Below are 55728 nucleotides of genomic sequence, written 5' to 3'. Positions count from 1 at the left end.
CCGTTCGTAGACCTCGGCGGCGCAGCCATGCTCCCCCCCGCCCAACAGGCGCAGATGCGCCAGGTTGTTGCGGGAACGGACACCGTGTACGGGTTCGTCAAGAAGTTTGGGATCAAGACTGCCTTTGGAACAGATATCCTCTTCTCGAAGCCACTGGCCGAGCATCAGGGTCAGGGCATCGTAGACCTCACGCGGTGGTTCACGCCGGCGGAAGCGCTGACGATGGCGACCTCAACCAATGGAGAGCTGCTCGCGCTTTCCGGTGCGCGGAATCCTTATCCCGGCAGGATCGGAGTGGTCGAGGAAGGCGCATTGGCCGATCTCCTGCTCGTCGATGGCAATCCGCTGGAAGACATTCGCCTTATCGAGGACCCGGCAAATAGGCTTGTCGTCATCATGAAGGACGGGATCATCTACAAAGACACCAATCCCAAGTGACCTATTCTCACGGCTGCGCCTGTGACCGATAGTGATGGCCTATCACCCTGCCTGACGGACATCAAACCGGATATTTCAACAACCAGCGCAGACCTTTCGCTTGGGTAAGCCGAGATTGATCGACTCCAAGGGCCTGACCGACTTCATGAGCTCCGAGTCCACGAAGTGGGCCGGGATCATCAAGAAGATCGGCATCGAGCCGATGTAGCGATGCTTGGCGAAGACCTTTCGTTCCAATCCGCTTGGCGCCTCCAACCTGACCGCATCATGATCTATATGCTGCGCGGTTGCGTTCCTCTGCATGCCGGCCTCGCAATACGCGACCGGCACCGTCGTCGCCATCGATGGCGGCTTTCTGGCAGGATAGTCAGCCGTCTCCGATCGGCCGCAGATCGTGCCAGAGTTGAAGATGCGGAAGCTCGACAAGGATGCCGTGCGTGGTCCTCTCGCCGCCCTAGGAGTGAGCAGGCCCGGACGGCGCCACGTCCAAGCGGACCGCGATCCCGTCCAGATCCGGGGTCGGCGCTGGATAATGCATCATGACGAGCGGATCGTGACCTGGAACGATGTGGTCCGCATCCGGCGCTGCGGCGCGCAGCTTGTCGAACCCCACCAGCATGTCGCCGACATGAAACGCCGTCGTAAAGGGACGCTCGCTGGTCAGGTTTTCGTAGAAATGACTGACGTCGGAAGCGAGCACGACCGGGCCGCGGCGCGTGTTGGCCCGGACGAATTGAAGCCCGGCGGAATGTCCCCCCGCCGCATGGACCGTCAGCCCGGGAGCGATCTCAGCATCGCCATCGTAGAACAGGACGCGGCGCGCATAGTTCAGCCGCACGATGCCGCAAACGTCCTCGACCTCGAAAGAATGCGACAACCTCGGATATTGCATGTAGCGGCCGGTGGCGTAGGCAAGCTCGCGCTCCTGGAGATGAAATCGTGCGTTCGGAAAGCGGTCGAAATTGCCGGCGTGGTCGTAGTGCAGATGTGTGAGGATCACGTCCTTGATCTCGGCCGGCTCGATATCGAACGCCACAAGAGTCTCCACTGGGCAGCGCAAGAATGTCCGCCTGCGCTGCTTCGCAATTTCGGCGTTGAATCCGGTATCGATGACGAAGGTGCGCCCACCTCCCCGCGCCAGCCACATGAAATAGTCCATCGGCATCGGCCCGTCATGCGGATCGCCGCCGATGAAGTGGTCGCTCCGCTGCGCATCCCGCGTTGCGTAGCGGATGGCGAAGAGTTCGTAGATCGGGTCAGCCATGGATTTGCTCAGGAGCCGGCCGCGTCGACCTCGTTGAAGGCCTCGCGTGCGTTGCGGAAGGCGTCGATGCCGGCGGGCACGCCGCAATAGACCGCGACCTGGAGCAGGATCTCCTTGATCTCCTCCTTGGTCAGCCCGTTCTTCAACGCGCCCTTCACGTGCAGCTTCAGCTCGTGCGGCCGGTTCAGTGCGCCGAGCATCGCCAAATTGACGATCGAGCGCGTGCGACGGTCGACGCCGGGTCGCGTCCACAGCGCGCCCCAGCAGAATTCGGTGGACCATTCCGCCATCGTGCGCGTGAACTCGTCGGCACCGGCGATCGATTTGTTGACGTAGTCCTCGCCGAGCACCTCCTTGCGGACTTTGAGGCCCTTTTCGAACAGTTCGGTCTTGGTCATGATCGTCCCTTTCACGTCGTGCGAGAGTCTAGTTGGAAGTTGTTCGGCGCATCGCCGAGGGCGGCCGCAACGATCGCAGCAGTTCGGCGACGTCAGCCACCGCATCGAGACGCCAGACGGCGTCGATGACACCGTCCGCGTCCCAATTGCTCTGGCCCGTTCGCACGCTTTCGCGCAGCTTGGCCTCGAGATCGCGATCTTCAAGCGGCGCTGCCCGGCTGCCGCGCGGCGAGATGACGGTCTCGGTGAAAACCTCGCCGGACGACAGGCGCACGGTCGCGCGTGCCGCACCATCCGGCATCCCGTCATCCCACTCCGCCCTCACCTTCTGCCGCAGCTGCACGATATCGGGCCGGACGACCGTCTCGCGTGCAAACTCGGCGACGCCGGCTCTGCCGAGCAGCAATCCGCACGCCACGCAATGATGGATGCTGACGCGCGCATCGCGCTCGTTGTTGACGGGGCGGTCGCCGCGCGCAAGCAGCAGCGTCGAGCCTTGAACGGTCACGGTGTCAATCTGGTCGAATCGCCGACCGATCCGCTCCCGCAACTGAAGGCAGGCATCAATGACCGCATGAAAAACGATGCCGGCGGGGTAGGGCTTGTAGGTGTTCCTGGCGATCTCAAAGGTCTTGCCGAGACCATCAAGCAAGCGGGCAATATCCGGCTCGTCACCCATGGTGCGTGCCCAACCGAGCGGGCCTTCAATGGCGTGGGGGGCCGCCTCATAACCCTGCTCTGCAAGCAGCGCCGCAAACAAACCGTTGCGCGCCGCGTTGCCGACGCTGACATTCTTCGCGGCACTGGGCAGGTTCTCGACATTGCCTGCCGACTGGCTCGCCGCGAGCCCGATGGCATTCGCAATGCCCTCCGCGGGCAGACCCAATAGTTTGGCGCAAGCCGCCGCGGCGCCAAAGATCCCGCAGGTCGAGGTGATGTGCCAGCCGCGCGCATAATGGCGCGGCGAAACGGCGGCGCCGATGCGGCATTCGACGTCCACACCGAGGATGAACGCCGTCAACAATTCGCGTCCAGACAGTTTATGCGTCTCCGCGAGTGCGAGGACTGGAGCTGCGACCGGTGCCGCCGGATGAATGATCGTCTCGGGATGGGTGTCATCGAAATCGAGCAGATTGGCCGAGATGGCGTTGAGAAACGATGCGCACATCGCGTCCATCGGCTGCGAATGACCGATGACCGTCGCGGTCGCGGCGCCGCTGAACGGCGACAGGGTGCACATCGCCGCCATCACCACCGGATCGCGTGCGGAGCCGAGTGCCGTGGCGAAGAAATTCAGAATCGAGCGCCGCGCCTCGCCGGTCTGCGCCTCCACGTCCGCCCACGACGTCGCCGCGACGAAATCGGCGAGCGTCCTGCTCACGCTGGGAATTGGGTCTTGCGGCACGCGGGGCGTCTTCCTCGTTTTTCGGACCTTATGCCGATCCGCGGCAAACTGTCGACCCCAAATGTTATGCTTGACAGCTTGTCTGACAATCATAACAATCCGGCACGCTGGCACGGGAACCCGCCGCCGCAACGACGGCGGTCGTCAGGGCCGGCCGGCGAACTGACAACGACAAGATCAAGACGGCGCGCCCCGCGTGGGATCGCGCGACAGGGAGTGAACGATGGCGGGAGAGACGCTCGGTGTGATCGGAACGGGCCGCATGGGCGGCCCCATGGCGGGGCGGTTGATGGACGCGGGCTATTCGCTCGTCGTCTACGACACGCAGACCGACGCGACGCAGCCGCTGGTCAAGCGCGGCGCCTTGGTCGGCAAGTCGCCGGCCGACGTCGCCTCGCGCGCCGACATCGTGCTCGCCAGTCTGCCGACGCCCGACATCGTCAAGGGCGTCACTCTCGGCGAGGACGGCATCAGCAGCGGCAACCGCGCCAAGATCGTCGTTGATCTCTCGACCTCTGGTCCCGGCGCGGCGAAGCTCGTTGCGGAAGGGCTGAAAGCCAAAGGCATGACGCTGGTCGATGCGCCCGTCAGCGGCGGCATCAAGGGCGCCGTGAACGGCACGCTCGCCGTTATGGTATCGTGCCCGCAAGCGACTTACGACATCGTGCAGCCGATCCTGAAGAATTTCGGCAAGCTGTTCTACACCGGCGACAAGCCCGGCGTGGCGCAGACCGCCAAGCTCGCCAACAATCTGATGGCGGCGGCGGCACTGGTGATCACGTCGGAAGCGGTCGCCATGGGCGTCAAGGGCGGCGTCAACGCCAAGGTGCTGATCGATATCATCAACGCCAGCAGCGGCCGCAACAGCGCCTCCGAAGACAAATTTCCCCGTTCGGTGCTGCCGGGCACGTTCGATTTCGGATTCGCCACCGGCCTTTCCTACAAGGACGTCCGTCTCTGCGTGGACGAGGCCGAGGCCATGGGCGTGCCGATGGTCTGCGGCGCAGTGGTACGGCAGATGCTGGCGATCACCAACGCCAAATACGGCCCGTCATCCGATTTCACCTCGATCGCCAAGGTGCTCGAGGAGTGGGCCGGGGTCGAGATGCGCGGCTGAGCGCAAGAGCCTTTGGGAGAAACACTTGCGATGACGAACAGCCCGACCGGATCAGGCAAGGTATCGCTCGCGCGCCAGATGGCGCGGAGCGCACTTGCCGTTGATCTCGGAGATTTCGGGCCTGAAGTGGTCGCCAAGGCCAAGCTCTGCCTGCTCGACTTCCTGTCCTGCGCCTTCGAGGCGGGCCATCATCCCTGGAGTCGTCAGGCAATCGCGGTCGCACAAGGTGGCGGCAGCGCAACCATCGTCGGAATGTCGCGACTCTCCTTGCCGGCCGATGCCGCCTTCGCCAATGCCGTGATGGGGCACGGACTCGTGCGGGAAGACATGCATGCCGCCAGCATTGCGCACCACGGCGTGGTGATCTGGCCCACATTGCTCGCGCTGTCCGAACAGTCGCAGCTGCACGGCTCAAGGCTGCTCGCAGCCGCGATAATCGGCTATGAGACCGGCGCGCGGATCGGCCGCGCGTTGCTGACCTCCGATCTCGCCCGGCTCTATCGTCCGACCGGCCTCGTGGCCCCTCTGGGCGCGGCGCTCGCCGGAAGTTTCGCGCTCAACCTGTCCGAAGACGCAGCGACCAGCGCCATCGCGATCGCAGCCAACACGTCCAGCGGTCTCAACGAGTGGCCGCATGCAGGCGGCTCCGACATGTATTTTCATCCGGGCTTCGCCGCCAGCAATGCGATCAAGGCAATCGGCCTCGCCGCAGCCGGCGCTTTCGGCTCCGAAACGATCCTCGAAGGCGAAGCGGGCCTGTTCGCCGCCTATGGTCGCCGGGCCGCGCCCGACAGCATCGCGCTGTTCCCGAATGGCGAATGCGAGATCATGGCGGTCTACAACAAGCCGGTCCCGGCCTGCAATTTCGCGCAGACCGCCGCGCAAGCGGCCCTTCGCGTCTCGCACGAACTCGCCGGCACCGAGGAGATCGACAGCGTCGTCGTTCGCGCTCCCGATGCCGCCGTGCGCTATCCTGGGTGCGCCTCCACCGGCCCGTATCGGAACGCGCTCCAGGCCAAGATGAGCATTCCCTTCAGCGTCGCGGCCACCCTCGTGAGGGGCGAGATCGAGGAAGGCAACTACGCCGAACTCGATGATGTCGATATCATCCGCCTGGTTGCGATCACGAAGCTTGAGCCGGATGTCGGCTTCACCACCGCGTTCCCCGACAAGCAGGGCGCGGATGTGACCGTGCATCTGCAGAGCGGCCGGACGATCCGGCACGCGCTACCCGACGTCATCGCCGCAACGCCTTCAGATATTCGCACGCGCTTTCGCACTGCCGCTCAGGGAGTCCTCGGTGAGGACCGCACGTGCCAGTTGGAGCAACTCATCGAGAGCTGCGAACGGCTCGGCAACGCCGGCGATATCGCAGCACTATGCCGCCTGGACACGGCGGAACGGGTTTTACGATCGGCATCATAAGAAGTGCCGGAGAGTACGGGGGAAACATGGTCGACTTCGAGACCCGCTTAGGTTCGTCAGCCGCGCGGAGGCGAAGCTGATGGAAGGATTTTTGCAAGCGCTCGCCGCGGGCCTTCTGATCGGCGCCGTCTACGGCCTGATGTGCGTCGGGCTCGGCCTGATCTTCGGCGTCATGCGCGTCATTAACTTCGCCCATGGCGATTTCATGATGCTCGGCATGTACACTGCCTTCTATCTGTTCACCGCCGCCGGCGTTCAGTCGTTCTTCGGCAATGCCGTCGGACCGTTCGTCTCCATCCTGCTGGCCGGCCCCGTGCTTGCCGTATTCGGCTACTTCGTCCACCGGGCACTGATCTCGCACGTCTCGGGGACGCGCACCGCCTCGCTCGAAGGCGAGGGACACTACGCCCAGCTGATCCTCACGCTCGGCATCGCGCTGATCCTGCAGAACGGCGGCCTCATCGTGTTCGGCTCGGTGCTGGCCTCGATCCGCACGCCGCTGTCGAGCTCGGCGTGGGAGCTCGGCCCCTTCTTCGACATGAGCATCTTTCTCAACAAGGCCCGCAGCATCGACATGATCGTTTCGCTGGTCATGATGATCCTGCTTTCGCTGCTGATCACGCGCACGCGGATCGGCAAATCGCTTCGCGCCGCCGCGGATAATCCGACCGCCGCGACCTATATGGGCATCGACGTCGACCGCGCGCACCGAACCGCCTTCGCGCTCGGCTGCGGCATCACGGCGATCGCCGGCGGCCTCCTCGCTACGAACTATCCGTTCCACCCGTTCGTCGGCCTCGAATACGTCATCGTCATGTATGCGGGCGTCGTGCTCGGCGGCATGGGCAGCATCATCGGCGCGTTCTGGGGCGGCATGACGATCGGGCTCGTGCAGCAGATGTCGACGCTGATCCTGCCGACGCAGCTGCAGAACGCCGCGATCTTCGCCGTCTTCCTCCTCATCATCTTCTTTCGACCGCAAGGCTTCTTCGGGCGGATGGTGGAGAGGACGTGATCATGCTCCGGATGCGCTCCTTTCTTCCTCCCCTGCTCTTCACCATCGCCTATGCTGCGCTGTCGCTCGGCGTCACCAACTCCTACTACCAGCTCATCCTGACGCTGGTGCCGGTGTGGGCGGTGTTCGGCCTCTCCTGGAACCTGCTCAGCGGCTACACCGGGCTGATCTCGTTCGGCCACGCCGCGTTCTTCGGCATCGGCGCCTATGCAACCGCGCTTGGCCAGATCTACTTCGACATCTCCCCCTGGCTGCTGATCCCCATTGCCGCCGTGCTTGGCGGCATCGCCGGGCTGCTGATCGGATTTCCGACCTTCCGCCTCCAGGGCCACTATTTCGCCCTGGCGATGCTCGCCTACCCGCTTGCCATCCTCTACGTGTTCGAGTGGCTCGGCTTCCAGGAGGTGACCCTTCCGATCAAGCGCGACGCGCCGATCGCCTACATGCAATTCGCCGATCCGCGCATCTACACGCTGCTGGGACTCGCAATCATGCTTGCCACCATCGTGCTGACGCAATTCATCGAGCGCTCCCGCTTCGGCATGGCACTGCTCGCAATCAAGCAGAACGAGGCCGCCGCCGAGGCAGCCGGGATCAATACGCTCGCCTGGAAGCTGCGCGCGATTACGCTTAGCGGGGCCATTGCCGCGGCGATCGGCGGCTTTTACGCGCAGGTGTTATTGGTCGTGACGCCGCAATCGGTGTTCGGCATGCTGGTGTCGGCCCAGGCGCTGACGGTCGCGATGTTCGGCGGCGTCGGCACGGTCTGGGGGCCGGTGATCGGCTCCGTGATCCTGATCCCGCTCGCCGAGATACTGCATGCCGAAGCCGGCGCGCGCTTCCCCGGCATCCAGGGCGTGATCTTCGGCTTCGCCATCGTCTGCGTCATCCTGCTGGCCCCGGAAGGCCTGTTCTGGAAGCTGCGCGATCTCCTGCGCAAACGGATCGCGCCTAAGGCGCCTGCCTCCGACCTGCCCGAAACATCGGCTGCCAACGTCACCACGCTGAAGCCCGCACCGCGACAGCGGGCTGCCACCGGGGAAGTCATGCTCGAAGTCAAGAACCTGTCGCGGTCCTTCGGCGGCCTCAAGGCCGTGCAGGATGTCAGCTTCAAGCTGCACCAGAACGAGATCCTCGGCATCATCGGCCCCAATGGCGCCGGCAAGACCACGCTGTTCAATCTCCTCAACGGCTTCCTGAAACCGAGCGAGGGCGAGGTCTTGATCGATGGCCGCAACATGTCCGGCCAACGGCCGCACGTGATCTGCGAGGCCGGCATCGGCCGCACCTTCCAGGTGATGCGACCATTCCTGCGCATGTCGATCCTCGACAATGTCGTGGTCGGTGCCTATGTGCGCGCGCGGTCCGACGACGAAGCCCGCAAGCTTGCCGCCGATGCAGTTGCCCGTGTCGGGCTCTCTGCCGTCGCCGACCGTGTCGCCGGCGAGCTTTCGACCAAGGAGCTGCGGCTGATGGAGCTTGCCCGCGCGATCGCCGGCCAACCACGCATCCTGCTGCTCGACGAGACCCTCGCGGGCCTCGGCCACGGCGAGGCGGACGAGGTCGTCGCCGTGATCCAGCAGCTCGCGCGCGACGGCATGACCATCGCGATCATCGAGCACACGATGCAGGCGATGGTCCGGCTGGTCGACAGGTTCGTCGTACTCGACCACGGCGCCGTCATCACCGAAGGCCTGCCGGAAGTGGTGACGCGCGACAACCGGGTGATCGAGGCCTATCTCGGCAAGAAATGGGTGGGCCATGCTGCGAATTGAGGGATTGAGCGCGGGCTATTCCGCCAAACCCGTGCTGAACGACATCTCGATCAATGTCGGCGCCGGCCAGTTCGTCGCCATCGTCGGGCCAAACGGCGCCGGCAAGACCACGCTGTTCAAGACCATCTCCGGCATCGTCAAGCCGAGCGGCGGGGCCATCACCTTCGACGGCGTCGACCTCCTCGCAGTGCCGCCGCCGCAGCGCGCCCATCTCGGCATCGCCCACGTCCCCGAGGGCCGCCAGGTCTTTCCCTCGCTGACCGTGATGGAGAATCTGGAGATGGGTGCGATGACGGAGAGCGGTCGACGCGACTGGCAGAGCAACATCGAGCGCATCTTCGAATGGCTTCCGGTGCTGAAGGAGCGTCGCAGCCAGTTCGCGGGCACGATGTCAGGCGGCCAGCAGCAGATGCTCGCGATCGGCCGCGGCCTCGCCTCCTCGCCGAAACTCTTGATGCTGGACGAACCCTCGATGGGGCTGGCGCCCTCAACCGCCGACTTCATCTTCGATCGGCTGATCGAGATTCGCCGCCAGTCCGGGCTGACCATGCTGCTGGTCGAGCAGCGCGTCGCGGAAGCGCTGGAATCCGCGGACCACGGCTACGTCCTCGAAGCCGGCCATGTCGTGCTCGAAGGCAACAACGACACGCTGCGCGCCGACGACCGCGTGCGCAAGGCCTATCTCGGCATGTGACAACCATAAAAAAGACCAGGGAGTAAACAAAATGAACAAGACATCGGAGGGACTCTCGCGACGGACCGTGCTGTCCGGCGCCGCCGCCGTGGGCCTTGCCGGCGTGGCACGCGCGCAGACACCGGCCGAGATCAAGGTCGGGCTGATCGTGCCGCTGTCGGGCATCTACACCCGCCCCGGCCAGGTGATGAAGATGGGCGCCGAGATGGGTATCGAGCACATCAACGCGCAGGGCGGCATCAAGGCGCTCGGCGGCGCCAAGCTGAAGCTCGTCGTGATCGATTGCGGCGACACCACCGAGAAGGCCAAGAACGCGGCGCAACGCATGGTGGCGCAGGAGCCGGATCTCGTCGCTGCCACCGGCTCCTATCTCTCGTCCTTCACGCTGGCGGTCACCGAGGTGACCGAGCGTGCCGAGCTGCCGGTGCTGACGCTGTCCTATTCGGACCTTCTGACCGACCGCGGTTTCAAATACATCTTCCAGACCGCCGCGACCGCGAGCCGCCAGTCCGAGCTCGGATTGCCGACTCTGATGAAGCTCGCGGAGAACGCCTCGGGCAAGAAGCCGAAGACGGTCGCGATGCTGATGGACAACACCGCGACTTCGGTTGCCACGGCCAAGGCGCTGAAGGAGAAGCTGTTCGCGCAGGAAGGCCTCCAGCTCGTCGTCGAGGAAGTCTGGACCCCGCCGCTGTCGGATGCGACGCCGCTGATCCAGAAAGTCCGCTCGGCCAAGCCCGATCTGCTGCTGTTCATGCCGAACGCGGTGTCGGACGCCAAGCTGGGGCTCGAGAAGATCAGCGAGTTTGGCCTTGGCCAGGGCAAGATCCCGACCGTGTCCTTCAGCATCACCATCGCCGAACCGGACATGCTGCAGAGCGTGAGCCCGGAGACAGTGCAGGGCATCATGACCATCGTCGCCAATTGGGGCTCGAAAGGTCACGAGGCGCTGATCGCCGAGCTCAAGGCGAAATACAAGGAGCCCTGGATGACGCAGAACGTCATCTCGACCTATGGCGACATGTGGCTGATGAAGGAAGCCTTGGAAAAGGCCGGTAAGGCCGACCGCAATGCGGTCGCGCAGGCCTTCCGCACCATGGATGCCGGACCGTCGAAATACTATCCCGGCGGACAGCTCAAGTTCGACGAGAAGGGCCGCAGGGTCGGCGCCGGCGTCGTCATCGTGCAATGGCAATCGGGCGTGCCAGTCACCGTCTATCCGCCCGAGCTCGCGCAGGCGCAGCCGTTCTGGCCGAAGAAATAGCATCGCACGCTTTTCAGGGAGGAGGATTGTCATGAGAACAACGAGCAAGATCAGGATCACCCGTCGAACACTGCTTGCGGGCGCGTCCGGCACGCTGATCGCATCCCGTGCCTGGGCACAGCAGCCATCTGAGGTGAAAGTCGGCCTCTTGGTGCCGATCTCCGGCATCTACGCCCGTCCCGGCACGGTGATGCGTCAGGGCGCCGAGATGGCGGTCGAGCACATCAACGCGCAAGGCGGAGTCAAGGCGCTCGGCGGCGCCAAGCTGAAGCTCCTGGTGCTCGATTCCGGCGACACAACTGAGAAGGCCAAGAACGCCGCCCAGCGTATGGTGGCGCAGGAGAGCGACCTGGTCGCGGCAAGCGGCGCCTACCTGTCATCCTTCACGCTCGCGGTCACCGAGGTCACGGAACGCGCCAACTTGCCCGTCCTCACCCTCTCCTACTCCGATCTGATCACGGATCGCGGCTTCAAATACGTATTCCAGACCTCGGCCACGGCAGCCTCACAGGCCCGTCAGGCCTTGCCGCAAATCATCAAGCTGGCCGAGACGGCATCGGGCAAGCGGCCGAAGACGGTCGCGATCCTCACCGACAACACGGCCGCGTCGATCGCCTCGGCGAAATCGATGCGCGAGGGCCTCTTGGCAGAGAACCAGCTGCAGCTGATCGTGGACGAGACCTTCACGCCGCCGCTGGCGGACGCGACGTCGCTGGTTCAGAAGATTCGCTCGGCCAAGCCCGACCTGCTCTTCTTCCTGCCGACGGTGATCTCCGACGCCAAGCTGCTGCTCGAGAAGATGAACGAGTTCGGCCTCGGCCAGGGCAAGGTGCCGACCATCTCGTTCGGCATCGCCATCGCCGAGCCTGACATGCTGCAGACCGTGAGCCCGGAACTGCTCCAGGGAGTCCTGACCTGCGTTGCGAGCTGGGGCGCCAAGGGCCACGAGGCGCTGATCGCCGAGTTGAAGACCCGCTACAAGGAGCCGTGGATGACGCAGAATGCGATCTCCACCTATGGCGACATGTGGGTGATCAAGGACGCGCTGGAGAAGGCCGGCAAGGCCGACCGCGTTGCCGTCGGCGAAGCGCTGCGCACCATGGATGCAGGCCCCTCGAAATATTACCCGCTCGGCGAGATCAAGTTCGACCAGAAAGGCCGCCGCGTCGGCGCCGGCATGACCATCGTGCAGTGGCAATCCGGCGTGCCGGTGACGGTGTTCCCGCCTGAGCTTGCGCTGGCCAAACCGTTCTGGCCGAAGACCTGAGAACGCCCGAACGAGAAACGGAGAACAGAATGGACAAGGCGACCTACGACCGCGGCCTCGAAATCCGCAAAAGCGTGCTCGGCAGCGAGTTCGTCGACAAGGCGATCGCGTCCGCGGACGAGTTCAACCGCCCGATGCAGGATCTGACCACCGAGTATTGCTGGGGTTACGTCTGGGGCCGCGAAGGGCTGACGCGAAAGACGCGCAGCTTCCTCAATCTGGCGATGCTCTGCGCGCTCAACCGTCCGCACGAACTGAAGACCCACGTCCGCGGCGCCCTCGCCAATGGCGCGACCAAAGAGGAGATCCGCGAGGTCTTCATGCAGGTCGCGATCTATTGCGGCGTGCCGGCCGGCGTGGACGCGTTCCGCAACGCGAAGGAAGTCTTCGCCGAGCTCGACAAGAAATAAGGGCGGGCGGGCTGCGATGAAGGGCAAATGGGCACTCGTGACCGGCGCGACCGCAGGCCTTGGCCTCGCCATCGCGGAAGGCCTGGCCGGCGCGGGCTGCAACATTGTCCTGCACGACCTCGTTGCGCCGAAGCAGCCCGCGGACGACCTCAGCGCCCGCTTCGGCATCGAGGTCATCCCCGCCGCTGCCGATCTGTCCGGGCGCGACGACATCGAGAGCATGATGGTCGGCCTGCTCGACCGCTGCGGAGTCATCGACATCCTTGTCAACAACGCCGTTGTCAGGCATTTCTCGACGATCGAGCAGTTTCCACCCGATCGCTGGGACCAGGCGCTCGCTGTTAACCTGTCGGCGCCGTTCCACCTGATCCGCCTTGCGCTGCCCGCGATGAAGCAGCGCGGCTGGGGCCGGATCATCAATATCGGCTCGATCTATTCGAGCCGCGCGGTCGAAGATCGCATCGACTACGTCACGACCAAAGCGGCAATCCTCGGCATGACCCGCGCGGTGGCCATCGAGACCGCCCGCAGCGGAATCACCTGCAACGCGCTCTGCCCGGGTACGCTGCCGACGCCGGCGATCCTGAACAAGATCGCGACGATGGCAGCGAATAGCGGACGCCCCGTCGATGACGTGACCCGCGAATATCTTGGCGAGCGCCAGCCGACGCAGCGCTTCGTCGAAATGGATGCGGTCGCCGCCATGGTCATCTTTCTCTGCGGCACCGCGGCAAATGACATCACCGGCGCCAGCCTGCCCATCGACGGCGGCTGGTCAATCGCATGAGAGCATTGGAATGGGAGTGCTGAGATGACCGAACAACCAGGCCAGACCGTCGTCCTGACCGGCGCTGCCGGCGGCATGGGACGTGCCATCACCAAGGCGCTGCTGGACAGCGGCCGCCGCGTCGTGCTGGTCGATCGTGACGCCGAGGCGCTTCAGCAGCTGGCGGCCACCGTCGGCGACAGGGTGTTTCCGATTCAGCTCGACGTCAGCGATTTCCGGAACGTGGATAGTCTGCCGGAGGCCATCCCTGCTCATTTCAAGCCGGTCGAAATCCTCATCAACAATGCCGGGCATGACATCGGCGGCCGGACACGCTTCGACGCCGGCTCCGCCGACGACTGGTCCAACATCATCCAGACCAACCTGATTGGCCTGATGCGCGTCACCCGCGCGATCCTCCCCGACATGGTCAAGCGCAACGCCGGCCATATCGTCAACATCAGCTCCATCAACGCCGTCCGTATAGTCCCGGATATGGCGGCCTACAGCACCAGCAAGGCGGGCGTGCACATGTTCACCGAGACCCTCCGGGGCGAGCTGGCGGACACCGCGATCCGGGTCACCGAGCTCCAGCCCGGCCTGACCAGGACCAACATCATCCTGACCCGCTACCGCGGCGACAAGCAGAAGGAAAAGGACTATTTCGACCAGTTCAGGATGGCGCTTGAGCCGGCCGACATCGCCCGCTCGATCGTGTTCGCCCTGGATCAGCCCGCCCACGTTCAAATTGCCGAAATGATGATTCTGCCTGTAAACCGGTATTGAATCATTCCAACCAAGGCCCGGACATGGAAAGACGCCGCGAATTGCAGTCGACACTCCGCATCGATGACGTACCGACCGTCCGAGCGATGGTGGCGCAAAAGCTGCGCGAGGCGATCATGTCCGGCACGCTGAAACCGGGCCAGCGCCTGGTCGAGCGCGAGCTCTGCGAGATGATGGGCGTCAGCCGCCCCTCGATCCGCGAAGCACTACGCGCCCTCGAGGCCGACGGGCTGGTCAATACGGTCCCTCACCGCGGCCCTGTGGTCTCCACGATCAGCCTGGAGGAGGCCCGGCAGCTCTACGCCGCCCGCGCGGTGCTCGAAGGCTTCGCCGGCCGTGAATGCGCCAGGCTTCACGACCCGGAAGTGGCTCGCCGGATCGGGGAAGCCCTGACCCGGCTGAAGGCAGCCGCAGCCAAGCAGGACCTCGTCGGATGCCTGGAAGCCAAGACCGACTTTTACGCCGCTCTGATCGGTGGCTGCCGCAACGCGTTCATCGAGCGCATGCTCAAGCCGCTGCATGACCGAATCCAGCTGTTGCGGATCACCTCGATGTCGCAGCCGAAGCGGATCAACAAGAGCTTGCGCGAGGTTACCGCGATCTGGCGCGCGATCCAGAACGGCGATGCGGACCTCGCCGAGCGCTGCTGCGTCGACCACATCAATGCGGCTGCGGTGGCCGCGCTCGACATGATAGAAAAATCGTCGGCAGCCAAGGAGGCGGCGCCTTCCGACGACTAAAACATTGCCGCCAGGGAGTGTTCGATGACGTATCTCGTACGATCGCTGATCCTGCTTGTCCTGCTCTATCCCTGCCGCGCAGCCATTGCGGAAGACTACCCCACCCGCCCGGTCACGATGATCGTGCCGTTCTCAGCTGGCGGTCCCGGCGACGTGATCGCACGCATCCTCGGCGGCGCGATGAGTGCGACGCTGAAACAGTCGATCGTGATCGAAAACGTCGTCGGCGCCGGCGGCACGCTCGGCACCAACCGTGTCGCCAAGGCGGCCGCCGACGGCTACACGCTGCTGCTGATGCATGTCGGCCAGGCCACCGCGCCGGCCCTCTACGCCAAGCTGCCGTTCGATCCGGTCGGCGATTTCGCCCCGATCGGGCTCGTCACCGACGTCCCGATGATCCTCGTGGCGCGGCCGAACTTTCCTGCCAAGGATCTCAACGAGCTCATTGCGCGGATCCGCAATGCCGGCGACAAGATCACCTTCGGCAATGTCGGTCTCGGCTCGGCCTCACAGCTCTGCGGCTTGATGTTCATGAGCACCACCGATACCAAGCTCACCCCGATCTACTACAAGGGCGGCGGCCCAGCGCTGAACGACGTCATCGCCGGCCACATCGACGTTTATTGCGACCCTGCAACCGGGCCGACGCCTTATATTCAGTCGAACACGATCAAGGGCTACGCGATCACGAGCAAGAAGCGGGTTGCAACGCTGCCGAACGTGCCGACCTCGGCCGAGGCCGGCCTTCCCGCGTTCGACGTGACGACCTGGTATGGCCTCTACGCCCCGCGCGGCACGCCGAAGCCCGTAGTCGACCAACTCGTCGGCGCGCTGCAGACCGCGCTGAAGGATCCCGCCCTGATCGATCGGTTTGGTGAGCTCAGCATGTCCCCGGTTGAACCCGAACGCGCGACGCCGGAAGCCCTTGAAGCCTTTCTCAAGGCTGAGATCGGCAAATGGGGAAGGATTATCAAGGCAGCCGGGATCGAGCCGCAATAGGTTAGTTAGAGCGGATCGACCCCGTTGCTAACTGTAAAAGATGCCTCCGTCCACGTTGAGGGCTTGGCCGGTCACAAACGCAGAATCGTCAGACGCAAAGAACGCAACGGGCCCGACGACGTCCTCCGGCTGCCCGAGCCGGTGCAGGTCCGTGACCTTCTCGAAATAGGCGACACGCTCGGGATCGCGGAGATTGTTCATCCCCATCTCCGTCACGATGATGCCCGGGCATACGGCATTGACCGTGATGCCGTAGCCGCCGAACTCCATGGACGACACCCGGGTGAAGCCGACCACCGCCGACTTCGATGCAGCATAGTGGGACTGTCCCGGACCGCCCGTTCGAGCGGCGAGCGAGGCGATGTTGACGATCCGCCCGTATTTGCGCTCCTTCATATGTGGCACCACGGCCTGGGTCATCTGGAAGACGCCGCGCGTGTTGACGGCGAAGGTCTGATCCCATGTCTCGGTCGTCAGCTCGTCGATCGTCGCCAGCCTGAGGATGCCCGCATTGTTGACGAGGACATCGACGTGCCCGAGACCCTGGACGGCTTCAGCCACCGCACGCCTGCAATCGCCGATATCGCTGACGTCGCCCAGCACCGGGATGCAGCGGCCGCCAAGCTTGCCGACCTCGGCGACGGTCTCGAGCAGAACCTTCTCCTGGGCCGCGATGTCGGTCAGCGCGAGATCGTAGCCTCGCCTTGCAAGCCCAATGGCTATTGCACGGCCAATGCCGCGGCTTGCTCCCGTCACGATCGCATGTCGGGCCATGTTGCGTTCTCCCCTGTTATTTCCAATGAATGTTGGTTCTTTACCGGCGTTGAAAAGATCAGGCGCGAGCCGGCTTGCGGACTGGCAAGGTGTTCATGGCCTTCACGGTTTCCTCGAAGGATACGAGATTGGCGCCCGAACCCAGCCCCGTCGCGACGATCGCGGCCGTCGCGGTCGCGAGCTTGGCGCAGTCGAGCAGGTCCCAGTCGCGAGCCAGCCCCGCGATGAAGCCGCCCGTATAGGAATCGCCGCATCCCGACGTATCGCGAACGGCAACGTCGAACGCCGGCACCGTGAACTGGCGCCCGTCGCGGGTCATCACGAAGGAACCATCGGCGCCGAGAGAGATGGCGCAGGCCCCTGCTCCCTTGTCGATGAAGAACCGGGCGCATGCGGCGGGATCGTCGGTTCCCACCATGGCGTTGGTCTCGTCGATGCTCGGCATGAAGAAGTCAACGTAAGGCAGCAGAGGCTCGACCAGCGCCAGCGTCTCACGCCGCGCCTGGATGAGATCGAGCGTCGTCGTGCAACCAGCGGCTTTCGCGTCCTGAAGCAATGCGACGGAAGGCGCTCCATCCATCGCAAGCAGAGAGCCGACCCCGCCGAGATGGAGAATTTTGCTCCGGCATGCGGCTACTTGCGTTTCGGGCGCGATCCGCCATCGGGCTGAGGCGCCCCTCGCATGCATGACCGGACGCGAGCCGTCGGGCCGGATCGGCAAAATCGTTGCAGAGGTTGGAGCGCCGGTCATTCGCTCCATCAGAGCGATATCGATGCCTTCGCGCTCCAGCGCGTTCAGCATCCAATCAGCCTTCTCGTCGGAGCCGACGGCACCAACCGCGAGCGCCTTCAAGCCGAGCCGCGCGCAAGGAACGACCGTTCCGCCGGCCGTGCCGGCGACCGCGAGCCGGATTTCCTCGATCAACAACCGGCCACCTCCGGGTGGGATCTCGGTAACGGGGACCCCGAGAATATCCAGGATGTAAGTGCCGCAGACGCTGACGTCGTGAGTGTAGGCCATGAGTTCTCGCAAGGCAGGGGATTATTCGTGATCTAGCTCGACAGCTGGGTAATCTTGGGCGCGCCCTCGCTATCGCGCAGGCCGTAATGCCCCCATCGCTTCAGGATGCTGTCGATCTCCTCGTCCGGTAGCAGCGGAGGAGAGCCAAGTTGAAGACAGCCGTGATACTGCTTGGCGAGCACCTCGACCTCCACCGCGAGCCACAAGGCTTTGCGCAGGTTGGGACCGATGGCGATCAGCCCGTGATGTGCGAGGAGGCAGGCGCGGCGATAGCGAAGCGCGTTCAGGGCCGCCTGCGACAGTTCGGCCGTACCATATTGCGCATAGGGCGCGCAGGGGATGTCGTTGCCGCCGGCCGCGGCAATCATGTAGTGAATCGCAGGGATCGAGCGATTCATGATCGCGATGATGGTGCAAAAGACCGGATGGGCGTGAACGACGGCGCCAACCTCCGGCTTCGACTTGAGGATGTCGAGGTGAAAACGCCATTCGGTCGACGGAACATTGCCGGCCGATGCAGTCCATGAGCCGTCCCACTTCATGGCCACGATGTCTTCGGGCTTCATGCGGTCGTAGGGAAGACCGGACGGCGTCAGGAGGATGCCGTCGTCGGCTCGAACGCTGATGTTTCCGGACGTTCCCTGGTTGATGCCTTGCGCCGCCATCTCGCGGCACGCGTCGATGATGGATTGACGAAGTTCGAGCTCTGCTTCGCGGCCGATCATACCTTGCTTCCACCCTGGTTCATGCACTTGCTCCGAGCTGGACCTGACGGTCGACCAACAGCCAGGTGGCTCGCGCGGTCGCCAGCACCTCCTGCTCGGCATCGAGCAAAGCACTCTCGGCAAACAACTTGCGGCCTTCCCGCCCGGTCGGCCACGCCACCACCGCACATCGATCTCCGGGACGCGGCCGGCGTTCGATCCGAGCGGCCATGCGTCCGAGCAGCGCCGTTTCGTCGCCCTTCAATCCCAGGTGACGGGCGCCAACGCTGCAATAGCCGGTCGGGCAATCGAGAGCGGCCCAGACGAATTCGGGCGCGACATGGCCGTCCGCACCGGACAGGCTCCGATGAGGTACCCAGGAGGCCGCGAACACGACGGGCTTGCCCGGGACAGCGCCCGCCTGCAGCGGGCCTGCGAAGATGCGAAGACCATCGCCGTGACCACGCGCGGGGCCACAGACAAAACAAGTCGGAAGGTTATGGGTCTGCTCTTCGTAGGGTGTTCGGCCGGCCGCCTCTTCGGCCGCCTCGTAGCTTACCCTGGGAACGTCCGGCACATCGATGTCTGTTGCACGCACCGTCGCGAGCAGCTTGTCGTTCTCGCGCAACTCGATCCCGCCGTCGGCCCCCGTCAGCACGTCGAGCGACCGCTCCAGCGGCGGCGGGGCGCGCAACGTCACTTCGGCGTCTCCACTGACGTGCCTTGCGAGACATCCGCATACATAACCGCCGTTGCCGGAGTTGGGTGGGCCCCGGAAGCGCCTGTCGATGACCAGCGATACCATTGCAGCTCTCGTTCGCGGCGTTTAGCGTCCCATCGCGAAGAACTCGTCGTTCGGACGCATGCTGGTGACGTTGGCGAGGCGGTTCGACATGCCGAAGAATGCAGCGATGGCTGCGATGTCCCAGACGTCCTCCTCGGTGAATCCATGTCCCTTGAGATCCACGAGATCGGAATCGTCCACCTCATAGGCGCGCACCGAGACTTTCATCGCGAAATCGAGCATCGCCCTTTGCCGCTCGGTGATATCGGCCTTGCGGTAGTTGACGGCGACCTGGTCCGCAATCAGCGGATTCTTCGCGCGCACGCGCAGGATGGCGCCGTGCGCCACGACGCAATACTGGCATTGATTGGCGCTGCTGGTCGCGACGACGATCATCTCGCGCTCGGCCTTGGTGATCGGCCCCGGCTTGTCCATGAGAGCGTCGTGATAGGCGAAGAACGCCCGGAACTCGTCCGGACGATGCGCAAGTGTCAGGAAGACGTTCGGGACGAATCCAGACTTCTCCTGAACGGCCTCGATCCGTGCGCGGATATCCTCCGGCAGCGTCGCGATATCGGGAACGGGAAAGCGGCTGATCGCGGTTGCAGACATGTTCCAAGCTCCTGTTAGACTGCCGCAAGCGCGACGAGCGTTTCCTGATAGGCCTCGAACGCATCGCGCCGATCGGCGGCGTAGGGCTCGACCCGCACCAGGCAGGTATGGGCCGAGCAGCCCTGGCCGAATTGAGACGTGCCGATGTCGAGCGTGAGCACGTTCGGATTGCCGGCGACCTCGAGGCCGCTATTGCCGGTCGGTGTGAACCAGGCGCCGGTCGGGAGCACAAGCACGCACCGGCGGACCTCGTCGCTGACCTCAGCAGTCGCAAGGCATTCCCCGCGGTCGTTCCAGATGCGGATCGTCTGGCCGTCGACGATGCCGAGAGCAGCCGCGTCGTCAGGATGAAGACGGGCCTGTTCACGGCCATTGCGTTTCATGACGCGGCTCGATGTGCCGGTTTCAAGCTGGCTGTGAAGACGACCAGCCGGCTGATGCGAGATGAGGTGCATTTGGCCAGCTTCTGCAGTGCCGAGCCATTCGGCGGGCTCGATCCAGGCAGGATGCGAGCGGCAGTCGGGATAGTCGAGCCTGGCAAGCGTCTCGCTGCCGAGCACGATCTTTCCGCTTTCGGTGTTGAGCGGGTGTTCCTCGGGCTCGTTGCGGAAGTCGGCCAGGAACGTGTGGTCTGCCTTGACCGGGCAGTGGGCATAGCCGGCTTCCCAGAATGCGTCGAAATCCGGCATCTCAAAGCCGAAGCGCTTCGAGGCGTCGTCGCGGCAGGCTTCGTAGAGATGCCGGACCCAACCCATTTCGTCGCGGCCTTCGTTGAAGCGCTCGGCCACACCGAGCTTGCCTGCAATCGCGTTGAAGATATCGAAGTCGGAGCGGGCTTCGCCCAGCGGCTCGATGGCCTTCTTCATGGCCAGGATGAAGTCGGAGCGCCTGTTGCCGGCAAGATCGTTACGCTCGATCGACGTGGTTGCCGGCAGCACGATGTCGGCCCGTTGGGCTGTCGCGGTGAACATCGGGTCCTGCACGATGATCGTTTCGGGCCTCGTCCAGGCTTCCGACAGGCGGTTGAGATCCTGATGATGGTGGTAAGGATTGCCGCCCGCCCAATAGACCAGCCTCGTATCCGGATAGGAGCGGATCTCGCCTTCATAGCTGAATGGCCGACCGGGATTGAGCAGCATGTCGCTGATGCGCGCCACCGGGATGAAGCTGTCGATCGGCCTCTTCAGCTGTGAAATGGCTGGAGACTTGCCGAGATTGAGCGGGGCCCCGACACCTCCCAGCGAAGCATAGCCGTAGCCGACACCGCCGCCCGGCAGCCCGATCTGGCCGATTATCGAGGCCAGTCCGAGCGCCGCCCAGAACGGCTGTTCGCCGTGATGGGCACGCTGCAGACTCCAGCTCACCGTCAACATGCTCCGCGTGTCGACCAGGCGCCTTGCGAGCTCGGCAATCTGGCCTGCACCGAGCCCGCAGATGCCGGCGGCCCACAAGGCGTCCTTTCGTCCGCCATCCGCCTTGCCTTCGAGATAGCGAAGAAGACGATCCGCGCCGCTGGTGCAGCGCGCAAGGAAATCCGTGTCGTGCCGGCCGGCCTTCACGATCTCGCCGGCGAGGCCGAGCATCAGCGCAGTGTCGGCGTTCGGCCGGATCGGCCACCATTCGGCATCGACCCAGTCCGGCAGATCGTCCTTCAGCGGTGAGACGTGGATGACCTTGACGCCACGCTCGACGATTTTCCTGAGATAAGTCTCGAGGCGGTGGCTGCCAATTCCTCCGGCCTCGTTTTGCGCGGTTCGTGGCGACAGAGCGCCAAACACCACCAGCGTCTCGGTGTGCTGCGCGATCGTGTCGAGCGTATTGGCGCGGCCGCCACACGCGTCGTCGTTGCCCAGCGTGTGGCGCAGGATCACCGGACCCGCCGCGATGGAATAGGTATCGACGTGCCGGGTGAAGCCGCCGACCAGATTGAGCATGCGCTTCAGAAGCGAAGAGGCATGATGCAGGCGCCCCGAATTCGTCCAACCATAGGAGCCCGCAAAGATCGATGCGTTCCCGAACGCGTCGGCGACGCGGCGCACTTCGTCGGCAACCAGCGTCGTCGCCTCGTCCCAGCTGACCGGAACGAACTTCTCTCGGCCACGCCCGCGGCGATCGCTCTTTTCGCGCTTGTCCAGCCAGCCGGAACGGACCATCGGCCGCAGCACGCGCCGCTCGGGATTTGCCCATTCGGCAATAGAATGGATGATCGGGGACGGCGCCGGATCGTGCTGGAACGGCTCGATGCCCACGATGCGATTATCCTCGAGGAGGATCGTGTACGCACCCCAATGGCTGCAATGCGGGATCCGTTTGATCCTGCTCATGCGTCCACCGCTCCAAGTTCGCGCCGCATCTGCGCGGCGAATTCGGGATAGGTCTCGGCGAGTTCGTCGAACACGCGGCCGCGGAGCAGATCGAGTGTCGATCGATCGGGCAGCGCGGTCTGCCGCGGCTCGGCTTCATGCTCGAATCGAAAGCCGGTCGCTTGCTTGATCTCCGCAAGATCGTGCCCGGGGTGAACACTCTCCAGCTCGAACCCCGGCCGCGACTTGTCGAATCGAAAGAGTCCCTTGCCGGTCAAGAGAGCCACGGGGCCGCCGCTCCGGAAGACTCCCTCGGGACTGACGCCGGGGGCACTGATGAAGTCGACCTTCTCGACGAAGACGCGCGGCGTATGCTCCTCGCGGAACAGGATGACCCGCGGCACGACGAAATAGAGATAGGCCGACCCGAACGAGCCGGGCCAGCGCACGCTGGAGCGCGGATAGTCACCGGTGCCGACGAGGTTCACGTTGCCAAGGCCGTCGATCTGGCCGCCGCCGAGGAAGAACGCGTCGATCCGGCCCTGACCTGCACAATCGAACAGCTCCGCCGAACCGTTGGTGAAGAAATTATGCTCGACAGAACCGAGGATGGAGATGCGTGGACCAACGGCGCCACGCGCCTCCTTCATTGCACGCAGCAGCATCGCGCCAGCGGCAGGAATCGGAGAGGAGGCGCCTACGGCAACATGCCTGACGCCATCGAGCAGCCGCGCGATCGTGCAAATCAGCACTTCGCGAGGGAGAACGTCCGACATCACGCGGGCTCCATCTGCGCCTGCGCCATATAGGCCGAGAAGCCATCGGCCGTTCGCGCGGCCTTCGCATAACGCGCGATCTCCGCGCTATCGGCGGGATACTCGCCCCATAAACCGTATGGCCATGCGCCCTTCGGTGCGCGCGCGACTGCCGTGACGTAGAGTGCCGGCAGCACGCCGGCCGCGCTCATCTCGTCGGCGAGCAGATTTTCCTCGACGATGCGCTCCACCGTGACGAGAACTGTCTGCGAAGCGTAGGCCATTGCGGCAAGCTCGCGGCGTCGCCCGATCCAGACATTGCCGAAGCGATCAGCCATCGGCACATGGAAGATCGTGACGTCAGGCTTGATGGCGGGAATCAGCACGATCGGATCGCCTCCATCCGCCAGCGGATTGTCGACGACACGCCAATCGTCGCGGTGGCGCAGCAGATCCGTTCCGATCAGCCCGCGAAGGGGCATGAAGGGGCTGCCCTTCTGCGCCGCCATCAGGCCCGCATGGATGGCAGGACAGGTCGCGTCCTTCAGTCGAACCGCGCCTTCCTTGACCGCCGCGTTGAACCGGGGCGCTCCACCTGCTTCGCCCAGCGAGACCGCACTGGTCTCCACCGTCCGGACCAGACCTGCGCCGACAAGCTGGTCGAGCTGCAATCCGCCGGTTGGCACGCAGACCAGATCGAGATCGCCCGCGCCATGCTCGATCATTGGACGCGTCATGGCCATGGAGACGCCGGCGTAATCGACGGGCAGCGCGACGCGCATGCCCGGCTCGATGTGCTTCGCCATGACGCGAGGCTCGCTCAACACCATCATCCTCCCGGCTTTGTTCTATAGTGTAGAACGCAATTCCAAATTATGTTAGGCGGATTTGGACGATGCTGTCAATCTGGCTTCGCCGGCGGAGCCTTCATTTCCAGGACTTTCGCGCGCAGCCGGCCGCAGCAGCGCACCTTTGCGCCGCGATCAGGCGGCGCGACTTGACAAGACGACGCGCTGCTCCAACAATAATTGGAATGACGTTCTATAATATAGAACATACTGGGAGGATAGAATGGGCGAGCCTTCGGCTCAGCGTGCGATGCGCTCTGGCGATGCGAACGTTCGGACATTGCCGACCGGCCGCCTCCGGGACCGCGACGCGTTCGGATCGAGCATTGCCGTCCGTGAAGCGGTGAAAGCTTACGGCAACTTTCATGCGGTCGACCGGATCAGCATCGACATCGAGCCCGGCGAGTTCATCACGCTTCTTGGCCCATCCGGCAGCGGAAAAACGACGCTGCTCAACCTTGTCGCCGGATTCCAGAGCCTCGACAGCGGCGAGATCCTCGTCGACGGCAAGCCGGTCCACAACGTACCCACGCACAAGCGCGGCTTCGGCATGGTGTTCCAGAGCTACGCGCTGTTTCCGAACATGACGGTCAGCCAGAACGTCGCGTTTCCGCTTCGGATGGCGGGGGTCGACCGGGCGACTGCGGAGCGGCGCGTCGCCGAAACGCTGGAGATCATGCGGCTGACGGAGCATGCGACGAAGTCTCCCTCGCAAATGTCGGGTGGACAGCAGCAGCGCGTCGCGATTGCCCGCGCCATCGTCAGGAAGCCCAAGGTCGTGCTGATGGACGAGCCCCTCAGCGCCCTCGACCGGCGGTTGCGCGAGCAGATCCAGATCGAGATCCGCGACCTTCACCAGACCATCGGCAGCACGATCCTGTTCGTCACCCATGACCAGGGCGAAGCCCTGACGATGAGCGATCGCATCGCGGTACTCAACGCCGGCAAGATCGTTCAGATCGGCCGCCCCCTGGACATCTACCGGCATCCGACAGATCGCTTCGTCGCCTCGTTCGTCGGCGAGAGCAATCTGATCGAGGCCGAGATCCTGCAGAAGCGCGGATCGACACTGACGATGAAGAACCGTGCAGGATACGTGTTCAGCGCCGAAAGCCGGGACACGATCGACGTCGGACGCGCAACTGTGCTCGTGCGTCCAGAACGCATCGCCGTGTCGAACGAGCCGGCTGCGAATTCCACGCCCGTCAGCGTCACGTCTGCGATCTTCCTCGGCGAGATCTTGCGGATCGAGGCGCAAATGGAGGGCGGAGATCCGCTCCTGATCCGCTGCACCGACATGGCCGACCGGCCGCTGCCGGCCGTCGGCGATCGTCTGCACGTGAGCTGGGGCGCCGCGGACTGCTGGGTGCTTGCATGACCGCGGCATCGATCGGCGCCCAGGCAGGCCGTCCTGCGGATCTCGTTCTCGTCAGGAGGTTGAAGGATCCGGCGCTGCTGCTCCTGCCCGCGCTCGCGTTTCTGGCCTTCATCTATCTGCTCCCGCTGATCGATCTCATCCGCATCAGCGTGAGCGGGCCGTCGTGGTCGACCTATTTCGAGCGGGTATTCGCCATACCGCTCTATTGGGATTCGCTCGTCCGCACGATGCAGATCTCGGTCACCGTCGCCGGACTGTGCCTGCTGTTCGGATATCCGACGGCGCTGCTCATTCACCGCAGCCGCGGCATGACCCAGGCCCTGATCGCGACCGCGATCGTGCTGCCCTATTTCATCGCCATCCTGATCCGAACCTACGCCTGGATGGTCCTGCTCGGCCGCAACGGGCCGGTCAACAAGCTGCTGGTTTCGGTCGGAATATTGAGCGAGCCGGTGCAGCTCCTCTTCAATCGCGGCACAGTGCTTCTCGGCATGACCGCGGTGCTTCTGCCGCTGATGGTGCTGACGATCTATTCCAGCGTGGCGCGCCTCGATCAAAGCCTGACGCGCGCGGCGCTGGCCAGCGGCGCCGGGCCCATTGCGGCGTTCTGGCGCGTGTTGCTGCCGCTGACCCTACCCGGGATGGGCGCCGGCTTCCTGCTGGTCTTCGTCGCAGCGATCGGGTTCTTCATTACGCCCACGCTGCTCGGGGGACCCGGCGACCAGATGTTTGCCATGCATATCACGCAGCAGGCGGACTCGGTCACATCGGAGGGATTCCTGCAGGCCTTGGGCGTGGTGCTGCTGACGATCACGCTGGCGGTGGTCGCGGTGGCCGGACGCTTCCTGGGCTTCGAGTTCATTTGGGGCGGCCGCAAGCTGACCGAGGCCGCACCGACGACGACTAACCGCCACGCCGCCGATGACGGCCGCCGCAGTTTCGGCGCCTCAGCTGCCGACTTGATAGGCTGGCCGCTTCTGAGACTTTTCGGACGGCTGCCGGCGAGCTTCGGGACCTGGACGGTTCGCCTCATGGGCGGACTGGTCATTACCGTTCTCATCCTGCCGATCATCGTGGTGATGATCATTTCCTTCAGCAGCGCAAGCTATCTGACCTTCCCGCCGCCGGGCTTCTCATTTCGCTGGTATGAGCAGTTCTTCTCCGATTCGAACTGGATGCGGGCGTTCTGGACATCCTTGGTCGTCGCGGCGATGTCGGCCGGAATCGCGATCGTGCTGGGCGCGTCAGCCGCCCTCGGCATCGTCAGGAGCAGCATTCGCGGCAAGTCCACCATCATGCTGCTGCTCGTAAGTCCGATCATCGTGCCTCCGGTCGTGCTCGGCCTGTCGCTCTACAGCCTGTTCCTGCGTTTCGACCTGGTCGGCTCCGTCTTCGGCCTTGCCGCGGCGCATGCGATCGGCGGCCTTCCCCTCGTCGTGGTGATCCTGTCCGCATCGCTTCAAGGCGTCGATACAAGGCTCGAACAGGCGGCTGCCGTCCATGGCGCATCGTCCCTGACGGTGTTCCGCCTGGTGACGCTGCCGGCCATCATGCCGGGCCTCGCTGCAGCGACATTCTTCGCCTTCCTGCACTCGTTCGACGAGTTGGTGCTGACGCTGTTCCTGTCGAGCGCGGAGCTGAAGACGCTCCCGCTCATGCTGTGGGGCGACATCAATTACCGGCTCAATCCGGTGCTGGCCGTGGTCTCGACGCTGGAGGTGCTGCTGGTGGTCGCAGGGCTCGTCCTTGCACGGCCCGTTCTCGCCACGTCGCGGAAGGCAACGTGACACAGATCAATTTCAACTGGAGGAAAGAGAAAATGCTGGGAATGAAACGCTGGCGACTGTCGGTTTCCGTATTGGCCTCGGCCCTGTGCATCGCGATGGGGACGGGCCCGGCTCAGGCTCAGAGCAACGTCGTGATCATGCAGGACCCGGGCGGCGGATATGGCGATGCATTGCGCAAGGTCATGTACGATCCGTTCGAGAAGGCGACCGGCATCAAGGTGGTCACCGTCCAGGAGGCGCGTAGCGGCCCACGCATCAAGGCTCAGGCCGAGGCCGGCAAAGCTCAATGGGACCTGACGTTCATCTTCGACCAGGAGACCAAGCTGCTCGGCGACTGTTGTCTCGCCGACATCGACTATTCCAAGCTGTCCGACGCCGCCAAGCAGACGCTGGCGGCCATGCCGGACAATCTGAAGCGCAAGAAGGGCGTGGCGCTGCAGGTGATCGGCGTCGGCCTCGTCTACAACAAGGACAAGTACAAGGGCGAGAACGTGCCGACCAGCTGGGCCGACTTTTGGGACGTGAAGAAATTCCCTGGCCGGCGCTGCATGCCCGCCTGGCCGCGTTTCGTCTTCGAGGCGGCGCTGATGGCCGACGGCATAGAGAAGAGCAAGCTCTACCCGATCGACATGGAGCGGGCGCTGAAGAAGGTCAAGGAGATCAAGCCACACATTGCCAAATGGTGGACGACATCCGCACAGCCGCCGCAGCTCCTGCTCGACGGCGAGGCCGACATGTGCATGGCCTACACCGGTTCGATGAGCAAGCTCGCGCTGGAGGGCGCCCCGATCGAGCTGACTTTCAATCAGGGCTTCATCTACTACGACTTCTTCTCGATTCCCAAGGGAGTGCCGAACTACGACAACGCGCTGAAACTGCTGTCCTGGCGGCTCGAGCCCAAGCGCGCGGCGCAGCTCACCTCGACCTTCCCGGTCGCCCTTCCCTCCCAGGTCGTGTTCGAGGCCGCAACCGACAAGAAGCTCGCGCGCTACTGGGCCAACAACCCGGACAACGTCTCGAAAGCGATCGAATGGAGCCCGGATTATTGGGGCGCGACTTCGCCGGCTGGAAATTCCACCAATGAAGAGTACGGGCAGGAGAAGCTCAACGCCTTGCTGGCCCAGTAAGCAGGCTGATCAGCCCCGATCCGAAAGGATCGGGGTTAATTCCACACCCGGGCTATTGCCGTTCGCGCGGCCATGCTAGATCGAGTGAAATATCATTCTATTTTGGCTGGTGGATGGATAAGGCTTTTACCAAGGGACTGCGTCTCCTGGAAGCACTTGCTCTGAGCGAGCAGCCCCGCGGCGTCACTGACCTCGCGAGCGAGCTGAAGCTCACCAAGAGCAACGTGCATCGGCTGCTGATGACTTTGCAGTCTCAAGGCTATGTGCGCCAGATCCCCCCGCACAGCACCTACGAGCTCACGACCAAGATCTGGGCGCTCGGCAGCCATGTCATCCATCGGATGGATCTCATCAACGTCGCGCGACCGGCAATGACTAAGCTTGCCGAGATCACCGGCGAAACCATTCACCTGTCGGTGCTCGAGGACACCGACGTGGTCTACGTCGACAAGATCGAAAGCGCTCACCATATCCGTGCCCATACAAGCGTGGGCATGCGCGCACCCGCTTTCACCATGGCGACAGGCAAAGCGATGCTCGCACATATGCCTGATGACTACCTGGAACGGTTCCGTCCGCATCTGAGGCGCTACACGGAAACGACGCGAACGACGATCGAGGAGCTGCGGGAGGACATCGAGCTGGCACGCGCGCAGGGCTACTCCTCCGTGCTGCACGGCGAGTGGCGCGAAGGCATCGCGGCCTGCGCTTGTGCCATCCTCGGTCGTTCCGGCGAACTCGTGGGAGCGATTGGCATGTCCGGGCCCGACAGCCGCATCAAGCGCAAGCAGATAAAAGAATATTCGGTTCACGTGATGGAGGCAGCCCGAACCATCGGCGCTGCCCTCGGCTATTCCAGTAGGCCGGCGGCATATCCAGCAATGCGAGGCGGTCCTAGACAGTCACATCAATCACGACGAGCCACCTGATCTTTCCAGGACGGCGTTGGTGCCGGGCAACGGAAGCAGCCGCTGCTCGTCCATCGCGGACTTCAGATCGAGGTCCGCACCCGTATACCCGGCCAGGAAGTGGGCATCCCCCGCTCACCCGCAAAAGCTGAGGGCGACAACGGCATCGGCTTCACGGACGCGCTTGATTCGCTCGACCGCGCCCGCGCCGCCGATCGCAGCGGCGACATCGACGCGTGCAGCCGGGAGATCGCACGCGCGCGGGCCGTCCTGAGATAGCAAATGCCGCTCAAGGGTCGAAGGCAAGGCGATGCGCGCAACGCGGTCGTGCAGCCGTGGGAGCAGGACGTGCGTTCTGGAAATACTCGCCCGAGCGCAGGTTTCTAATGTCAATGCAATCAGGTGGAGCCTTCTCCATGCATAAACAGCACTCATCGAACAATAGGCCACACACGGGCCGGGATCGCGCCGAGCCTTCTTGATGAATTTCAGTGCGATGCTTGCTGCGTCTTGCACCTGCCACTAGGGGTTCGATCTGCGTCCGACTTCAGCATCCGGGCGGCAGCACCGGCGACACGCCGGGCGTTGGTGCTGCGCCTGAAGCGTTCGCCGGCAGCACAGTCGCAGGCGAGGCGAGATTCATCGAGACGCCTTCCATGCAAGCCGAGCTGTTCGGGCTGGGCACAACCGCAGCGTTCGGGTCTATGCCCGTCCCACCGGCACCACTGGCTTCCGCCTGAATCGTACCAGGTGCGGGGCTTGTAGCCACTTGCGGGATCGACAATGGCAGGGACGCAGCGCTCGTCACCTCTCCCCCCGGCGTCGAGCTGCATCCGACCGTCGTACCTGTTCCTGAGGGCGCAGCTGAGGAGATCGTACCGGTGGCGCTGCTGTTCTGCCTTATCACCGGCAGCAACGGCGCCGCGATGCCCGGTGGTGCAAGGCCTGTCGGCGATACGGTCGGCGTCGCCGGCACCGGCGTCGGCGATGACGACGGCGGAGCGCAGACGACCACCGTCCCCGGCGTCGTCGGATTCGACGCGAGCGGAACCGGCGCCAGCGTCGTGTCCGGAGCACCTGACACGGTCGTTGCGGAAAACGGCCCGGGACTGTTGAGCGGTGAGACCACGATCGCGCCCGGCACCGTCGGCAGATCCATTGCAGTAGTGCCGGTCGTTGCGACCTGTGCCTGACTAGCAGAGCTTCCGAGCAGCAACGCCGTCGCCGCTGCGAGTACAATTCGCATCATCTTTCGCGTCCTAGCTCGCCTCGCTCTTGCGAACGGTGACCTTGCTTCCCTCCGCCAGATTGACCGCGGGATTGAGCACGACCTGGTCGCCGGGCTGCACGCCGTCGCGCACTTCCACCGTGGTGCCGAAATCCCGGGTGATCGAGACCTGCTGAAAATGGACCGTGTTGTTGCGCACAACCACGACATGGAGGCCGTTCTGGTCGAAGACGAGCGCATCGGATGGGATCGTCGTCGATGCTGTCCTGCGCGGGATCGATAGTTCGACCGTGCAATATATGCCCGGACTGAGCAGGCCATCCGGATTGGGCACGTCGATCTCGGTTAGCAGCGTCCGGCTTCCCGGCTGCAGCGCGGTTGCGATCCGCGTGACCTTGCCCGCAAACGTCCGCCCCGGAATCTCGGGGACGCGGATATCCGCATCGACGCCCGGACCAACGCCGAACGCTTCGTCCTGTGGCACGAACACCTGGGTTCGGATCACGTCGGAATGCATCAGCGTGAACATGAAGGTGGACCCGGCTGATACCAGGCTGCCGTTGTCCACGTTACGCTGCGTGACCACGCCGTCGAATGGCGCCACCACACGCTGATAGGACTTCTCCTGCTGGAGAACTCGGATCTGCGCTTCCTGCGCCGTGATGTTCGACTGGGCGACACCCACCGCGCCTTGCTGCGCGCGCAGGGTGAGACGATCGTTGTCGCCCTGTTGTGCCGTCAACCAGCCCTGCTTGACGAGATTGCTATCGCGCGAGTTGGTCACGTCGGCCAGTTCCCGGCTTGCCTCCGCCTGCAGAAGCGCGGCCTGGTCCTGCGCGAGCGTCGCTTGCGCCTGCGCGATCTGCTGGTCGAGCTCGGGCGCAGTGATTTCCACGAGCAGCTCGCCCTTCTTGACCCGATCGCCGATATCGACGTAGCGCTTCTCGATGTAGCCGCTGGTCCGCGCGAAGATGTTGGCCGCCTCGAACGCGGTCGTCGTCGCCGGCAGGCTCACCTTCATGATGTCGCCTCCGGGCTTCACCGTCGCGACCCGAACCTCGGGAAGGTTGGTTCGAGCCTGCTCTGCCACAGCGGCAACGCCACGCATGGCCTCATAGTGCCGCCAGCCGCCGATGCCGAGACCGCACGCAAGCACGAGGAGCACGCCTCCGCCGAGCAGCGCGCCGCCGTAACGGCGTCCGGATCGAGGGCCCTTTCCCGGCAATTCCACAATCCGGAGGCTCTCCGCCCCCGGGCGGTGTGTCGCCCCGTCGTCATCGGTCCTTGCGCGAACGTCACTCATTCCGGTTGCTCCTCGAATACCCCATGATGAGGCTTGCCGTCGTTGCCTTTGCGCAGCATGGCGAAGAGATAAGGCACGATCAGCAGGGTAGTCGGTGTTGCAAACAGCAGACCGCCGATGACCGCCCGCGCGAGCGCTGCATTCTGCTCCTCGCCGGGCCCGCCGATCGCCATCGGGATCATGCCGACGATCATCGCCGCCGCGGTCATCAGCACGGGCCGGATTCGCGTCCGGCCTGCGCTCAGCGCCGCCTGGAATGCCGAATGCCCCTTCAATTGCTCGTCGCGTGCGAATGTCACGAGCAGGATGGAGTTCGCGGAGGCTACGCCGATCGCCATGATGGCTCCCATCAGCGAAGGCACGTTCAGCGTCGTCCCGGTGATAAACAGCATCGTCACGATGCCGCAGAATGTCGCCGGCAGTGCCAGGATGACGACAAAGGGATCGCCAAAATTCTGGTAGTTCACGACCATCAGCAGGTAGACGAGGATGGCCGCGAACAGCAGTCCAAGGGAGAGATCGCGGAACGATTGGTGCATGCTCTGGATCTGGCCGAGAACCTGGATCGAGTTGCCCGGCTGGAGTTGCTTCTGCAGCGTGGACGTCACCTTCTCGATGTCAGCCGCGACGCTGCCGAGATCACGGCCCTGCACGCTCGCATAGACATCGTAAACCGGCTGCACATTGGCTTGGTTCGAGTTGGTCGGAACGGTGCCCCGCTTGAAGGTCGCAACATTGCTGAGCAGGCCCGGCACCGTCTGCCCGCTTGCGGCAAGCGAGGCCGAAACCGGCGTATTGCCCAGCGCGTTCAGCGAATTGGTCCTGTACTCTGGCGTCTGCACAGCCAGGTAATAGGGAATGCCGGAAGTCGGATCCGTCCAGAAGTTCGGCGAGACCTGCGCGGACGATGAGAGGCTGACATTGATGTTGGTTGCCACCGTGCTCGCATTGAGACCGAGTTGCGCGGCGCGGGTGCGGTCGATGTCGGCGTAGAATGCGGGAGCATCGACCTCCTGCTGCAGATGGGCATCGACCACGCCGGGGATCGCGGCGAGACTCTTTTGCAGTTCCTTGGCGACGGCGAGATTGTTGTTGCCGTAACCGACCGTGCGGACATCGATCTGCGCCGGGAGACCGAAGTTCAGGATCTGCGTGACGATATCGGCCGCCTGGAAATAGAACGTGTCCTCCGGGAATGCCCTCGGCAGCACCTGCCGCAGCCTCCTGATGTAATCCGCCGTCGGCTGGTGCCCTTCCTTCAACGACACGAGAATGGTGCCGTCGTTCACCCCGATGGTGGAACCGTCCGTGAAAGCAAGGTTATAGGGCCGCGCCGGCAGGCCGATATTATCGACGATCAGCGCCCGGTCGTGCTCGGGAATGACCTCGCGGATCTTGTCCTCAACTGCCTGGAAGATCGCTTCCGTCCGCTCGATCCGCGTGCCCGCGGGGGCGCGAACATGGAGCTGGATCTGGCCGCCGTCGATCAGGGGATAGAAGTCCTGGCCGACATAGGCGAACATCGTGGCACCGAGCGCCAGCACCAGCACGGCGACGACGGGTATCACTGCGCGGTGCCGCAGCAGTTTCAGCAGCAGATCGGAATAGCCGTCGCGCAGGCGTTCGAAACCGCGCTCGAATGCCGCGGAGGCGCGTGCGAGGATGTTTGACGGCCGATTGCCCTCGCCATGACGTTGCTCGCCCTTCAGGAGCAGGCCAATCGTGATCGGCGTCAGCGTCCGCGACAGGCCATAAGACGCCAGCATCGCGAACACCACGGCAAGGCCAAGTGGCGTGAACAGATATTTGGCCGGACCCTCGAGGAATACGACCGAGATGAACACGCAACTGATCGCGAGCGTCGAGACCAGCGTCGGAATGGCGATTTCGGCTGCTCCGTGCAGAGTCGCGTCCGGCAGCGGCATGCCTTCCTCGGTCCAGAGCCGGTGCGTGTTCTCGATCGTCACCGTCGAATCGTCGACGAGAATACCGACGGCAAGAGCAAGGCCGCCGAGCGTCATGGTGTTGAGGGTCTCGCCGAGGAAATAGAGGACGATCAGCGAGGACAGCATCGCCAGCGGGATCGAGATCAGGACGACGAGCGTCGATCGCCACGATCCCAGGAACACCAGAATCATCAATGCCGTCAGGCCCGCCGCGATCGCGCCTTCGCGCAGCACACCATCGACCGAGTGTGTGACGAAGATTGACTGGTCGAACAGCTCGTTCACCTTCAGCCCCGCGGGCGCCGACGCGCGGATCGACGTCAGGGCCGCTTTCACGCCGTTGACGACGGCCAGCGTGGAGGCATTGCCGTTCTTGATGACGCTGAGCAGGACGGCGCGGTGGCCATCCTCGCGCACAATGTTCTGCTGAACCTGGGCGCCGTCGCGGACCTGGGCGACGTCCTTCAGGAAGATCGTCGCCCCGTTCGCGAACTTCACCGGGATCATGTTGAGATCCTGGATCGTCGCCGGCGTCGCGTTGGTACGAACGGTGTACTGGGTGTCGCCGATCTTGGTCGTGCCGGTCGGCAGCGTCAGGTTCTGCGTGTTCACTGCGTTGACGATGTCGAGCGGTGTCAATCCGCGCGCCAGCAGCTTGTTCGGATCGAGGTCAACCATGATCTGGCGGTATTTGCCGCCGGTAGGCGTGGGCAGGGTCACGCCTGGAACGGGAGCCAGTTGCTGGCGGACCCGGTAGATGCCGAAATCGTAGAGCTGCTGCTCATTCAGGTTGTTCGATTCGAGGCTGAGCTGGAGCACCGGCACGCTTGAGGCATTGAACTGCACGATGATCGGCGGCTGGATGCCGGGAGGCATCAGAGCGCGGATGGCGTTGGTCGCCGAGACGATCTGCGAGATCGCGAGATCGAGATTGACGTCCGGCTGAAAGTAGATCTTCTGAACCGACAAGCCGTTGAGGGTCTGCGCCTCGATATTCTTGATACCGCTGACATTGGCGCTGATCGAATACTGGCTGTAGGTGCTGACGCGCTGTTCCATCTCCGGCGTGGAAAGGCCGGTGTAGCTCCAGATGACAGTGACGACGGGAATCCGGATCTCCGGAAAGATGTCTGTCGGCATCGAGCGAATTGCGATGCCGCCGAGGAACAGGATCAACGCCGCAAGCACGTAGAAAGTATGCGGAAGCCGCAGCGCGAAGCGAACAATTCCCATGATTGGTCTGCCTGAAACAGGGTTACGCAGGATCGTCGGACAAGTGAGGGCGGCCGCGCCTCCGCTCAAATGAAAACGAATTCAGTCGCTGCACGCGGCGGCGTGTGACACATCATGCGCGGCGTTCATGACGGCCCGTTTGACTTTGGCGAAGGTACGGATCTCGATCTGCCGAACCCGCTCGCTGGATATGGACAGCTCTCGGGCGAGCTGATCGCGCGTAACAGGACATTCCTTCAGGCGCCGCGCCTCGAAGATATGACGCTCCCGCGGCGCGAGCCCGTCCAGTGCAGCGCGCAAAGCCCTGCTGCGCTGCTCCGTCTGGTCGTGATCGGCAAGCATCGTCTCGGCGTCGACCGCACCATCGACCAGCAGGGCCTCCAGCTCGGTTCCACCGTCCTCGTCACCGACGCGCGCGTTCAGCGACATGTCGCGGTGGAGTCTCGCGTCCATCTCGATCACCTCGCGCGCCGTCACCTCGAGCTTCCCGGCGATCAATTCGGCGACGTCGGGTGTGAGCCCGGCCATCGCACTGCTGGTGGCTTTCCTGATCTCGCCGCGGAGTTTGAAAAACAGCTTCTTCTGCGCAGCCGTCGTCCCGATCTTGACCAGGGACCACGATCGCAGGATGTAGTCGTGAATGGTGGCCTTGATCCACCAGATCGCATAGCTGGAGAATCGGGCGCCGTGCCCGGGCTCGAAGCGCGACGCCGCGATCACGAGGCCGAGGTTCGCTTCCGCGATCAGATCGACCAGCGGCAGACCGTATCCCTTGTAACCCCTCGCCAACTTGGCGGCGAGCCGAAGATGGCTGGTGACGAGCGCATCCGCGGCGCGCCGGTCCCGCGTTTCCTGCCAGCGACGCGCCAGCTGCTGCTCCTGACCTGATTCAAGTAGCTCGTAGCGCCGGATTGCGGCGGAATAGGCGGTGAGGAACGGCGTCGACACCGCTGCGATCGGCACGGCAACAGGATCGCGGCACACCACCTCATGGCTCGTCTGCATTTGTCACTCCTATAGTCCGGGCCGGCTGATTGATCTCGGAGGCACCGCACGTCATTTGGCTCATCCCATCTGGCCGGCCTCTGCGTGCAGCAATGCGCGTGACCGGCGCGCGATGGGCCTGCCCGCACTCCCGGTCCAGGCGAGGATCTCGATCCGCCCAGCGGGAGCCGGGCCAATGATCAGCCGGAAGCCGTGCAGCTTGACGATCGCCGCCACCAGGCTCAGTCCAAGCCCGACGCCCGGCGTATTGCGCATCTTGTCGGAGCGGTAAAACCGCCGCAGCACTGCTTCGCGCTCCTGCTCGCTGATGCCGGGCCCGGTATCGCTAACGCGCACCAGCGCGGTCTCGTCCTCCGCCTGCAGGGCGAGGTCCACCCGCCCGCCGGACGGCGTGAACTTGATGGCGTTGTCGACGAGGTTGGCGACTGCCTCGAACAGCAGGTCGCGGTCACCCCACACCTGCACATTGCACTCGGTGACGACGCCGAGCCCGACATGCTTGTCCTCGGCGATCGGCTCGTAGACGTCGCACACCTCCCGCAGAATCTCGTCGAGCGCGACGTCGCCAAACCCGGCCATACGGCGGTTGTTCTCGATCTCTGTCAGGCGCAGCAAGGCCGTGACGATCGCGAGCGACTGGTCGATGCCGGCGATGGCCTTGTCCGCAACGTCCTGCAGCTGTTCCAGCGTCGCCGCATGCGTCCGGCCGCGCTCCAGCGCCAGACGGACGCGGGTCAGCGGCGTCCTGAGATCATGAGCGATGTCGTTGCCGACGCCGGCGAGCGCATTGATCATCGTCTCCATCTCGTCGAGCATGCCGTTGACGATCCTGGCCAGCCGCGCAAACGGGTCGTCCGTCCCGCCCTCCGGAAGCCGCTCGCGCAGCTCGCCGGCCACGATGCGCTGGACCCGCTGGTTGACCTCCTCTACGCGTCGCTGGGCGCGCAAGCTCAGCCAGGCACCCGCAAGCAGGCAGAGGCTGAAGGCCGGCAGCAGACCCAGGGCCAGAGCCTGGCCCACCACGCTCGATATCTCGCGCGTCTCGTCGACGTTCCGTCCCATCACCAGGACATCGCCGCCCTCGAGACGGCTGCCGACCGCCCTGACGACGGGACCATGCTCCGTCGGCTTCTCCAGCAGATCGAGTCGCACGCCCTGCGCCGCCCCATCGAGCCCGAGTTCGCGCGGCACGCGGTCGATATTCCCGGCCAGCCTTTTGCCGGCAGCATCGAACAGTCCCGCGTACTGAACGCCCCTGGAATCCTGCGCGAGGTGATCCGCGATTGCGCTGACGCGGCGGGCCGGGGACAATTCCGCGACGAAGTGGATCTGCGTGGTGATCATGCGATCGGACCGCGCGACCAGATAGGCGTCGAGCTTCCAGTAGATGAAGGCGAACAAGGCGACCACGAACAGCGCAAAGGACGCCGCCACGGCCAGAGCCCAGAGAAATGTGCTGGAGCGGATCAACTGTGTCTGCTGCATCGCCCGTCTCTCCTACCGCGAGCGAAGGACGAAGCCGGAGCCTCGGACATTGTGGATGAGCTGTGTCTCCCCGGGACCGTCCACCTTGTGACGAAGCCGGCCCATATGCACGTCGATCAAGTTGGTGGTCGCCGGAACGAACTTGTAGTTCCAGACCTCCTCGAGCAGCATCGCGCGCGTCAAGAGCTGATCGCTCCGGCGCATCATGTACTCGAGCAAGCGGAATTCGCGCGGCAACAGGTCGAGCCTGCGCTCGCCGCGTCGCGCGGTGCGCTCGATCAGATCGAGCTCGAGGGGCCCGACATGCAGGATGGTTTCGCGGCTGTCGCTCGGCCGGCGCAGCAGCGCCTCGATTCGCGCAACCAGTTCGATGAGCGCGAACGGCTTTGTGAGATAGTCGTCCCCGCCCATGCGCAACCCGCGCACCCGGTCATTCACGGCGCCAAGCGCACTCAACACCAGCACAGGCGTCCTCACCTGCTCCTTGCGCAGCACCTCGATGACGGTCAGCCCGTCAACTCCCGGGAGCATGCGATCGACGATCATGGCATCGGGGCTCGACGCACGCGCGCGCGCGAGACCGTCGACGCCGTTGCCGGCCCACTGCACCTCGAAGCCGCGATCGCCGAGTTCGGCGAGGATCGCCTCGGCGGTTTCAGTGTCGTCCTCAATCAGGAGAATCCGGGTCATGAGCCTCGTACCATAATTCCCACGGCGTCTCGACGCGCGGTTGCACAGCACGGGTACGGCGTCGGGCCGTGTCGTGCTCAGTGCCCGCGTACGTCGGACGCGCGTCGCTGATGCCGCCTGTTGCCGGTCGCCCGCTGCGCTATGAGGTAGCTCTGCCGCGCGCACCGCGCCACTAAATTGCGGTTCATGTTGTCGGCTGTGCGTGCCGCCAACGGCACGAGGACCCGCACCACGCGTGTTACAAATGCAATGATCATCTTCCGCGCTCCGCTGCCAACCGACTGGATCGAACATATGCCGTCAACGCACGTGCCGTCGTCTCAGGGACCACGGATGTTATGCATTCGCACGATCGTGGTTGCGACACCGCAGCGGCTCTCGGGCGGTTGAAATGCAGTGAGCAAAACGTGCGTTGGAAACGTGGCCGATCGTTCACACATCGTCGCTGAGCCGGCTTGATCGGCCTGATGTCGTCAGAGGAGAGAGCGAATGACCACGTCCAAACTATTGTCGATAGGATTGATCGCGGCCGCAATGCTGGGTGGCCCAGTCATGGCGCGCGAGCACCAGCGCGCCGCGCAGCAGCCCGACGTGGCCGCCGATACAGTCGCGGCGACCACGCCGTTCCATTATCCGGGCGAGCGCGCCTGCGTTCCGGCGCCGCGCGTCGGCGCCTTTGCAACCGCGCCGTGGACCGGCAACAACGTACCGTGCGAGCCGGGCACAGGCAGCTAGTACTGATTGGGTGACGCGGCCTGCCCTATAGCTTCGCCGCGTTTTGCAATAACGAGGAGCGGACTGCGCTGGTCGGCCCGCTCCTACGCGTGCGTCGCGCCGATCCGCGAGACGCTCTTCGCGAGCGGCTTGCCTGATATTCTGACATCGAATTCAGTTGGATCGCCTCGTACCGGACCTACCTCTCCCTCATCACTGACCCGGCCATCGGCAACCTCGCGCGGAACATGGCCGGACAGCGCAACAAGAGGAGTCATCCATGAAACGTGCAATCATGATTCTGGCGACAGCAGCACTCGCCTCGACGCTCGCCGTTGGCGCGGCCAATGCCCATGGCGGCGGTGGTGGCGGTGGCCACGGCGGTGGTTTTGGCGGTGGCGGCTTTGGCGGCGGACATGCAGGCTTCGGCGGTGGACATGCGGCCTTCGGCGGCGGCGCGCATTTCGGCGGCATGGGCCATGAGGGAGATTTTGCCGGCGGCGCCCGGTTCGGCGGCGAGCACCTTGGCTTCGGTGGTCATGACGTAGGCCTGCGCCAGCACGCGTTTCACCACTTCCGCCGAGGCGGCTATGGATTCTACGGCGCCTATCCAGATTGCTACGACTGGTACGAGTTGCATCCCGACCTGCCGTTACCGCTGAGCTGCAGCTAACCGCCGCACTCTGCAACCATTGGTCTGGAGCAGCGGGGGCGCATTGCCGTTCGCGTCGAGGATAGAGTCGATGAAGTGCGTCGTTCTATGCGCGTGGCCACGTCAGGCACGCCCTGCGGTAAGCTCGTGAGCATCGCCTCCTTCTTCCGAGGTGCGCTGCCCGCGCTGTGCTTCCGTGCACTTCTGCAAGGCGGCCTAATCGCTGCGATGCGGTCTGCGCGACCGCAGAATAGCTAAGGCGGAGCCCCGCTCATCTCTCGCGATCGAGGAGGCTGTTGCGCTCCCCTGGGCCCGTCCCGACTATAAAGCCTCGACCGGCGCGGCGCTCGACGATCGCACATCGGTCTCTCGATAGCGTTCCACCGCTTCAGACGACTTGTACTAAATTGGCCCCGACGGTTTTCCTCGAGCAGGTTGTTCATTGCGGGCCGCGCTCGCAGCACCCAGCTCCACAAGACCACGACATCTGGACAACAAATCGCGGCATCCAACCCAAGATCTAGCGTCATCACCCATTCGACTAGCAGATCTTTGGAATTGACCTAAAACGACTCGCGATCTTTTGGCGACGGACGCGAAACCAATGACTTAATCGACTCGCATTTGATTGGTCCCGACAGCACTCAGGAATCGCTGAAAACGGTCGCGTACCGAAGGTGCGCGGATTGATTTCTGATCATTCGACTTGGCGCGCTACGGTTTCTCCGCCGGAATCCGACCATCCGGATCCATTTTCAGATACTCACCGCGATCGGTGGTGAAAGCCGCGGTGCTGGGCAACGCCAGGCGTTGTCTGGTAGGCCCTGTTGGGCCCAAACAAGGGAGCCGCGCCGCCAGGGCGTTCCAGGCCCATTCTGCCTGCTGGCGTCAATTCGCAGTCGTTCAACACATCCCGATCGGGATATTGCGCCTGAAACAAATCTGGATGTTGAGTCGCCCACAATGGGCACTGGGCGCTTGCAGAGCTTATCGCGCCAATCGACATCATCGCTGCAATAACAAAGGTCCTGAATCCAGTCATGGTCGTGCTCCGAACGGCTGTTGTTTTCGTGCGGAGCATTCGCGCTGACTCGAACCGGCTGCTCTGTTGAAATGCGCTTCCTTCGAATTTCTTGGTTGAGCATTAGGTGGGTATGCGCTCGGGAAAAACACGTGGGTGAACAATCACGCCTGCGCGAATGGCAAATCGGTGTGCTCATCATCGCGTGACGCACCCCGGAGACGAAAGACTCCAAACCGTGACGCAACTGCCAGCATGAAGCCGAGTGCGGGGTTTACAGATTCGCACGAATTCGACCGCCAACCCGCGCGTGATGCCGAGGACGTTACCAGTCTTGCAGGCGTCACCGATTGCGAGGGCGTGGACCGAGGCTCATCTAACTCATCATCGTAGGTCTATCGGAGAAACTCCCATGCGATCGGGTCTCGTTTTGAGCCTTTTGATTATCCTGTGGGCCCCCGTCAGCGCCGCGGTGGCAGGCCAGGTCCATCGGCACCATGCAAAAGCGCATCCTCGTGTTCTGACGACTGGGAGTACTGCGGCCTGGGCTTATTCACCGGCACGGCCGGACCGCCGTCAACCGGCCCCGCACTATGATGATCAACCAGAGCCAGGTCATAATCCTTACGAGAGATGGGGTGGTTAGCACCCCGTCGCCTCCGCGTCGCCGCCGACTTGGCGCCCCTTCGAGCGCGGCGATGGACCGCTAGTTCGTTACCGATCTCAATCCCGGTTCAGGAGGCGTTCGCCCGCGCCCGTTCGCGGGCTTCGCGGCGGCGCTCTCGGCGCTCGCGCCTCCGCTTGGCCCGGTCGGCTGGCTGCGGCAGCGGGGGAAGCGGCGCAATCTCCAATACCGGCTCGGACGTCTCATTGACCACGGATGCCAGGCTGGGCTCGCTTGGTGCCGGGCGGGCTTCCATGAATGCCAATATGTCTCGCCCCTTGGACGTCAGTCTCCAGCCACCGCTGATGCGCTCGACAAGCCCCTGTGAAAAGATGTCGAGGTCCGGCACCCGGCTGGCAAGACGCCTCGTCCGGTCGGCCCAATCGGGGCCACTGGTCGCCAGGATGGCCATGTCGCGCTTGAGGTCTTCCATGACGGCAAAGCCATCCGGATAGCTCACCAGGATCTTCAAAACCGTAACCTGGAAATTCACGCCCCGGCCCCCGCTCTGGCTCAATCAGCGCCAGAAGATTCACTCCCGCGAAAACGCCCACCGTACTTTGCTTCGGTGCCTTCGCGATTCAAAAATGTTAAGTTCGAGAAAGAAGTGCGCACCGGAGAGCGGGGCTGCAGCCCGCGTCGGGCGAACCTAAAGCTTCCGATACGTCACATGCGCCGTCGCGAACGGAATGCCCGCGCGCCCGGCGGATCCGCGCACGATGCAGGCGCGGTCATCGATCGCATAGAACCAATCGTCGAAGTTCAGCTTGAACGACTTTCCGTCGCCTTGGGGCGTGTCGCGCGTGTACTTCCAATGGAATGCACAACCGGCCTGCTCGCCCGTGGCTTCACCCTCCAGTCGATTTTCGTGGCCGATGTATTGACCTTCGCTCAGCTTGTGGATCGTCCAGCGCAACGTGTCGCTATGGCCGTCATCAAAGGTGTATGTTTCAGTCAGAACGACAGTGTCGGTGTCCGCGTCCAATTCGCCATGCGCCGTGATCGTCGCCCGCTTCAACAGCCCGCCGACGAGACTCTCGACCACCGCCCATCCTTCCAAGCGACCAACGAAGAACTGCTCAGGGAGAAACACCGGCGTGGTGCCAGCGAACGCATCAATGACCATGGCTTTTCCTCCGAAACCGATGACGACATAAGCCGCCTCTCAGCACCAGGGTTCCTCAGGAGGAAACCTGCCTGGCTCTGCTGGGTGCTTGCAACGCATACAGACGCTGCGTCACAACGCGCGCTCCCCTTCATCCGGAACACGTGGACAAGCCCAGCCCTGCCGTTTGGGAATCTCTGACCCGTGTTAACAGCCCGGAACGATCTGGCGGCGGCACGGATTCGTCTTGCAGGAGCAATCTCGCATGCTGATGACCAGGGAAAGACGGCCGGCGATCCGGACCTTACGGGGATGGGCCACCCACGTGCTGCACGAGGCCGGCGCGATCTGCGAATGCGAGGAGCACGGCTGGGCCAGGGATCGCGCCGACCCGCACGCGCGCCAGCGCGCGGTCGCGCTTGCGCGCCAGGATCCGCCGGACGGCGTCTCTGCCGATCAGGCCGTCGCGGAGATCAACGATGTCCTCGATTCGATCGGCGATACATGTCCGGAGTGCCCTGACGAGGGCCTTTGAGGCCTGCGACTAGGGCCTTCGCGTACCAAGCGGCATAGGGCGTGTTTTCGATTTAAGTCCGGCGTCACGGGATGCTTCATGCCGATTTCCGCCGCGCCCCTGCGGCCGGCTTTTTCGCGGACGTCTCCCTGGCGGCCGCCTTCTTGCCGCCGATCGGCATCAGCATCTCCTTCTGGCCGGCCGCCGCCTTCCTCGGCTTCTTCGCCGGCTTGTCCGCCTTCGCGGGCGCGGCCTGCTTCCCGACTTCCTCGCCGACGCTCCGCCGCAGCGCCTCCATGAGGTCGACGACGTTCTCGCCCTTCGGCCGCTCCTTCGGCCGGATCACCTTGCCGGCGCGCTTTTCGTTGATCAGGTCGATCAGCGCGGTCTCGTAATGGTCCTCGAACTTTTCGGGCGCGAAGCGTCCGGCCTTCTGGTTGACGATGTGCCGGGCGAGATCGAGCATGTCCTTGGTGACCTTCACGTCCTGGATGTCGTCGAAATATTCGGCCTCGCTGCGCACCTCGTAGGGGTAGCGCAAGAGGGTGCCGACGAGGCCCTTGTCCATCGGCTCCAGCGCGATGATGTGCTCGCGGTTGGTCAGCACCACGCGCCCGATCGCGACCTTGTTCATCTCGCGAATGGTCTCGCGGATCACCGCGAAGGCGTCGTGGCCGACCTTGCCGTCGGGCCGGATGTAATAGGGGCGGATCAGATAGCGCGCGTCGATGTCCGATTTGTCGACGAACTCGTCGATCTCGATGGTGCGCGTGGACTCCAGCGCGATCTCCTCGAGCTCTTCCTTGGAGACCTCGATGTATTGGCCCTTCTCGAGCTCATAGCCCTTGACGATGTCCTCGTTCGTCACCTCGTCGCCGGTCTCCGCGTCCACCTTCACGTATTTGATGCGGTGGCCGGTCTGCCGGTTGAGCTGGTTGAACGAGATCTTCTCGCTCTCGGAGGTGGCGGGATAGAGCGCCACGGGACAGGTGACGAGGGACAGTCTCAGGAAGCCTTTCCAATTGGCGCGCGGGGCCATTTACGCGGAACTCCGGTTCGAGGCGGCTTGGATTCAAGACGAACGGCCGGCCCGGGTTCCGACATCGGGAGCAACATTCATGACGAGCACGCTTTGCGGCGTCTTGCTCCATGTTTTGGTTTAGGCGGCGCCCGACTTGACAGAATCGACCACCAGCCGGCGCAACCAGACCGCGCCGGGATCGTCGTGACTTCGTTCGTGCCAGAGCAGGCGATAGCCGTAGGGCGTCACCTGCGCCGGCGGTTTCAGCATCACGAGACCGAGCCGCGGCGCAAGCTGCCGGGCCGCCCGCGAGGGCATGGTCACCAGGTAATCCGACGCAGCCGTGATCACCGCGGCCGTTGCGAAATATGGAACACGCAGCGCGACGTGCCGCTTGTAGCCGCGCTCGGCCAATGCGGTATCGATCGGCCCGCCCTGCCCGCCAAAAATGCTGACCACGATGTGCGGCCAGGCCGTGAACAGCTTGATCGGCAGCACGTCCTTTGCCCCGCGCATCTGCTTGAGCAAAGGATGCCCTTGCCGGACCAGCGTCACGAAATTTTCGCGGAACAGCTCGCGCGCCCGAAACGAGCCGGATACCGGATTATCGGCATACAGCACGAAATCGACCTGACCGTCAGCGAGCATGCGGAACACATCACGCGAGAAGCTGACGACCTCGATCGCCGCCCCGGGTGCCTCGCGCGCAAAGTGGGCGGCGACATTGGGCAGGATGGCGAGCGCCCCATAATCGGTCGTCGCGATGCGAAAGACGCGGTCGGTGGCGGAAGGATCGAATTTCGGCTTGTGGAGAAATGTCTCGACGCCGCCGAGCAAGGTCGCCAGCGGCTCGCGCATCGCCTCGGCGCGCAGCGTCGGCGTCATGCCGCTTGCCGCCTTCACCATCAGCCGGTCACCGAACAGGCGCCGCAGCTTTGCCAGCGCACGGCTGATCGCGGGTTGGCTGCTGCCGAGACGCTCAGCGGCGCGCGTGACGCTGCCGGTCTCGAGCAGCGCATGCAACACCACCAGCAGGTTGAGGTCGACTTTCGCTAAATCCATCGAACGCATAATGTAAATTCTATCATGACATTTGTGGATGATGCCAGATCATCGTACACAGACCCCACCGCGATAGGCCGGAGAAGCCGTATGCCATCACATCTGAACATCAGCCGCCGCATAATGCTCGCAGGCGGCGCGGCCGGAGCGATGACGCCGCTGCTGGGCATGCCGGCCGCGATCGCGCAAACGCCTGCTGGCAGGGCCAATTCCGGCCACTACAGTTTTCGGATCGGCGATATCAAGACAACCGTCGTCAGCGACGGCACGCTGAGCGGCAATCCGCGCATCTATGCCCACACCGCCCAGGCGGAGGAACTCGGCAGGACGCTGAGCGATGCGTTCCTGCCGACCGACACCTTCAGGCTCAACCTGAACACGCTTCTGCTGGAAACCGGTGGCAGGAGAATCCTGATCGAGGCAGGTGCAGCGCAAACGCTCGGCCCCGATGGCGGACATCTATTCCGCAATCTTGCGGCGATCGGCGTGGAGCCCGAGCACATCGACGCCATCGTGATCACGCATACCCATCCCGATCACGTCGGCAATCTCAGCCGCGCCGACGGATCGAGCGCTTTTCCGAAGGCGACGGTCCATCTTCCCGAGGACGATTTTGCGTTCTTCATCCGTAACGAGCCTGACCTGTCGCGGCTGCCCATGCCGGAAGATTTCCGGCGCGCCTTCATCGCCAATATCAAGCGAAGCGTGGCGCCCGTCGCCAAGTCTGCCGTGCTGTACCGGCCGGGCAGCGAGTTGTTGCCGGGCATAACGACGATCGCCGCCGGCGGCCACACGCCGGGCATGTCGGCGATCCTGGTGCATTCCGGCGCGCAAGCATTGCTGATCACGTCCGATGCCGCCTATAGCCCCCTACTCAACATCGACAATGCCTGGCGGCCCGGGCCGGATCTCGATCCCGATACCGCGTTGCAGTCGCGCAGGCGCTTGTTCGACCGCGCTGCGACGGACCGCATCCCGGTGCTTGGATTCCATTTCCCGTTTCCGGGCATCGGCAACATCAGGAAGACGGACGACGGCTATCGCTGGGTGCCGGCGAACTGGCGGTTCGAAGGCTGAGCCAGCCCGAAGATGCGAAAGCGGCTATCGTAGGATCTCAAGCCCATCATTCTACGACCGCCGTATGCAGAAGCGCTGTTCTATCCAGGCGCCGCCCCGGCGATTTCCGAGATGAATCGTCCGCAGCGCTCTACGATCAGATCCTTGTCGTTATCGAGCGTGGCGACATGATAGGAATTGTCGAGCCAAAGCAGGCGCACGTCGTTGGAACTGACCTCCTGCGCGATTCGCTTGCCATTGGCCGCCGGCACGACGTGGTCCTCTCTGGAATGAATGGCGAGCGTGGGACAGCTGACCTTGCGCAGCAGGCTTTCGGTCGCAGCAATCAGGACGTGGACCTGCCGGAGGCAAGCGACTGGCACCTCCTGATAGGCCAGCTCCTTGACGCCGGCGGCCTTGATGTCCGATCCGATGCCGGGAACGCGCTTCGGCGCCGCGCCGTCCGATACGAGCTCGGCCATCGCGCCATCGAAGATTCCGGCGGCACCGTTGATCGGCACGGCGCCTGCGACGATGTTCGGAAAACGTGCGGCTAGGTTGAGCGTCAGCGTGCCTCCCATGGACAGGCCGGTGACGAAGACCTTGGTGCCCTGGCCAGCCAGCTCGTGAAGCGCCTGCTCCGCCGACGCGAGCCAATCGAGATAGCCGGTCGTTTCCATGTCGTCCGGTGAGGTGCCGTGGCCCCGCAGGCGAGGCCCGCTGACGGTGAAGCCGAAGCGCCGGTGAAGCTCTTCGCCGAGATACCGCATGCTTTGCGTCGTTCCCGTGAAGCCGTGGAGCACGAGGACCGCAGGCCCCTTGCCCTGCATGAAGAATGGTTCGGCTCCAGCCATCACATCGGTCATGTCATCTCTCCTGTTGTCATCGCGGCTGCGGCCGCATCCGTTCTCGTTCCGATATCGAGGCAATCATGACTGGCGCCTTGCCGAATATGCGGCCGCTGCAAGGCCGATGATCGCACCCTGCAGCATCAGCTTGGCGGATTCGCCAAGCCCCAGACTCGTCAGCAGGTTGAAGCTGAATGTCAACATCAAGGCGGCGACGGTCGGGCCGAGCCCCTCTCCCAGGACTATTGCATATGGTGCTTTGCGCGAGCTGAGCGCGCGCCTCGTCCTTCAACGCCCGCTAACGGCGGGCGTCTCGAAGAATGGCCACAGGCGAGATCGCTCCCATATGCGATCGCCCTGCCCCTTTCCGGAGCCGAAGGTAACGCCGTCGGCGTGAACGGCGCTAGCGGACCCGCTCGAACGTGATGCGGATCTTCGTGCCGTCAGGTCGTTCAAAATTCTCGGTCATGACGTCGCCGTCGACCACCAGACGCAATTCCTTCCGCGTCCGAACGCTGCCGATCCAGTTCGGAAAGGTGCAGCCCTCGACCTTGTTGCCGCTGAACTCGCCGTTCTCATCCACCGTGTAGGTGCCGAAAAAGCCGATGCTGCCGGCCATGGCCGCGCGGTTTTCCGCGTCCGTGCCCTCGCCCCGCACGCTGGAGGCAAAGCGCGGGACGTCCGAGTCGGTCAGCACCTCGATGAAGTGCATGTCCGGCGTGAAGGTCAGGAGCCCGTTCGGCCGCGCGCCATAGGCCGGCAGGTTCTTTCCTTCCGGATCGATCTGAGCGGAGACCATTCTCCAGGTGCCGAGCACCTTGTTCGGCGGCGTAGCGTGGACTGGAGCACTCATCAGGCAAACTCCCAAAGCGATCAGCACCAGATTTCGACGGGTCATGTTGGAGTCCTCTGCTTCGTCTTTCTACGCGGCCGCCGGGCCTCGGAATGGCGGACCTGCGCGAGGCCGCTTCAAGTGCACAGATCCGTCCTCGCCTGGGTGCGGGACGACTCCGTCGCTAAGCGAGCGCCGGTCAGTCTTGCCGAGACATCCCACAGATGAGACGCCACCGCATCGTCATCGGCCTGCGGCGGCACGCGGGCCACGGACGGCGAACCGCGGATTTCGCCGAACTTGTCCGGACCGTAATAGCCGCCGGGGACGATGTCCGGCGACGTCGCCGCGAACAGCGTCGGCAGCGCACCTTGCGCCGCCGGCTGAAACAGGAACCAGAGGGCGGTCCGCGCCAGGCCGGGAAGGCTCATCCGGCCGGCGCCATTCGGAATGAGGTCGGTCCGCGATACGCCGGGATGGGCCGCAACGCTGGTGATGCCCCAGCCGAACCTCCGGCTGCGTCGCTGCAGCTCGAACGCAAACATCAGGTTCGCAAGCTTGGACTGGCTGTAGATCGGCATCGGCTGGTAGCGACGCTCAGCCTGCAGATTGTCGAACTCGATCGCTCCGCTGCGCGCTGCCAGGCTGGACACGGTGACGACGCGCGGCTCGACGCCCTTGTGCAGCAGCGGCAGAAGCTCGGCCGTCAGCGCGAAATGGCCGAGGTGGTTCGTGCCGAACTGCATTTCGAACCCGTCGGCCGTTACTTGCCGGACAGGGGGCATCATGACCGCGGCATTGTTGACGAGCAGGTCGAGACTGTCCCGTTGGCCACGCAAACGGGAGCCGAAGGCCCGCACCGAATGAATATCCGCAAGGTCGAGCCGTTCGAACCGGACGTTCGCGTTGGGCTGACGGGATCGGATCCGCGCGACGGCGTCTGCTCCCTTCGAGGCATTGCGACCGGCAATGATCACTTCGCCGTCCGCACGCGCCAACGCCAGCGCATCTTGGTAACCCAGGCCACCCGTGCCCGTGACAACGGCGCAACGCCCCCGCTGGGACGGAATATCGCTCGCACTCCAACCAGGCATCGGGCCATCTCCCACGGCACAACATCACATCGGGCCAGTTAAATTACACCTAGTGTAATTTTCAAGCGTTGTGCCGCCCGAGCCTGTTGACCTTCTCGTGAACGACACCTGCGCCGCGGCCCTCCCGCGCTGCGCGATTCAGTGGCCGCAGCGAAGCTCTGAGGATCCCGCGCAGCCGGACAAGCAAGAGGGCGGCTAGCGCCCGCAGCTTGGCCAGCGTCCCGGCGCGGATGACGGTCAGCACGGGGAGCAGCGCGAGCAGAAGGCTGAGGCCAATCCAGCGCAGAAGGCGGCCGGCCAGAAAGGCCTGGATCGTCGGGGTCCAGTCGTCCACCACGAGATTGACGGTCGCGGCGAACGCCGCCTTCGCACCGAGACAGAGGAAGCTGTTCGAAACGACGTTCGCCAGATCGAAGCAGGGATGGAACGAGATGGCGCACAGCAGGATGAGAACGCCGAAATTGCCGAGATACGGCGAACGTATGGCCTTCACCGCGCGCGCGAGGGTCCGAGCGACAAATCGACGCTGGTCACGTTCCCTTGGCGAGCCTTGCACGGCGCCGTCGAGGCGCTGCTCGCCGGCATGACGGGCTCGCGCGTCATGTATCGTCCGGGGGACGGATTGCAGGCTCCTGCGAGGTCTGCTGATTGCACGGCGAGGCCGGTGCGGCGCGCCCTGGCGATGGCCGGAGGCGACGTAACCGGCAGGATTGCGGCGTAGAAGCTCGATGTTGCCGGAGCTGCGCGTGCGCTGGTCCTTCCCGGCCGCCGCTTGCAGCAAACCGGCCTCGGCATCGTGGAAATCGCAACGCGAAGCATCGGCATCCCGGTCGTTCGCCGGGCCGTCCCTGTCTGCAGTCATCTTGATCCAGTTCGCTGGTCTTGGACGCCTCGAATCGGCCCGAGCCTTGCTGGCCGGCCTCACATGCAGTAATTTCGCACTTGATGCGGAATTTTATCGCACTGAGTGTAATTTTGAATGAGGCCGTTGTGTGTCGAAACAGGACGGAAACGACCCATCACCGAAAAGCGAGGGACTGAGGGAGCAAAAGCGCCGCGAAACGTTGCGACGGATCACCGACACCGGTCTGAGGCTCTTCCTTCGGAACGGCTATGAGGCGACGACGCTCGATGCCATCGCGGAGGCAGCGGGAATTTCGCGTCGGACCTTCTTCTATTATTTCAAGTCGAAGGAAGACATCATCCTGGCCTGGCAGGGCGGTCTCGCCGAAGCCATAGGGCGCGCCGTTCTGGAGCAATCGACCAAGCAGCCGCCGCTCGAAGCGGTGAAGAATGCACTGGTCAGACTCACGGCGTCCTACGAGGACGTCCAGGCCCGGAAACAAATGATGGAGATCGACCGGTTCATCCGCACCAACGAGACGCTTCGCGCCCGCGAGGCCACCAAATACGCCCAACAGGAACAGGCGGTCTTCGACGCGCTCTGCACGATGTGGCCGCAGCCCAAGCGGCGAACGGCACTCCGCATAGTCGCGATGGTCTCAATCGGAGCTTTTCGCCTTGCGATCGACAGTTGGAGCCAGGATGAGGGAAGGCGTCCCTTCGCCGCCTATTTGCGGGACCGTTTCGCAAACATGAAGGCGGAAGCTTGAATCCAGGGGCTGTGACTGAGGCGCAGCCTCGCAAGGCTTATTGCGCCGCGATGCCCTCAGCCCTCCACCCGGTACAGCCGCCACCTTTCGGGCACCCCCTTGAGCCGGTGCTGGCCATGATCCCTCAGGTTGATTGCGGACTGCGCCGCCATCAGTTCCTTTACCGCGCTCGAAACCAGCACCTCGCCCGCGCGTGCTTTCGCTGCAACCCGGGTGCAGATGTGGAACGCGAGGCCGACCATTTCGCCGCCGCTGATGGTGTATTCGCCCGCGTGGAGACCCACCCTGATCTCGAGGCCGAGCGTGCGCACGGCTTTCTGAATCGCGGCCGCGCAGGCGATGCCGGCAGCGGGTTTCCTGAAGGTCGCCAGCACGCCGTCCCCCGTGGTCACGACCTCCTTGCCGCGGCACGTCTTCAGCTCCTTGCGGACCGCCGCGTAATAATGGCCTATCACCTTGGTCCAGCGCGCATCGCCGAGCTTGGCTGCCTTCGCCGTGGAGCCGACGATGTCCACGATGAGGATGGTGGCGAGCGCCTGCTTGAGCTCGGCGGCGCGGGCAGCCGACCGGCGCCGGTTCGCGATGGGTCCGGTCAGCGGCTCATAGCGGTGATTGCGGCGCCGCGCGATCGCGGCTTTCGTGTACTCCTGCGCGCGCTGCGCGGTGCCGCAACGGATCGTCTTCTCCTGCGGCGACCGCGACCAGTAGACCTTGCGCCCGGCGCCGGCGCCCTGCACCTCCACCGCGCCCCATTTCAGGAAGACCGCCGCGCCGACGCGTCTGACGCACCACGCCTTCGAGGTGTATCCGGAGACGTTGGACTGATGGACACCGATGCGGAGAAATTTGGGCATGAAGGTGCGGCCAGAGACCGTTTGGGCGTAGCTTCGGCAAGGCTAGTCGGACAATCCGGCCTTGGCAACCGGACCTCCGGCCTCTGACTCCGGCGGGACAAGCTTATCCAGGAGCGATGTCCAGATCGATGTCCAGATCGATGTGCTATCCTCCTATGGGGCGGCAGAAGAAAATCCGGAGAGAATTTATGGCAACGAGTGTCAAGCAAATGCTGGAAGCTGCGAACGCGGCGGTCCCGAAGATCACCTCGGAGCAGGCGGCCGAGATGATCAACAAGGGCAACACGCTGGTCGTGGACGTTCGCGATGCGCCGGAAGTCGCCGCCAGCGGCAAGATCGCCGGCGCCGTGAACGTCTCGCGCGGGATGCTGGAGTTTCGCGCCGACCCGGAGTCGCCCTATCACGACAAGGCGTTCGACAAGGGCAAGACCGTCATCCTCTATTGCGCATCCGGCGGCAGGTCGGCGCTGGCCGGCAAGCTCTTGAAGGATATGGGTTACGAGAACGTCTACAACGTCGGCGGCTTCAAGGACTGGACGGGCGCAGTCGAGAAGTAGCGAGAACAGCGGCGCGGTTCCGTTGACTGCGCTGCGAACTCCGATTGGCACTTTCTGCGGCAAGGCGCGTTGCGGTGTTGTCGAGGAGGCGCAGATGACCAAGACCAAGGCTGCCCACGCACAAGACGCCAAGATTCCCACGCAAGCAGCGCTCAATCCCGGTGACGAAGCTCCGCCCGGAACCAAGGGCACCGGCGACGACGTCTGTCCCGATTGTCACGGCAAGGGACGCATCGACGGCGCGCCTTGCGCCACCTGCGGCGGGAGCGGCACCATCACGCGGGCAGTCGGCGGCGCCTGACGCCGCCTGGTCCAGCGGCTTCACCCTCAAAGCAACGATCGGCCCTTCACGTGTGTTTTCCCCAACTGGAGACAGTGAGGCGCACCATGAACAAGACGAACGGACTGAGACCCGACGATTTTCCGCTCGAAGCCGACAAGGACAAGCTGAAGACACACAAGGGCGAGCCGGTGGCCTCGGCCGAGACCGAGCAGATCGCGGACGAGATCGCCGACCGGCTGAACGAGCAGGCCCACCAGGAAGAGCAGGATCGCTGGTCGGCGTAGTTCAGCGGCCCTGCCATCGAATTTGGAACGACCACGCGTTCCTGCGCATTGGCCCTTCGCCGGCGTCTCACCATTCCGGCAAATGGCGGCCCCGGCTCAAGCCCGCCCCCGGATGCCGGGCCGGGGCCGCCTAGAGCGCGATGCGATTAGGATGAACCGTCATCGCGCTCCAGGTTATTGTTTGAGCATGATCTTTTCGGAAAACCGCTGCGCACTTTGCGCTGCGCGGCCCTCCGGGTCCGGATCATGCACCAGGCCGAGCACAGGAGCGGACATGAAAGCACTCGTCATAGCAGGGCTCATCGCGGCGCTCGCCTCGTCCCCTTCCGCCTTCGCGCAAAGCGGCGCGGGGCCGTCGAGGACGGGCTCCGGCATCAATTCGACCGGCACCGGCGGCACGACCGGCGCGGGCGCCTCCAGCCTCAATACGTCATCGGACGCCAACAACGGCGGCGCCAATGCACCGGCGAAGTCGTCAACGATGAGGCCGGGCGACAACGATCCGGCCAGGCAGACCCAGGGGGGCCAACAGGCCCTGCCGAACGCCCCCGGAACTAACCGGAAATAGCGCGAGCCGGATAGGCATAGAGCTCGATCGGGGCGTTGAAGCCGCGCACCTCGTGCCGGCCGACATGCTCCAATGCGAACTCCTTCTCGACAAGCTCGGCGAAATCGCGTGACAGCAGCACATTCCTGCCGAGCGTCTTGGTCAGCGCCTCCAGGCGGGAGGCCATGTTGACGGCCGGGCCGATCACCGTGAAATCCAGCCGCTGGGCAGATCCGATATTGCCGTACATGACATCACCGACGTGGACGCCGATGCCGTAGTTCAGCGGCGCGCGGCCGGTCGCGCTGTTCCGATCGTTGAGCGCGGCCATGGCTCCCCTCGCCTCGGCCACCGCATGCAGAAGATTGGCGCAGGCGTTCGGCTGATGCAGCGGGAAGATGGCGAGCAGCCCGTCGCCGATGAACTTCAGGATCTCGCCGCCGTGCCGCGCGATCGGCTCCGACATCGCGTCGAAATAGTCGTTGAGAAGGTCGATGACATCGTCGCGCGGCCAGTTGTCGGAGATCTTGGTGAAGTCCCTGAGGTCGCAGATCATGATCGCGGCGCGCACCGTCGTGCCGGTGCCGCGCCTGGTGGCGCCGGCCAGGATCAGCTCGCCGGCATGGGAGCCGACATAAGTTTCCAGCAGCGTGCGCGCCAGGCGATTCTTGATGCGGATCTCGCTGACCAGCGCCAACACCGGCAACAGCTTCTTCAGGCCGGCGATGTGGACATCGTCGAAACCGCCGGGACGATCAGTGGCGAAGGTCACGACGTGGCGCTTGCCGAGCGTGTGGAGCAGCGGCCAGGCCACATAGTCGGTCATGCCCAGCGAGCGCATGTCGTCATAGAGAGCATGCTTGCGACCGAGCGAGGTATCCTGCTCGAGCTTTTCGCGGACCTCGTCGGCACCGTCATGGATCTCGTTGGCGGAGCTGCCGATATATTCGGACCGCTCGCGAACGTCATAGTCGGCCAGCGTGATCTCCGCCTCGCGCTTGCCGTCGGACCACATCATGCGGGCACCCAGCCATTGCGGATGATGGATCATCACGTGAAGCGTCGACCGCTTGAGCGGAATGCCCGCCTGCTGCAGGCGGATGCACATCAGCGCGAAGATGTCGTCGATGAAGCGCTCGTCGCGCGTGCCGTTGGTCAGCCAGTCGATGACGCCGTCGGCCAGTGTGGGGGCGTATGTGTGTGGCGCATTCATATCCTGCCCCTCGAGCTGCGGTTTAGCGAAGCAGATATCGTGCGCCGGCCCGGCGGCGTCAACCTGGCCAGTTGCATGGATTGTGCGCATCAGTCTGAGGTTCTAGACCAGAAGCCGGATCGACCCCAGCACTGCCAGACCCGCGACGAGCGCAAGCTGCGACGGCCCGGCCAGCTCGACCTTCAACGTGCCGGTGCGGGGAATCGCAAATTCCTCGTTGTCGAGGCGGATGCGGCATTCGCCGCGCGGGGCGTAGACCAGATGCGTGCCGGCGGCGAGGTGCCGGTCGCCGGGCTGCTTCAACGCGAGGAGATCGATCTCGGCCGCGCCGCGCCGCGCCATGAGGTTCACGACCTCGACGGGACCGGCCTCGAGCTCGGTCACGATCTCGAGCTCGCCGGTGAACCGCACCGTCGTAAAAGGTTCACGTTCGTCGAATTCCTGCGTCGGCGACTTCAGCACCAGCCCGCGGCCCTCGACGACCATTTGCAAGCGGTCGATGCCGGGCATGTGGGAGAACGGACCGGACGCAAGAATCGGCGTCGACGCAAAGCGCCAGAGCAGGCTGTCCCAGTCCTTCCGCGGCGCATCGGCCCGATGCGCATCCGCGATGTCGGTGAAGACGCCGCCGCCGTTCTTCCACGGCGAGCGGGTGTAGTCTTCAGGATTGAGCAGCGTCGCCTTCATGTCTTGAGCTCGTCCGGGAAAGTCGGAGTATGTACCAGAGTTTGTAGCCGGATGATGTCGCTATTTCGACGCCAATGCCGCCACAGGCCGCCAGCTGACGTCGGGCGCAGCTGCAGCGAGCCGACGGCAGCGGTCACGCATCAGCTCGGCTGGGCGATCGTGGCCGCGCTGCTTCAGCACCGCCTCGAAATCGGCCAGCGCATCGGCAAAGCGGCGGGCGCGATAGGCGGCGAGGCCGCGCTCGTAGTCGGCGATCCAGCCGGTGCTGCCAACCGCCATCTCGTTCGCCATCCCGATCAGCTCGTGAACGGAGAGTCCCTCCTCGCGTCCGTAGACCGCGATGCTGTCGACCTCGCGCGTGACGACGGCGCCGCGCGCCAGACGTTCGGTCGCCGCGCCGACCAGGATCTGCGTGCCGTAAGATTTGTTGGCGCCTTCGAGGCGGCTCGCGACATTCACGGCATCGCCGATCACGGTGTAGTTCAGCCGCAGCTCCGAACCGATATTGCCGACCAGCATGCGGCCGGAATTGATGCCGATGCGGATCTGGAGCGGCTGACCGAGATCGTCGACGAGGCCCGACTCGTCGATCGCTTTGCGGCAGGCGAGCGCGGCACGGCAGCATCGCGCGGCGTGATCGCCTTGCGGCTGCGGCGCGCCCCAGAACGCCATCACGGCATCGCCGATGAACTTGTCGATGGTGCCGCCATTGGCGACAATGATCTCCGAGGTGAGGTCGAGATAGCTCGACAGCAGCGGCACGACGCGGTCACCGAGCCGCTCCGACAATCCAGTAAAGCCGGCGATGTCGATGAACATCACGCTGAGCTCCTGAACGCTGCCGCCGGGCTTCGCCTCGACGCCCTGGCGCAGCAGGCCGCGGACGAGATCCGCCGGGATGAACTTGCGGAATGCGGACAGGCCGGCCGCCATCTCCGCGATCGCACCCGACAGGCTTGCGATCTCCTTGAGCCGCGACGGATGCCGACGGACCTGCTCCAGCGCGAAGGCTTCGACATGGCGCAGTTCGCCGACGACGCGCGACAGCGGCGCGGCGATGACGGACCGCGCCAGCATCGCCGAGGCCAGCGCCGCGAGCACGGCGCCGACGGCGAGACCGAGGATCAGCCGGTGCAATGTCGTCTCGACCGGCCCGAGAAATTCGGCCTCGGGGATGACGGTCGCGAGCGACCAGCCGGGAAACGGCAGCGGCGTCAGCGCAACCTCATAGGCCGCGCCGCCCGAGGTGAGCCGGCTCCGCCAGGCCTCCTTGCGGCCGGCTTCCCCGGCCTGGTCGAGCGCTGCGCGCGCCAGCGGGAGTAGCGCGGTGTTCCCACGCGCCGGATGGAGCTCGTCGGCGTCCTTGTCCGGCGCTGCGACGAGCTCGCCGCTGCCGTCGACGATGAAGGCGGTGCCGGTGCGTCCGACCTCCAGCTGCGACAGGAAGCGCGCA

General features: G+C 64.1%; 57 protein-coding genes (2 of these 57 only partly in view). 26 read left to right on the top strand and 31 right to left on the bottom strand.

Translation table 11 applies throughout. The features are described from left to right. A protein-coding gene (locus tag I6F09_RS22715; protein ID WP_225189090.1) for an amidohydrolase family protein crosses the window boundary here: on the top strand, window positions 1-438 show its 3' portion. It extends 903 nt beyond the left edge of the window; only the last 438 of its 1341 coding nucleotides appear in the window; its start codon lies off the left edge, out of view; it ends in the stop codon at window positions 436-438. A 454-nt stretch (window positions 439-892) separates the two neighbouring features. Here the strand turns inward: I6F09_RS22715 and I6F09_RS22710 are convergent, their stop codons facing one another. The 3 genes from I6F09_RS22710 to I6F09_RS22700 are packed head-to-tail and all read right to left on the bottom strand — an operon-like array spanning window position 893 to window position 3481. Beyond that, a complete protein-coding gene (locus tag I6F09_RS22710) occupies window positions 893-1702 on the bottom strand; it encodes an N-acyl homoserine lactonase family protein (RefSeq protein WP_109145135.1) in 810 nt (269 codons plus the stop codon). Window positions 1703-1710: 8 nt separating this feature from the next. Then, complete coding sequence (locus I6F09_RS22705) at window positions 1711-2100, bottom strand: carboxymuconolactone decarboxylase family protein (RefSeq protein WP_036011521.1); 390 nt, start codon at window positions 2098-2100, stop codon at window positions 1711-1713. Between the two features lie 28 nt (window positions 2101-2128). Beyond that, window positions 2129-3481, bottom strand: a complete 1353-nt coding sequence (locus tag I6F09_RS22700) for an MmgE/PrpD family protein (RefSeq protein WP_225189112.1) — start codon at window positions 3479-3481, stop codon at window positions 2129-2131. Window positions 3482-3728: 247 nt separating this feature from the next. On the opposite strand from I6F09_RS22700, the gene I6F09_RS22695 reads away from it, so the two are divergent. From I6F09_RS22695 to I6F09_RS22640, 12 genes are all read left to right on the top strand, one after another. Beyond that, window positions 3729-4622, top strand: coding sequence for an NAD(P)-dependent oxidoreductase (locus I6F09_RS22695; protein ID WP_225112286.1), 894 nt, complete (start codon window positions 3729-3731; stop codon window positions 4620-4622). A gap of 30 nt (window positions 4623-4652) precedes the next feature. Further along, a complete protein-coding gene (locus I6F09_RS22690; RefSeq protein ID WP_225157901.1) occupies window positions 4653-6047 on the top strand; it encodes an MmgE/PrpD family protein in 1395 nt (464 codons plus the stop codon). A gap of 79 nt (window positions 6048-6126) precedes the next feature. Next, window positions 6127-7062: a branched-chain amino acid ABC transporter permease gene (locus I6F09_RS22685; RefSeq protein WP_036035780.1), complete on the top strand. Its 936-nt coding sequence runs from the start codon at window positions 6127-6129 to the stop codon at window positions 7060-7062. A gap of 2 nt (window positions 7063-7064) precedes the next feature. Further along, on the top strand, window positions 7065-8837 hold the full coding sequence (locus I6F09_RS22680; RefSeq protein WP_225128799.1) for a branched-chain amino acid ABC transporter ATP-binding protein/permease: 1773 nt from the start codon (window positions 7065-7067) through the stop codon (window positions 8835-8837). Continuing rightward, window positions 8824-9531 carry an ABC transporter ATP-binding protein gene (locus I6F09_RS22675; RefSeq protein WP_036011537.1) on the top strand — a complete coding sequence of 236 codons (708 nt, stop codon included), beginning with the start codon at window positions 8824-8826 and terminating at the stop codon, window positions 9529-9531. The genes I6F09_RS22680 and I6F09_RS22675 overlap by 14 nt, the downstream gene beginning before the upstream one ends. Window positions 9532-9562: 31 nt before the next feature. Further along, window positions 9563-10795, top strand: a complete 1233-nt coding sequence (locus I6F09_RS22670) for an ABC transporter substrate-binding protein (protein ID WP_128262831.1) — start codon at window positions 9563-9565, stop codon at window positions 10793-10795. A gap of 31 nt (window positions 10796-10826) precedes the next feature. After that, entirely contained in the window at window positions 10827-12062 is a 1236-nt protein-coding gene (locus I6F09_RS22665) for an ABC transporter substrate-binding protein (RefSeq protein ID WP_225157900.1), read from the top strand. Between the two features lie 29 nt (window positions 12063-12091). Beyond that, the gene (locus tag I6F09_RS22660; protein WP_036011548.1) at window positions 12092-12472 is read left to right on the top strand and encodes a carboxymuconolactone decarboxylase family protein; all 381 of its coding nucleotides are present in this window, start codon (window positions 12092-12094) and stop codon (window positions 12470-12472) included. A gap of 16 nt (window positions 12473-12488) precedes the next feature. Next, a complete protein-coding gene (locus I6F09_RS22655; RefSeq protein ID WP_225151588.1) occupies window positions 12489-13259 on the top strand; it encodes an SDR family oxidoreductase in 771 nt (256 codons plus the stop codon). Between the two features lie 24 nt (window positions 13260-13283). Further along, window positions 13284-14024: an SDR family oxidoreductase gene (locus tag I6F09_RS22650; RefSeq protein ID WP_225157899.1), complete on the top strand. Its 741-nt coding sequence runs from the start codon at window positions 13284-13286 to the stop codon at window positions 14022-14024. A 23-nt stretch (window positions 14025-14047) separates the two neighbouring features. After that, entirely contained in the window at window positions 14048-14764 is a 717-nt protein-coding gene (locus I6F09_RS22645; RefSeq protein WP_050991723.1) for a GntR family transcriptional regulator, read from the top strand. Window positions 14765-14788: 24 nt separating this feature from the next. Then, a complete protein-coding gene (locus I6F09_RS22640; protein WP_225189089.1) occupies window positions 14789-15763 on the top strand; it encodes a tripartite tricarboxylate transporter substrate-binding protein in 975 nt (324 codons plus the stop codon). A 27-nt stretch (window positions 15764-15790) separates the two neighbouring features. On the opposite strand, the gene I6F09_RS22635 is transcribed toward I6F09_RS22640, so the two are convergent. From I6F09_RS22635 to I6F09_RS22600, 8 genes are all read right to left on the bottom strand, one after another. Next, window positions 15791-16537 carry an SDR family NAD(P)-dependent oxidoreductase gene (locus I6F09_RS22635; protein ID WP_057026125.1) on the bottom strand — a complete coding sequence of 249 codons (747 nt, stop codon included), beginning with the start codon at window positions 16535-16537 and terminating at the stop codon, window positions 15791-15793. Window positions 16538-16595: 58 nt separating this feature from the next. Beyond that, window positions 16596-17558, bottom strand: coding sequence for a sugar kinase (locus tag I6F09_RS22630; protein WP_225147735.1), 963 nt, complete (start codon window positions 17556-17558; stop codon window positions 16596-16598). Window positions 17559-17590: 32 nt separating this feature from the next. Continuing rightward, window positions 17591-18283, bottom strand: coding sequence for an L-fuculose-phosphate aldolase (locus tag I6F09_RS22625; RefSeq protein ID WP_225147736.1), 693 nt, complete (start codon window positions 18281-18283; stop codon window positions 17591-17593). Window positions 18284-18302: 19 nt separating this feature from the next. Then, on the bottom strand, window positions 18303-18962 hold the full coding sequence (locus tag I6F09_RS22620; RefSeq protein ID WP_346730125.1) for a hypothetical protein: 660 nt from the start codon (window positions 18960-18962) through the stop codon (window positions 18303-18305). A 126-nt stretch (window positions 18963-19088) separates the two neighbouring features. Continuing rightward, window positions 19089-19658, bottom strand: coding sequence for a peroxidase-related enzyme (locus I6F09_RS22615; RefSeq protein WP_225189087.1), 570 nt, complete (start codon window positions 19656-19658; stop codon window positions 19089-19091). Window positions 19659-19672: 14 nt separating this feature from the next. Further along, window positions 19673-21982, bottom strand: coding sequence for a molybdopterin-dependent oxidoreductase (locus I6F09_RS22610; protein WP_225189086.1), 2310 nt, complete (start codon window positions 21980-21982; stop codon window positions 19673-19675). Continuing rightward, window positions 21979-22737, bottom strand: coding sequence for a CoA transferase (locus I6F09_RS22605; protein ID WP_225189085.1), 759 nt, complete (start codon window positions 22735-22737; stop codon window positions 21979-21981). Before I6F09_RS22605 ends, I6F09_RS22610 begins: the two co-directional genes overlap by 4 nt. Further along, window positions 22737-23546 carry a CoA transferase gene (locus I6F09_RS22600; protein WP_128262920.1) on the bottom strand — a complete coding sequence of 270 codons (810 nt, stop codon included), beginning with the start codon at window positions 23544-23546 and terminating at the stop codon, window positions 22737-22739. Before I6F09_RS22600 ends, I6F09_RS22605 begins: the two co-directional genes overlap by 1 nt. 241 nt (window positions 23547-23787) lie before the next feature. Here I6F09_RS22600 and I6F09_RS22595 point away from each other — a divergent pair, with 241 nt between their 5' ends. The 4 genes from I6F09_RS22595 (at window position 23788) to I6F09_RS22580 (ending at window position 28785) form a co-directional block, all read left to right on the top strand. Beyond that, entirely contained in the window at window positions 23788-24942 is a 1155-nt protein-coding gene (locus tag I6F09_RS22595; protein ID WP_225124506.1) for an ABC transporter ATP-binding protein, read from the top strand. Next, window positions 24939-26729 (top strand): ABC transporter permease subunit, encoded by a 1791-nt coding sequence (locus I6F09_RS22590; RefSeq protein WP_225189084.1) that lies wholly within the window; start codon window positions 24939-24941, stop codon window positions 26727-26729. The genes I6F09_RS22595 and I6F09_RS22590 overlap by 4 nt, the downstream gene beginning before the upstream one ends. Before the next feature lie 32 nt (window positions 26730-26761). Further along, a complete protein-coding gene (locus I6F09_RS22585) occupies window positions 26762-27856 on the top strand; it encodes an extracellular solute-binding protein (RefSeq protein WP_225189083.1) in 1095 nt (364 codons plus the stop codon). A gap of 113 nt (window positions 27857-27969) precedes the next feature. Next, window positions 27970-28785: an IclR family transcriptional regulator gene (locus tag I6F09_RS22580; RefSeq protein ID WP_036011591.1), complete on the top strand. Its 816-nt coding sequence runs from the start codon at window positions 27970-27972 to the stop codon at window positions 28783-28785. A gap of 114 nt (window positions 28786-28899) precedes the next feature. On the opposite strand, the gene I6F09_RS22575 is transcribed toward I6F09_RS22580, so the two are convergent. Next, window positions 28900-29280, bottom strand: coding sequence for a hypothetical protein (locus tag I6F09_RS22575; protein ID WP_225189082.1), 381 nt, complete (start codon window positions 29278-29280; stop codon window positions 28900-28902). 365 nt (window positions 29281-29645) lie between these two features. Here I6F09_RS22575 and I6F09_RS22570 point away from each other — a divergent pair, with 365 nt between their 5' ends. Further along, window positions 29646-29957 carry a hypothetical protein gene (locus I6F09_RS22570; protein WP_225189081.1) on the top strand — a complete coding sequence of 104 codons (312 nt, stop codon included), beginning with the start codon at window positions 29646-29648 and terminating at the stop codon, window positions 29955-29957. A gap of 66 nt (window positions 29958-30023) precedes the next feature. On the opposite strand, the gene I6F09_RS22565 is transcribed toward I6F09_RS22570, so the two are convergent. The 5 genes from I6F09_RS22565 to I6F09_RS22545 form a co-directional block, all read right to left on the bottom strand. Beyond that, window positions 30024-31295 (bottom strand): efflux RND transporter periplasmic adaptor subunit, encoded by a 1272-nt coding sequence (locus tag I6F09_RS22565; protein ID WP_225189080.1) that lies wholly within the window; start codon window positions 31293-31295, stop codon window positions 30024-30026. Further along, a complete protein-coding gene (locus I6F09_RS22560) occupies window positions 31292-34474 on the bottom strand; it encodes an efflux RND transporter permease subunit (protein ID WP_225134978.1) in 3183 nt (1060 codons plus the stop codon). The genes I6F09_RS22565 and I6F09_RS22560 overlap by 4 nt, the downstream gene beginning before the upstream one ends. A gap of 81 nt (window positions 34475-34555) precedes the next feature. Next, entirely contained in the window at window positions 34556-35479 is a 924-nt protein-coding gene (gene rpoH, locus I6F09_RS22555) for an RNA polymerase sigma factor RpoH (protein WP_225151611.1), read from the bottom strand. Between the two features lie 60 nt (window positions 35480-35539). After that, complete coding sequence (locus tag I6F09_RS22550; protein ID WP_225189079.1) at window positions 35540-36964, bottom strand: ATP-binding protein; 1425 nt, start codon at window positions 36962-36964, stop codon at window positions 35540-35542. Between the two features lie 12 nt (window positions 36965-36976). Then, window positions 36977-37654, bottom strand: a complete 678-nt coding sequence (locus tag I6F09_RS22545; protein WP_225189078.1) for a response regulator transcription factor — start codon at window positions 37652-37654, stop codon at window positions 36977-36979. Between the two features lie 489 nt (window positions 37655-38143). Between I6F09_RS22545 and I6F09_RS22540 the strand changes: the two genes are divergently transcribed. Then, window positions 38144-38389, top strand: a complete 246-nt coding sequence (locus I6F09_RS22540) for a hypothetical protein (protein ID WP_109145157.1) — start codon at window positions 38144-38146, stop codon at window positions 38387-38389. Window positions 38390-38648: 259 nt separating this feature from the next. Further along, window positions 38649-39041, top strand: a complete 393-nt coding sequence (locus tag I6F09_RS22535) for a hypothetical protein (protein WP_036026706.1) — start codon at window positions 38649-38651, stop codon at window positions 39039-39041. A 1734-nt stretch (window positions 39042-40775) separates the two neighbouring features. Here I6F09_RS22535 and I6F09_RS22530 read toward each other — a convergent pair. Together I6F09_RS22530 and I6F09_RS22525 are read right to left on the bottom strand one after the other, a co-directional pair. Beyond that, window positions 40776-41198, bottom strand: a complete 423-nt coding sequence (locus tag I6F09_RS22530; RefSeq protein ID WP_225189077.1) for a hypothetical protein — start codon at window positions 41196-41198, stop codon at window positions 40776-40778. A gap of 156 nt (window positions 41199-41354) precedes the next feature. After that, window positions 41355-41831 (bottom strand): DUF3833 family protein, encoded by a 477-nt coding sequence (locus I6F09_RS22525; RefSeq protein ID WP_225140425.1) that lies wholly within the window; start codon window positions 41829-41831, stop codon window positions 41355-41357. Window positions 41832-42075: 244 nt separating this feature from the next. Here I6F09_RS22525 and I6F09_RS22520 point away from each other — a divergent pair, with 244 nt between their 5' ends. Further along, a complete protein-coding gene (locus tag I6F09_RS22520; protein ID WP_225189076.1) occupies window positions 42076-42345 on the top strand; it encodes a hypothetical protein in 270 nt (89 codons plus the stop codon). Window positions 42346-42421: 76 nt separating this feature from the next. On the opposite strand, the gene I6F09_RS22515 is transcribed toward I6F09_RS22520, so the two are convergent. After that, on the bottom strand, window positions 42422-43363 hold the full coding sequence (locus I6F09_RS22515) for a Ku protein (protein WP_225189075.1): 942 nt from the start codon (window positions 43361-43363) through the stop codon (window positions 42422-42424). Window positions 43364-43483: 120 nt separating this feature from the next. Beyond that, entirely contained in the window at window positions 43484-44407 is a 924-nt protein-coding gene (locus tag I6F09_RS22510; protein ID WP_225134968.1) for a LysR family transcriptional regulator, read from the bottom strand. A 150-nt stretch (window positions 44408-44557) separates the two neighbouring features. Between I6F09_RS22510 and I6F09_RS22505 the strand changes: the two genes are divergently transcribed. After that, on the top strand, window positions 44558-45484 hold the full coding sequence (locus tag I6F09_RS22505; protein ID WP_225128801.1) for an MBL fold metallo-hydrolase: 927 nt from the start codon (window positions 44558-44560) through the stop codon (window positions 45482-45484). Between the two features lie 80 nt (window positions 45485-45564). Here the strand turns inward: I6F09_RS22505 and I6F09_RS22500 are convergent, their stop codons facing one another. From I6F09_RS22500 to I6F09_RS22485, 5 genes are all read right to left on the bottom strand, one after another. Then, window positions 45565-46329, bottom strand: a complete 765-nt coding sequence (locus I6F09_RS22500) for an alpha/beta fold hydrolase (RefSeq protein ID WP_036026712.1) — start codon at window positions 46327-46329, stop codon at window positions 45565-45567. 63 nt (window positions 46330-46392) lie between these two features. Then, window positions 46393-46515 (bottom strand): hypothetical protein, encoded by a 123-nt coding sequence (locus I6F09_RS37585; RefSeq protein WP_260345905.1) that lies wholly within the window; start codon window positions 46513-46515, stop codon window positions 46393-46395. A gap of 199 nt (window positions 46516-46714) precedes the next feature. Next, the gene (locus I6F09_RS22495; protein WP_225114035.1) at window positions 46715-47164 is read right to left on the bottom strand and encodes a lipocalin-like domain-containing protein; all 450 of its coding nucleotides are present in this window, start codon (window positions 47162-47164) and stop codon (window positions 46715-46717) included. 116 nt (window positions 47165-47280) lie between these two features. Next, window positions 47281-48237 carry an oxidoreductase gene (locus I6F09_RS22490; RefSeq protein WP_036011654.1) on the bottom strand — a complete coding sequence of 319 codons (957 nt, stop codon included), beginning with the start codon at window positions 48235-48237 and terminating at the stop codon, window positions 47281-47283. Window positions 48238-48298: 61 nt separating this feature from the next. After that, entirely contained in the window at window positions 48299-49018 is a 720-nt protein-coding gene (locus tag I6F09_RS22485; protein ID WP_225189074.1) for a hypothetical protein, read from the bottom strand. 283 nt (window positions 49019-49301) lie between these two features. Between I6F09_RS22485 and I6F09_RS22480 the strand changes: the two genes are divergently transcribed. Then, the gene (locus I6F09_RS22480) at window positions 49302-49850 is read left to right on the top strand and encodes a TetR/AcrR family transcriptional regulator (protein ID WP_225114033.1); all 549 of its coding nucleotides are present in this window, start codon (window positions 49302-49304) and stop codon (window positions 49848-49850) included. A gap of 56 nt (window positions 49851-49906) precedes the next feature. On the opposite strand, the gene I6F09_RS22475 is transcribed toward I6F09_RS22480, so the two are convergent. Continuing rightward, window positions 49907-50704 carry an adenylate/guanylate cyclase domain-containing protein gene (locus I6F09_RS22475; protein ID WP_057026102.1) on the bottom strand — a complete coding sequence of 266 codons (798 nt, stop codon included), beginning with the start codon at window positions 50702-50704 and terminating at the stop codon, window positions 49907-49909. Window positions 50705-50892: 188 nt separating this feature from the next. Between I6F09_RS22475 and I6F09_RS22470 the strand changes: the two genes are divergently transcribed. The 3 genes from I6F09_RS22470 (at window position 50893) to I6F09_RS22460 (ending at window position 51828) form a co-directional block, all read left to right on the top strand. Further along, on the top strand, window positions 50893-51261 hold the full coding sequence (locus I6F09_RS22470; protein WP_036011668.1) for a rhodanese-like domain-containing protein: 369 nt from the start codon (window positions 50893-50895) through the stop codon (window positions 51259-51261). A gap of 94 nt (window positions 51262-51355) precedes the next feature. Then, a complete protein-coding gene (locus I6F09_RS22465; RefSeq protein ID WP_050991724.1) occupies window positions 51356-51562 on the top strand; it encodes a hypothetical protein in 207 nt (68 codons plus the stop codon). A gap of 86 nt (window positions 51563-51648) precedes the next feature. After that, window positions 51649-51828, top strand: a complete 180-nt coding sequence (locus tag I6F09_RS22460; RefSeq protein ID WP_225189073.1) for a hypothetical protein — start codon at window positions 51649-51651, stop codon at window positions 51826-51828. A 174-nt stretch (window positions 51829-52002) separates the two neighbouring features. Here I6F09_RS22460 and I6F09_RS22455 read toward each other — a convergent pair whose 3' ends face one another. From I6F09_RS22455 to I6F09_RS22440, 4 genes are all read right to left on the bottom strand, one after another. After that, window positions 52003-52326, bottom strand: coding sequence for a hypothetical protein (locus tag I6F09_RS22455; RefSeq protein WP_158284442.1), 324 nt, complete (start codon window positions 52324-52326; stop codon window positions 52003-52005). 56 nt (window positions 52327-52382) lie between these two features. After that, on the bottom strand, window positions 52383-53588 hold the full coding sequence (locus I6F09_RS22450; protein ID WP_225189072.1) for an adenylate/guanylate cyclase domain-containing protein: 1206 nt from the start codon (window positions 53586-53588) through the stop codon (window positions 52383-52385). A 102-nt stretch (window positions 53589-53690) separates the two neighbouring features. After that, window positions 53691-54275, bottom strand: a complete 585-nt coding sequence (locus tag I6F09_RS22445; RefSeq protein ID WP_225189071.1) for a HutD family protein — start codon at window positions 54273-54275, stop codon at window positions 53691-53693. Between the two features lie 60 nt (window positions 54276-54335). Then, window positions 54336-55728, bottom strand: the 3' portion of a protein-coding gene (locus I6F09_RS22440) for an adenylate/guanylate cyclase domain-containing protein (RefSeq protein ID WP_225189070.1). The gene runs 698 nt beyond the window's last position; the window shows 1393 of its 2091 coding nt (coding positions 699-2091); its start codon lies beyond the right edge, outside the window; it ends in the stop codon at window positions 54336-54338.

The organism is Bradyrhizobium sp. IC3195 (genome assembly GCF_020193585.1).
Lineage (GTDB): Bacteria > Pseudomonadota > Alphaproteobacteria > Rhizobiales > Xanthobacteraceae > Bradyrhizobium > Bradyrhizobium yuanmingense.
The sequence above is the reverse complement of the archived record's forward strand: the minus strand, read 5'-3'. Positions and strand labels throughout refer to the sequence as shown.

Excerpts from the sequence above, each read along its gene's own strand:
- I6F09_RS22710 (WP_109145135.1), bottom strand. The coding sequence starts at position 1,702 with ATGGCTGACCCGATCTACGAACTCTTCGCCATCCGCTACGCAACGCGG.
- I6F09_RS22705 (WP_036011521.1), bottom strand. The coding sequence starts at position 2,100 with ATGACCAAGACCGAACTGTTCGAAAAGGGCCTCAAAGTCCGCAAGGAG.
- I6F09_RS22695 (WP_225112286.1), top strand. The coding sequence starts at position 3,729 with ATGGCGGGAGAGACGCTCGGTGTGATCGGAACGGGCCGCATGGGCGGC.
- I6F09_RS22690 (WP_225157901.1), top strand. The coding sequence starts at position 4,653 with ATGACGAACAGCCCGACCGGATCAGGCAAGGTATCGCTCGCGCGCCAG.
- I6F09_RS22685 (WP_036035780.1), top strand. The coding sequence starts at position 6,127 with ATGGAAGGATTTTTGCAAGCGCTCGCCGCGGGCCTTCTGATCGGCGCC.
- I6F09_RS22680 (WP_225128799.1), top strand. The coding sequence starts at position 7,065 with ATGCTCCGGATGCGCTCCTTTCTTCCTCCCCTGCTCTTCACCATCGCC.
- I6F09_RS22675 (WP_036011537.1), top strand. The coding sequence starts at position 8,824 with ATGCTGCGAATTGAGGGATTGAGCGCGGGCTATTCCGCCAAACCCGTG.
- I6F09_RS22670 (WP_128262831.1), top strand. The coding sequence starts at position 9,563 with ATGAACAAGACATCGGAGGGACTCTCGCGACGGACCGTGCTGTCCGGC.
- I6F09_RS22665 (WP_225157900.1), top strand. The coding sequence starts at position 10,827 with ATGAGAACAACGAGCAAGATCAGGATCACCCGTCGAACACTGCTTGCG.
- I6F09_RS22660 (WP_036011548.1), top strand. The coding sequence starts at position 12,092 with ATGGACAAGGCGACCTACGACCGCGGCCTCGAAATCCGCAAAAGCGTG.
- I6F09_RS22655 (WP_225151588.1), top strand. The coding sequence starts at position 12,489 with ATGAAGGGCAAATGGGCACTCGTGACCGGCGCGACCGCAGGCCTTGGC.
- I6F09_RS22650 (WP_225157899.1), top strand. The coding sequence starts at position 13,284 with ATGACCGAACAACCAGGCCAGACCGTCGTCCTGACCGGCGCTGCCGGC.
- I6F09_RS22645 (WP_050991723.1), top strand. The coding sequence starts at position 14,048 with ATGGAAAGACGCCGCGAATTGCAGTCGACACTCCGCATCGATGACGTA.
- I6F09_RS22640 (WP_225189089.1), top strand. The coding sequence starts at position 14,789 with ATGACGTATCTCGTACGATCGCTGATCCTGCTTGTCCTGCTCTATCCC.
- I6F09_RS22635 (WP_057026125.1), bottom strand. The coding sequence starts at position 16,537 with ATGGCCCGACATGCGATCGTGACGGGAGCAAGCCGCGGCATTGGCCGT.
- I6F09_RS22630 (WP_225147735.1), bottom strand. The coding sequence starts at position 17,558 with ATGGCCTACACTCACGACGTCAGCGTCTGCGGCACTTACATCCTGGAT.
- I6F09_RS22625 (WP_225147736.1), bottom strand. The coding sequence starts at position 18,283 with ATGATCGGCCGCGAAGCAGAGCTCGAACTTCGTCAATCCATCATCGAC.
- I6F09_RS22615 (WP_225189087.1), bottom strand. The coding sequence starts at position 19,658 with ATGTCTGCAACCGCGATCAGCCGCTTTCCCGTTCCCGATATCGCGACG.
- I6F09_RS22610 (WP_225189086.1), bottom strand. The coding sequence starts at position 21,982 with ATGAGCAGGATCAAACGGATCCCGCATTGCAGCCATTGGGGTGCGTAC.
- I6F09_RS22605 (WP_225189085.1), bottom strand. The coding sequence starts at position 22,737 with ATGTCGGACGTTCTCCCTCGCGAAGTGCTGATTTGCACGATCGCGCGG.
- I6F09_RS22600 (WP_128262920.1), bottom strand. The coding sequence starts at position 23,546 with ATGGTGTTGAGCGAGCCTCGCGTCATGGCGAAGCACATCGAGCCGGGC.
- I6F09_RS22595 (WP_225124506.1), top strand. The coding sequence starts at position 23,788 with ATGGGCGAGCCTTCGGCTCAGCGTGCGATGCGCTCTGGCGATGCGAAC.
- I6F09_RS22590 (WP_225189084.1), top strand. The coding sequence starts at position 24,939 with ATGACCGCGGCATCGATCGGCGCCCAGGCAGGCCGTCCTGCGGATCTC.
- I6F09_RS22585 (WP_225189083.1), top strand. The coding sequence starts at position 26,762 with ATGCTGGGAATGAAACGCTGGCGACTGTCGGTTTCCGTATTGGCCTCG.
- I6F09_RS22580 (WP_036011591.1), top strand. The coding sequence starts at position 27,970 with ATGGATAAGGCTTTTACCAAGGGACTGCGTCTCCTGGAAGCACTTGCT.
- I6F09_RS22565 (WP_225189080.1), bottom strand. The coding sequence starts at position 31,295 with ATGAGTGACGTTCGCGCAAGGACCGATGACGACGGGGCGACACACCGC.
- I6F09_RS22560 (WP_225134978.1), bottom strand. The coding sequence starts at position 34,474 with ATGGGAATTGTTCGCTTCGCGCTGCGGCTTCCGCATACTTTCTACGTG.
- rpoH (WP_225151611.1), bottom strand. The coding sequence starts at position 35,479 with ATGCAGACGAGCCATGAGGTGGTGTGCCGCGATCCTGTTGCCGTGCCG.
- I6F09_RS22550 (WP_225189079.1), bottom strand. The coding sequence starts at position 36,964 with ATGCAGCAGACACAGTTGATCCGCTCCAGCACATTTCTCTGGGCTCTG.
- I6F09_RS22545 (WP_225189078.1), bottom strand. The coding sequence starts at position 37,654 with ATGACCCGGATTCTCCTGATTGAGGACGACACTGAAACCGCCGAGGCG.
- I6F09_RS22540 (WP_109145157.1), top strand. The coding sequence starts at position 38,144 with ATGACCACGTCCAAACTATTGTCGATAGGATTGATCGCGGCCGCAATG.
- I6F09_RS22535 (WP_036026706.1), top strand. The coding sequence starts at position 38,649 with ATGAAACGTGCAATCATGATTCTGGCGACAGCAGCACTCGCCTCGACG.
- I6F09_RS22525 (WP_225140425.1), bottom strand. The coding sequence starts at position 41,831 with ATGGTCATTGATGCGTTCGCTGGCACCACGCCGGTGTTTCTCCCTGAG.
- I6F09_RS22520 (WP_225189076.1), top strand. The coding sequence starts at position 42,076 with ATGCTGATGACCAGGGAAAGACGGCCGGCGATCCGGACCTTACGGGGA.
- I6F09_RS22515 (WP_225189075.1), bottom strand. The coding sequence starts at position 43,363 with ATGGCCCCGCGCGCCAATTGGAAAGGCTTCCTGAGACTGTCCCTCGTC.
- I6F09_RS22510 (WP_225134968.1), bottom strand. The coding sequence starts at position 44,407 with ATGGATTTAGCGAAAGTCGACCTCAACCTGCTGGTGGTGTTGCATGCG.
- I6F09_RS22505 (WP_225128801.1), top strand. The coding sequence starts at position 44,558 with ATGACGCCGCTGCTGGGCATGCCGGCCGCGATCGCGCAAACGCCTGCT.
- I6F09_RS22500 (WP_036026712.1), bottom strand. The coding sequence starts at position 46,329 with ATGACCGATGTGATGGCTGGAGCCGAACCATTCTTCATGCAGGGCAAG.
- I6F09_RS37585 (WP_260345905.1), bottom strand. The coding sequence starts at position 46,515 with ATGTTGACATTCAGCTTCAACCTGCTGACGAGTCTGGGGCTTGGCGAA.
- I6F09_RS22495 (WP_225114035.1), bottom strand. The coding sequence starts at position 47,164 with ATGAGTGCTCCAGTCCACGCTACGCCGCCGAACAAGGTGCTCGGCACC.
- I6F09_RS22490 (WP_036011654.1), bottom strand. The coding sequence starts at position 48,237 with ATGCCTGGTTGGAGTGCGAGCGATATTCCGTCCCAGCGGGGGCGTTGC.
- I6F09_RS22475 (WP_057026102.1), bottom strand. The coding sequence starts at position 50,704 with ATGCCCAAATTTCTCCGCATCGGTGTCCATCAGTCCAACGTCTCCGGA.
- I6F09_RS22470 (WP_036011668.1), top strand. The coding sequence starts at position 50,893 with ATGGCAACGAGTGTCAAGCAAATGCTGGAAGCTGCGAACGCGGCGGTC.
- I6F09_RS22465 (WP_050991724.1), top strand. The coding sequence starts at position 51,356 with ATGACCAAGACCAAGGCTGCCCACGCACAAGACGCCAAGATTCCCACG.
- I6F09_RS22460 (WP_225189073.1), top strand. The coding sequence starts at position 51,649 with ATGAACAAGACGAACGGACTGAGACCCGACGATTTTCCGCTCGAAGCC.
- I6F09_RS22450 (WP_225189072.1), bottom strand. The coding sequence starts at position 53,588 with ATGAATGCGCCACACACATACGCCCCCACACTGGCCGACGGCGTCATC.
- I6F09_RS22445 (WP_225189071.1), bottom strand. The coding sequence starts at position 54,275 with ATGAAGGCGACGCTGCTCAATCCTGAAGACTACACCCGCTCGCCGTGG.